The 57043-nt window shown below is 71.6% G+C and carries 51 protein-coding genes (2 of these 51 only partly in view); 31 read left to right on the top strand and 20 right to left on the bottom strand.

Annotated elements, in window-relative coordinates; genetic code table 11:
- From ABH935_RS32310 to ABH935_RS32280, 7 genes are all read left to right on the top strand, one after another.
- Positions 1–459, top strand: partial view of an ATP/GTP-binding protein gene (locus ABH935_RS32310; protein WP_370356918.1) — the 3' portion only. 129 nt of this gene lie to the left of the window's left edge; 459 of the gene's 588 nt are visible here — the last part of the coding sequence; its start codon lies beyond the left edge, outside the window; it ends in the stop codon at positions 457–459.
- 160 nt (positions 460–619) lie between these two features.
- Positions 620–1825 carry an ABC transporter substrate-binding protein gene (locus ABH935_RS32305; protein WP_370381737.1) on the top strand — a complete coding sequence of 402 codons (1206 nt, stop codon included), beginning with the start codon at positions 620–622 and terminating at the stop codon, positions 1823–1825.
- 169 nt (positions 1826–1994) lie between these two features.
- Complete coding sequence (locus tag ABH935_RS32300) at positions 1995–2888, top strand: branched-chain amino acid ABC transporter permease (RefSeq protein WP_370381736.1); 894 nt, start codon at positions 1995–1997, stop codon at positions 2886–2888.
- A complete protein-coding gene (locus ABH935_RS32295) occupies positions 2885–4009 on the top strand; it encodes a branched-chain amino acid ABC transporter permease (RefSeq protein WP_370381735.1) in 1125 nt (374 codons plus the stop codon). The genes ABH935_RS32300 and ABH935_RS32295 overlap by 4 nt, the downstream gene beginning before the upstream one ends.
- Positions 4006–4899, top strand: a complete 894-nt coding sequence (locus tag ABH935_RS32290; RefSeq protein ID WP_370381734.1) for an ABC transporter ATP-binding protein — start codon at positions 4006–4008, stop codon at positions 4897–4899. The genes ABH935_RS32295 and ABH935_RS32290 overlap by 4 nt, the downstream gene beginning before the upstream one ends.
- Positions 4899–5663 carry an ABC transporter ATP-binding protein gene (locus ABH935_RS32285; protein ID WP_370381733.1) on the top strand — a complete coding sequence of 255 codons (765 nt, stop codon included), beginning with the start codon at positions 4899–4901 and terminating at the stop codon, positions 5661–5663. The genes ABH935_RS32290 and ABH935_RS32285 overlap by 1 nt, the downstream gene beginning before the upstream one ends.
- A complete protein-coding gene (locus ABH935_RS32280) occupies positions 5660–5866 on the top strand; it encodes a hypothetical protein (protein ID WP_370381732.1) in 207 nt (68 codons plus the stop codon). The genes ABH935_RS32285 and ABH935_RS32280 overlap by 4 nt, the downstream gene beginning before the upstream one ends.
- 546 nt (positions 5867–6412) lie before the next feature.
- On the opposite strand, the gene ABH935_RS32275 is transcribed toward ABH935_RS32280, so the two are convergent.
- The 3 genes from ABH935_RS32275 to ABH935_RS32265 all read right to left on the bottom strand — a co-directional run bounded on the left by ABH935_RS32275 (position 6413) and on the right by ABH935_RS32265 (position 10046).
- On the bottom strand, positions 6413–7765 hold the full coding sequence (locus tag ABH935_RS32275) for a phenylacetate--CoA ligase family protein (RefSeq protein WP_370381731.1): 1353 nt from the start codon (positions 7763–7765) through the stop codon (positions 6413–6415).
- A gap of 19 nt (positions 7766–7784) precedes the next feature.
- Complete coding sequence (locus ABH935_RS32270; protein WP_370381730.1) at positions 7785–8732, bottom strand: aldo/keto reductase; 948 nt, start codon at positions 8730–8732, stop codon at positions 7785–7787.
- 1014 nt (positions 8733–9746) lie between these two features.
- Positions 9747–10046 carry an adhesin gene (locus tag ABH935_RS32265; RefSeq protein WP_370356208.1) on the bottom strand — a complete coding sequence of 100 codons (300 nt, stop codon included), beginning with the start codon at positions 10044–10046 and terminating at the stop codon, positions 9747–9749.
- Positions 10047–10235: 189 nt separating this feature from the next.
- On the opposite strand from ABH935_RS32265, the gene ABH935_RS32260 reads away from it, so the two are divergent.
- From ABH935_RS32260 to ABH935_RS32235, 6 genes are all read left to right on the top strand, one after another.
- Positions 10236–10937 (top strand): hemerythrin domain-containing protein, encoded by a 702-nt coding sequence (locus ABH935_RS32260; protein ID WP_370381729.1) that lies wholly within the window; start codon positions 10236–10238, stop codon positions 10935–10937.
- A 74-nt stretch (positions 10938–11011) separates the two neighbouring features.
- The gene (locus tag ABH935_RS32255; RefSeq protein ID WP_370381728.1) at positions 11012–11677 is read left to right on the top strand and encodes a hypothetical protein; all 666 of its coding nucleotides are present in this window, start codon (positions 11012–11014) and stop codon (positions 11675–11677) included.
- Between the two features lie 184 nt (positions 11678–11861).
- Positions 11862–16319 carry a HAMP domain-containing protein gene (locus ABH935_RS32250; RefSeq protein ID WP_370381727.1) on the top strand — a complete coding sequence of 1486 codons (4458 nt, stop codon included), beginning with the start codon at positions 11862–11864 and terminating at the stop codon, positions 16317–16319.
- 230 nt (positions 16320–16549) lie between these two features.
- Entirely contained in the window at positions 16550–18844 is a 2295-nt protein-coding gene (locus ABH935_RS32245) for a SpoIIE family protein phosphatase (protein WP_370381726.1), read from the top strand.
- A 71-nt stretch (positions 18845–18915) separates the two neighbouring features.
- Positions 18916–19350 (top strand): ATP-binding protein, encoded by a 435-nt coding sequence (locus ABH935_RS32240; protein WP_370381725.1) that lies wholly within the window; start codon positions 18916–18918, stop codon positions 19348–19350.
- 64 nt (positions 19351–19414) lie between these two features.
- Positions 19415–20101 carry a hypothetical protein gene (locus ABH935_RS32235; RefSeq protein WP_370381724.1) on the top strand — a complete coding sequence of 229 codons (687 nt, stop codon included), beginning with the start codon at positions 19415–19417 and terminating at the stop codon, positions 20099–20101.
- Between the two features lie 47 nt (positions 20102–20148).
- Here the strand turns inward: ABH935_RS32235 and ABH935_RS32230 are convergent, their stop codons facing one another.
- Positions 20149–20922, bottom strand: coding sequence for a GntR family transcriptional regulator (locus ABH935_RS32230; protein WP_370381723.1), 774 nt, complete (start codon positions 20920–20922; stop codon positions 20149–20151).
- Positions 20923–21108: 186 nt separating this feature from the next.
- Here ABH935_RS32230 and ABH935_RS32225 point away from each other — a divergent pair, with 186 nt between their 5' ends.
- The 5 genes from ABH935_RS32225 (at position 21109) to ABH935_RS32205 (ending at position 25875) form a co-directional block, all read left to right on the top strand.
- Positions 21109–22278, top strand: coding sequence for an ABC transporter substrate-binding protein (locus ABH935_RS32225; RefSeq protein WP_370381722.1), 1170 nt, complete (start codon positions 21109–21111; stop codon positions 22276–22278).
- 2 nt (positions 22279–22280) lie between these two features.
- Positions 22281–23252, top strand: a complete 972-nt coding sequence (locus tag ABH935_RS32220) for an ABC transporter permease (protein ID WP_370381721.1) — start codon at positions 22281–22283, stop codon at positions 23250–23252.
- Entirely contained in the window at positions 23249–24130 is an 882-nt protein-coding gene (locus ABH935_RS32215) for an ABC transporter permease (protein WP_370381720.1), read from the top strand. The genes ABH935_RS32220 and ABH935_RS32215 overlap by 4 nt, the downstream gene beginning before the upstream one ends.
- Positions 24127–25167 carry an ABC transporter ATP-binding protein gene (locus tag ABH935_RS32210; protein ID WP_370381719.1) on the top strand — a complete coding sequence of 347 codons (1041 nt, stop codon included), beginning with the start codon at positions 24127–24129 and terminating at the stop codon, positions 25165–25167. The genes ABH935_RS32215 and ABH935_RS32210 overlap by 4 nt, the downstream gene beginning before the upstream one ends.
- An 84-nt stretch (positions 25168–25251) precedes the next feature.
- Positions 25252–25875 carry a class I SAM-dependent methyltransferase gene (locus ABH935_RS32205; protein WP_370381718.1) on the top strand — a complete coding sequence of 208 codons (624 nt, stop codon included), beginning with the start codon at positions 25252–25254 and terminating at the stop codon, positions 25873–25875.
- Here ABH935_RS32205 and ABH935_RS32200 read toward each other — a convergent pair.
- The 3 genes from ABH935_RS32200 to ABH935_RS32190 form a co-directional block, all read right to left on the bottom strand.
- Entirely contained in the window at positions 25768–26607 is an 840-nt protein-coding gene (locus ABH935_RS32200) for a phosphatase PAP2 family protein (RefSeq protein ID WP_370381717.1), read from the bottom strand. The genes ABH935_RS32205 and ABH935_RS32200 overlap by 108 nt on opposite strands.
- Positions 26608–26642: 35 nt before the next feature.
- A complete protein-coding gene (gene lgt / locus ABH935_RS32195) occupies positions 26643–27644 on the bottom strand; it encodes a prolipoprotein diacylglyceryl transferase (protein WP_370381716.1) in 1002 nt (333 codons plus the stop codon).
- Positions 27645–27798: 154 nt separating this feature from the next.
- Positions 27799–28293, bottom strand: a complete 495-nt coding sequence (locus ABH935_RS32190; RefSeq protein ID WP_370381715.1) for a MarR family winged helix-turn-helix transcriptional regulator — start codon at positions 28291–28293, stop codon at positions 27799–27801.
- A gap of 370 nt (positions 28294–28663) precedes the next feature.
- Here ABH935_RS32190 and ABH935_RS32185 point away from each other — a divergent pair, with 370 nt between their 5' ends.
- On the top strand, positions 28664–29353 hold the full coding sequence (locus ABH935_RS32185) for an NAD(P)H-dependent oxidoreductase (protein WP_370381714.1): 690 nt from the start codon (positions 28664–28666) through the stop codon (positions 29351–29353).
- Here the strand turns inward: ABH935_RS32185 and ABH935_RS32180 are convergent.
- The 3 genes from ABH935_RS32180 to ABH935_RS32170 all read right to left on the bottom strand — a co-directional run bounded on the left by ABH935_RS32180 (position 29244) and on the right by ABH935_RS32170 (position 33746).
- Positions 29244–29705, bottom strand: coding sequence for a pyridoxamine 5'-phosphate oxidase family protein (locus ABH935_RS32180; protein WP_370381713.1), 462 nt, complete (start codon positions 29703–29705; stop codon positions 29244–29246). The genes ABH935_RS32185 and ABH935_RS32180 overlap by 110 nt on opposite strands.
- Positions 29706–29824: 119 nt before the next feature.
- The gene (locus ABH935_RS32175; RefSeq protein ID WP_370381712.1) at positions 29825–32179 is read right to left on the bottom strand and encodes a putative bifunctional diguanylate cyclase/phosphodiesterase; all 2355 of its coding nucleotides are present in this window, start codon (positions 32177–32179) and stop codon (positions 29825–29827) included.
- Between the two features lie 73 nt (positions 32180–32252).
- Positions 32253–33746, bottom strand: a complete 1494-nt coding sequence (locus ABH935_RS32170) for an FAD-dependent monooxygenase (RefSeq protein ID WP_370381711.1) — start codon at positions 33744–33746, stop codon at positions 32253–32255.
- A gap of 136 nt (positions 33747–33882) precedes the next feature.
- Between ABH935_RS32170 and ABH935_RS32165 the strand changes: the two genes are divergently transcribed.
- From ABH935_RS32165 to ABH935_RS32155, 3 genes are all read left to right on the top strand, one after another.
- Positions 33883–34389 (top strand): SigE family RNA polymerase sigma factor, encoded by a 507-nt coding sequence (locus ABH935_RS32165; RefSeq protein ID WP_370381710.1) that lies wholly within the window; start codon positions 33883–33885, stop codon positions 34387–34389.
- A 30-nt stretch (positions 34390–34419) separates the two neighbouring features.
- The gene (locus ABH935_RS32160; RefSeq protein ID WP_370381709.1) at positions 34420–35292 is read left to right on the top strand and encodes a hypothetical protein; all 873 of its coding nucleotides are present in this window, start codon (positions 34420–34422) and stop codon (positions 35290–35292) included.
- 92 nt (positions 35293–35384) lie between these two features.
- On the top strand, positions 35385–35816 hold the full coding sequence (locus ABH935_RS32155; RefSeq protein WP_370381708.1) for a nucleoside deaminase: 432 nt from the start codon (positions 35385–35387) through the stop codon (positions 35814–35816).
- An 18-nt stretch (positions 35817–35834) separates the two neighbouring features.
- On the opposite strand, the gene ABH935_RS32150 is transcribed toward ABH935_RS32155, so the two are convergent.
- Positions 35835–37226, bottom strand: coding sequence for an ABC transporter substrate-binding protein (locus ABH935_RS32150; protein ID WP_370381707.1), 1392 nt, complete (start codon positions 37224–37226; stop codon positions 35835–35837).
- Positions 37217–37789, bottom strand: coding sequence for a hypothetical protein (locus ABH935_RS32145; protein WP_370381706.1), 573 nt, complete (start codon positions 37787–37789; stop codon positions 37217–37219). Before ABH935_RS32145 ends, ABH935_RS32150 begins: the two co-directional genes overlap by 10 nt.
- Before the next feature lie 96 nt (positions 37790–37885).
- Here ABH935_RS32145 and ABH935_RS32140 point away from each other — a divergent pair, with 96 nt between their 5' ends.
- The 6 genes from ABH935_RS32140 (at position 37886) to ABH935_RS32115 (ending at position 44554) form a co-directional block, all read left to right on the top strand.
- Positions 37886–38818: a hypothetical protein gene (locus tag ABH935_RS32140; RefSeq protein WP_370381705.1), complete on the top strand. Its 933-nt coding sequence runs from the start codon at positions 37886–37888 to the stop codon at positions 38816–38818.
- The gene (locus tag ABH935_RS32135; protein WP_370381704.1) at positions 38818–40818 is read left to right on the top strand and encodes an ABC transporter permease; all 2001 of its coding nucleotides are present in this window, start codon (positions 38818–38820) and stop codon (positions 40816–40818) included. The genes ABH935_RS32140 and ABH935_RS32135 overlap by 1 nt, the downstream gene beginning before the upstream one ends.
- A complete protein-coding gene (locus tag ABH935_RS32130) occupies positions 40815–41606 on the top strand; it encodes an ABC transporter ATP-binding protein (protein WP_370381703.1) in 792 nt (263 codons plus the stop codon). Before ABH935_RS32135 ends, ABH935_RS32130 begins: the two co-directional genes overlap by 4 nt.
- Complete coding sequence (locus ABH935_RS32125; RefSeq protein ID WP_370381702.1) at positions 41603–42259, top strand: ABC transporter ATP-binding protein; 657 nt, start codon at positions 41603–41605, stop codon at positions 42257–42259. The genes ABH935_RS32130 and ABH935_RS32125 overlap by 4 nt, the downstream gene beginning before the upstream one ends.
- Before the next feature lie 74 nt (positions 42260–42333).
- A complete protein-coding gene (locus ABH935_RS32120; protein WP_370381701.1) occupies positions 42334–43374 on the top strand; it encodes a DUF3068 domain-containing protein in 1041 nt (346 codons plus the stop codon).
- A 217-nt stretch (positions 43375–43591) separates the two neighbouring features.
- A complete protein-coding gene (locus ABH935_RS32115; protein ID WP_370381700.1) occupies positions 43592–44554 on the top strand; it encodes a hypothetical protein in 963 nt (320 codons plus the stop codon).
- Positions 44555–44629: 75 nt separating this feature from the next.
- On the opposite strand, the gene ABH935_RS32110 is transcribed toward ABH935_RS32115, so the two are convergent.
- The gene (locus tag ABH935_RS32110; RefSeq protein WP_370381699.1) at positions 44630–45274 is read right to left on the bottom strand and encodes a hypothetical protein; all 645 of its coding nucleotides are present in this window, start codon (positions 45272–45274) and stop codon (positions 44630–44632) included.
- Positions 45275–45325: 51 nt separating this feature from the next.
- Between ABH935_RS32110 and ABH935_RS32105 the strand changes: the two genes are divergently transcribed.
- Positions 45326–46600, top strand: coding sequence for a CynX/NimT family MFS transporter (locus ABH935_RS32105; RefSeq protein WP_370381698.1), 1275 nt, complete (start codon positions 45326–45328; stop codon positions 46598–46600).
- Positions 46597–46746, top strand: coding sequence for a hypothetical protein (locus ABH935_RS32100; RefSeq protein ID WP_370381697.1), 150 nt, complete (start codon positions 46597–46599; stop codon positions 46744–46746). Before ABH935_RS32105 ends, ABH935_RS32100 begins: the two co-directional genes overlap by 4 nt.
- On the opposite strand, the gene ABH935_RS32095 is transcribed toward ABH935_RS32100, so the two are convergent.
- Complete coding sequence (locus ABH935_RS32095) at positions 46733–48046, bottom strand: SLC13 family permease (protein ID WP_370381696.1); 1314 nt, start codon at positions 48044–48046, stop codon at positions 46733–46735. The two genes, ABH935_RS32100 and ABH935_RS32095, sit on opposite strands and share 14 nt — an antisense overlap.
- Before the next feature lie 383 nt (positions 48047–48429).
- On the opposite strand from ABH935_RS32095, the gene ABH935_RS32090 reads away from it, so the two are divergent.
- Positions 48430–48774 (top strand): winged helix-turn-helix transcriptional regulator, encoded by a 345-nt coding sequence (locus ABH935_RS32090; RefSeq protein WP_370381695.1) that lies wholly within the window; start codon positions 48430–48432, stop codon positions 48772–48774.
- Here the strand turns inward: ABH935_RS32090 and ABH935_RS32085 are convergent.
- The 6 genes from ABH935_RS32085 to ABH935_RS32060 all read right to left on the bottom strand — a co-directional run.
- Positions 48767–51049 carry an LLM class flavin-dependent oxidoreductase gene (locus tag ABH935_RS32085; RefSeq protein ID WP_370381694.1) on the bottom strand — a complete coding sequence of 761 codons (2283 nt, stop codon included), beginning with the start codon at positions 51047–51049 and terminating at the stop codon, positions 48767–48769. The two genes, ABH935_RS32090 and ABH935_RS32085, sit on opposite strands and share 8 nt — an antisense overlap.
- Before the next feature lie 215 nt (positions 51050–51264).
- Complete coding sequence (locus ABH935_RS32080) at positions 51265–51972, bottom strand: G1 family glutamic endopeptidase (protein WP_370381693.1); 708 nt, start codon at positions 51970–51972, stop codon at positions 51265–51267.
- Positions 51973–52310: 338 nt separating this feature from the next.
- Positions 52311–52652, bottom strand: a complete 342-nt coding sequence (locus ABH935_RS32075) for a DUF6510 family protein (protein WP_370381692.1) — start codon at positions 52650–52652, stop codon at positions 52311–52313.
- 2 nt (positions 52653–52654) lie between these two features.
- A complete protein-coding gene (locus tag ABH935_RS32070; RefSeq protein WP_370381691.1) occupies positions 52655–53410 on the bottom strand; it encodes a ferredoxin reductase in 756 nt (251 codons plus the stop codon).
- The gene (locus tag ABH935_RS32065) at positions 53380–53979 is read right to left on the bottom strand and encodes a sulfite oxidase-like oxidoreductase (protein WP_370381690.1); all 600 of its coding nucleotides are present in this window, start codon (positions 53977–53979) and stop codon (positions 53380–53382) included. Before ABH935_RS32065 ends, ABH935_RS32070 begins: the two co-directional genes overlap by 31 nt.
- A 112-nt stretch (positions 53980–54091) precedes the next feature.
- Positions 54092–57043, bottom strand: partial view of a SpoIIE family protein phosphatase gene (locus ABH935_RS32060; RefSeq protein WP_370381689.1) — the 3' portion only. It continues 213 nt past the right edge of the window; 2952 of the gene's 3165 nt are visible here — the last part of the coding sequence; its start codon lies off the right edge, out of view; it ends in the stop codon at positions 54092–54094.

Here is a 57043-nt window from a genome sequence, read left to right as displayed (position 1 = left end):
GCGGGGGCGGGCATCGACGACGTGCGGGGCATCCCGGGCAAGACCGCGACCACCGTGGCGATGGACTTCGGCCGGATCACGCTGGCCCAGGACCTGATCCTGTACCTGTTCGGCGCGCCCGGGCAGGAGCGGTTCTGGTTCTTCTGGGACGAGTTGGCCCGCGGCGCGATCGGCGCCGTGGTGATGGCCGACGTCCGGCGCCTGGACGACGCGTTCGCGGCCATCGACTTCTTCGAGCACCGGTCGATCCCGCACGTGGTGGCGATCAACCAGTTCGACGGCGCCCCCATGCACGGCCACGAGGAGATCCGCGACGCGCTCTCGGTCCGGGACTCGGTCCCGCTGCTGATGTGCGACGCGCGCCGCCGCGAGTCGAGCAAGCGGGTGCTGGTGACGCTCGTGGAACACGCCGTGACCCAGCTGCGGATGAACCCCGACGCGGCCTACGCCGGCCAGTGAGCCGGACCGGGCCGTACCGCGTCGCCGCCGGACCACTGAACCACTGACTGAACCGCCGCACCAATCGCAGAACCGTGAGATCGGCGGCCGCGCCGGCCAGACCGGCCGGCGCTCCGGCACTCCGGATGACCACTGATATCAACCGCTTAAGGAGAAAGTCTTGTTCTCGTCCCGAGTACCGGCGCGCCTGAGGGCGTTCATGGTCGTCGGCGCGGTGACCGCGCTCGCGGCCGCCGGATGCAGCAGCAGCACTTCGAGCAAGAGCAACGCCAAGGCCGACTCGCCGATCCACATCGGCCTGATCACCGCGCTCACCGGCAGCAACAAGGCGCTGGGCCCGGACCACCTGAACGGGTTCCAGCTCTACCTGGACAACCACGGCGGCAAGCTGGGCGGCCACACCGTCAAGCTGGACGTCGGCGACGAGGCCAACGGCGGTTCGGCCGCGGTGCCGGTGGCCAAGCAGCTGATCGAGCAGGACCACGTGCTGGCCATCGCCGGCATCGTGGCCACCCCGACCATCCAGGCGGTCGTGCCGATCGCCACCGCCGCCGGCGTGCCGGTGGTCAACACCGGCGGCCGTCCGACGGTCAAGGACGTCTCGCACCTGTGGACCATGAGCTTCATGTCCACCGACCCCGGCGGCGCCATGGGCCCGTACATGGCGCAGAACGTCCAGGGCTCGGTCTACGCCTTCGGCCCGGACTACCAGGGCGGCTACGACCAGCTCCGCGGCTTCACCGACTCCTACACCAAGGCTGGCGGCAAGCTCGCCAACGACGGTGGCAAGCCCACCTTCACGCCGTTCCCGACCACCTCGGACTTCACGCCGTACCTGGCGAAGGTCAAGGCTTCCGGCGCGAAGGCGATCTACTGCTTCTACACCGGTCAGAGCGCGATCGACTTCGTGAAGGACTGGTCCCAGTCCGACGCCAAGAGCATCCCGCTCTACGCTGCGGGCTTCATCACCGAGGGCGGCACTCTCAAGGCCGAGGGCTCGGCGGCCAACGGCATCATCACCTCGATGAACTACTCGCCGGACATCTCCAGCGCCGCGAACCGCGCGTTCGTCTCGGCGTGGAGCCAGAAGTACAACGGCGAGGCGCCGCCGGCGACCGCGATGTACAGCTGGGACGCGGCCTCGGTGCTGGACCAGGCGATCGCCAAGGCCGGCGCGAACCCGACGTCGGAGGCGGTCAACGCCGCGATCAAGGCGATGGGCCAGATCGACAGCCCGCGCGGGACCTGGCAGCTGTCCGCGGACACGCACGTGCCGGTCCAGAAGTGGTACCTGCGCAAGGTGGAGATGGACGGCACGGCGCTGGCGAACGTGAAGATCGGCGACCTGGCGACCATCGGCAGCTGAGCCGCCGCCAGGGGGGCCGGTCGAGCAGGATTCTGCTCGACCGGCCCGATGTGCTTGACGGATCGACGAGCATTGTCTGTATTGCCGCACGACCGCGGCACTCGTAGACCGCACGACCCGCACCACCGCTCAACCGCACAACCTGCAAGAGCACTGCGAAAGGGGTTCCATGGGTGCGATCAACGCGCACTTCGTGCCCGCACTGGACGGCGTGGCGTACGGCTTGCTGCTGTTCGTCGCGGCCGCGGGCCTGACACTGCTGTTCGGGATCGGCGGTGTGCTGAACATCGCCCACGGGACCCTGTTCGCGCTCGGCGGCTACCTGGCCGCGACGGTGTCCAACGGCTCCTGGGCGTCGGCGTTCCTGGGACTGGCCGTGGCCACCGTCGGCGGCACACTCGGCGGCGCGGTGCTGGCCGCCGGGACCCTACCGCTGGCCGATCGCGGGCACTTACCCCAGGCTCTGCTGACCTTCGGCCTGTCCCTGGTCGGCGGAGACATCCTGAGCACCGTCTACGGCGGGGACCAACACCCGGTCGTGATCCCGAACTCGGTCAACGGGACCGTGCACATCTTCGGGCACGTCTACCCGACCTACCGCCTGATGTTCATCGTGGTCGCCTCGGTGCTGGCGCTGGCCGGGACCTACGTCCTGGGCCGGACCCGGGCCGGCTCGCTGCTGCGCGCCGCGGCCGACGACCGGGACATGGTCGGCGCCATGGGCTACGCGCCGTGGCGCGTGCACGCCGCGCTGTGCGGGGCGGCCGGGGCGCTGGCCGGGCTGGCCGGCGGGCTCGGCGCGCCGATCATCGGCCCCGGTCCGGACACCGCCGACAAGGTGCTGATGCTCTCGATGGTCGTGATCGTGCTCGGGAAGCCCGGCTCGGTGGTGGGGGCGTTCCTGGCGGCGATCGCGGTCGGGGAGATCGAGACGCTCGGCGTGTCGATCTCGTCGAACTGGGCGCCGTACCTGCTGTTCGGGCTGATGACGGTGGCGCTCGTGGTGCGCACGTTCCGGGGCTCGTCCGCTTCGGCGGGCGCGGCTGTGGGAGCGCACGCATGACGGCGCCTACGGTTCCCACCGACTCTCCGGACTCTCCGGACTCTGCGGACCCGGCGGGCTCGAATGTCTCGGAGGCGACGGCCTCGGGTTCGGGCTCCGGTTCGGGCTCGGGCTCCGGCTCGGGCTCGGCGGTCGCGACGCTTCTCGCCTCGCCTCGGGTGCGCGCCGGGGTGCCCTCCGTGGTGCTGGCCGCGTTCCTTCTCATCGCGCCGTCGAGCTTCGACGGCTACGGCATCAGCCTGCTGTCGAAGGCACTGGCGCTCGGGGTCCTGGCCGTCAGTGTCAGCGTCCTGGCCGGATACTCGGGGCTGCCGACGATGGGACAGGCGGCGCCGTTCCTGGTCGGGGCCTACACCGCCGGAGTGCTGGGGACGCACGGGCACACCATCGGCGTCGTGCAGCTGCTGTGCGGGACGCTGGTGGCCGCCGCGTTCGCCGCTGCCACCGGGCTGGTCGCGATCCGCACGCGCGGGGTGGCGTTCCTGATGACCACGCTGGCGCTCGGCGAACTGACGGTCACCGCCGCCGGGGAGTGGCGGTCGCTGACCGGCGGGACGGACGGGATGTACGGCATCCCGCCTGTGCAGCCGCTGCCGGGGATGGCGACGCTGAACTCCGACCGGAACGTCTACTGGTACGTGCTCGGAGCGACGACCGTCATCGTGGCGATCGTGTGGCGGGTGCTGCGCTCGCCGGTGGGCAAGCTGCTGCTGGCGTGCCGGGACCACGAGGCGCGGATGCGCTCGGCCGGGCACCCGGTGACGCGGTATCAGTGGCTCGCCTATGTCGCGGCCGGTGCGTTGGCCGGGTTCGGCGGGGTGCTGATGTGCACGGTCAACCAGTACGTGTCGCCGGACGACGGCAGTTTCTCCAATTCCGCGCTGGTCCTGCTGGCCGTGGTCCTGGGCGGCGCGACGTCGCCTCTGGGCGCTCTGCTCGGGGCCGGGCTTATCGTGGCTACCAGGGACTGGCTCGCCGGGCCGTTCCCCGGGCACGGGCCGCTGCTGCTGGGCCTGATGTTCATCATCGCCGTCTATGCGTTTCCGGACGGCGTCGCCGGGATCCGGTTCCAGGCGCTGCGGGTGCCCCGGGTGCTGAAACGACGGGGAGGATCGGCATGAGCTCGCCATCCGGAGCGGCGACGATCGAGGTCAGCGGTCTGACCAAAGCGTTCAGCGCGACCGTCGCCGTCGCGGGCCTGGACCTGAACTTCGAGGCCGGGCGGCGGCACGCGGTCATCGGGCCCAACGGCGCCGGGAAGACCACGCTGCTGAACCTGATCTCCGGGGAGTTACGTCCGACGTCCGGCCGGATCCGCTACAACGGCCGCGACGTCACGCGCACGACGCGTGCGAAGCGCTCCCGGCTGGGCATCGCCCGCACGTTCCAGCAGCCCACGGTGTGGAGCACGCTGTCGGTGGCGGACAACATCGCGCTGGCCGCGTGGCCGCACTCCCAGCTGCGCGGCAAATGGCGGCGCCGCCGGTACCGCGAGCTGTCCGAGTCCTGCGAGGGCTACCTGGAGACCGCCGGCATCACGGCGCTCGCCGACCGTCCGGCCGGTGCGCTGGCGCACGGCGAGCGGCGGATGCTGGACATCGGGATGGCGCTCGCGGCCGACCCGCGGGTGCTGCTGCTCGACGAGCCCGCGGCCGGGCTGACCGATCAGGGCGTCGAGCGGCTGCTGACGGCGATGCGGGCGCTGCCGGAGCAGGTGACGGTGGTGGTCGTCGAGCACGACTTCGCGTTCGTGGCGGCGGTCGCCGACACGGTCACCGTGCTGCAGGACGGGGCGTTGCTGGCGACCGGGACGCCGGCGGAGATCGCCGCGGACGCCGCGGTGCGCGAGGCGTATTTGGGGGAGTCGGCGGTCGGGTCCGCCGGATCGGGACCGGACAGCCGGGATCCGCGCACGCCGGCCACCGTGGCCGGCGACGCCGACCGGCCGTCGTACTGGAAGTTCGACAGCTCCGACGACAGCTCCGACGACAGTTCCGAGGAGACGCTCTGATGCTGAGTCTCAGTTCCCTGACCGCCGGCTACGACGGCGGCACCGTGCTACACGGCCTGGACCTGGAGATCCCCGAGGGCTCGGTGCACGCCGTGGTCGGCCACAACGGCGCCGGCAAGACGACGCTGATCCACACGGTGTCCGGCCTGGTGTCGACCTCCTCGGGCCGGGTCGAGCTGGCCGGGGCGGACGTCACCCGCCAGCCCGCACACCGCCGTGCGCGCTCCGGCGTCGGCCTGGTCCCGCAGGGCCGCAGGGTGTTCCCGGGCCTGACCGTCCAGGAACACCTGGCGCTGGCCTTCGGCCGCCGCGGCCGCCGCGAGCGGGCCACCGCGCAGTGGACGCCGGAGAACGTCAAGGAACTGCTGCCGCGCCTGGCCGAACGCGCCGGGCACCGGGGCCGCCAGCTCTCCGGCGGTGAGCAGCAGATGCTGGCCATCGCCCGCGCCCTGCTCGGGCAGCCCCGGCTGCTGCTGCTCGACGAGCCCACCGAAGGCCTCGCGCCGCTGATCGTGCAGGACATAGCGGACCTCATCAAAACCCTGCCGGACCGCGGCCTGACCATCCTGGTGGCCGCGCCCCGTCCCGCCTTCGCCGCCGAGGTCGCCGACCGGGTGACCATCCTGGTCGCGGGACGCGTCGCCGACGAGTTCAGCGCCAAGGAACTGCGTGACGAGCCGGACCGCGCCGCCGAGGCGATGGGGCATGCCGCGGCTGAGGGAGCCGTCGCCTCGCCGAGCCGCGCGGAGACGGTGTTTCTTTGACGCAGACGCAGACGCAGGGCCTGGCACGGATGACCGACGGGGTGCGGATCCGCTGGATCGCGCGGGGAGACAGAACGCTGAGACCACCCGTGGTCATGCTCCACGGCGGCCCGGGCCTGCCGGACTACCTGGGCGATGTCGCCGCCATATCGACGACCTCGCCGAACTGCTGGATGCGTGGGGCACGGACAAGGCAGTGCTGATCGGGCACTCCTACGGCACCGACCTGGTGAGCAGGTTCTGCCTGGCGCACCGCGTACCGAGCCGAACGCGCCCGCCGCACGACCGCGGCGCGGCAGGAGCGGCTTGGCGAGCTGGAGGCGCTGGCGCATCGCAGAGAAGAGGAGGAAGTCGAGCTGCTGACTCTGGCCTGGTTCACCGACCTTCGTTGCCAAGTTCGCTGTTCATGGCTCAGTTAACGGGGCGGCGTCTGCGGGCAGCCGTGCGAACCCGATCGAGGAGCACCTCGACGAGCTGCGAGCCTGCCTGCCGGCGCACACCGAACCGCTCGGCGGGGTCGACGATCCCCGGCCGCTGTCAGCGTTGGAATCACGGGCATGAACCCTGGCAGGAGCAGCCCGAGGCCGTTCGAAGACACCTGCGGCGATTCGTGTAGCGCGCGGGTTGTCCGGAAAGAACGGTCTCCGGCAGCCGCACCGGCGGCGTGTTCGGCGACTGCACGTGTGGCGGGAGCACGAGCGGCGGCGGCGAGCCCACTGAATCTGCTCGCGCCGCCGCCTCCCAGCTCCTCAGCCGGCGGCTCGCCGATCGTGGATGCGCGGTGTCTTCCAGCTCACCGGCCCCTGGGCGGCGATCGCCGTCTCGGCGTCCGCGACGACGATCTCCACCTCGGTGTCGAACGTCTCGCGGCAGGCCGCGATCCGCGGCTCGACGCCTCGCGGTCCGGTGCCGTCGCCTTCGTGCTCCGGGGTCAGGACCAGTGTCAGGACATCGCGTTCGGCTTGCCGGTCGATCAGGATCCGATGGTCCAGGAAACCCTCGATGCCGTCGATGAGCAGATCTTCGAGCTCGTACACGCTCGTCTCGACGCCGTTCAGGACCAGCCGTTCAGCCGCGCGTCCCAGGACCTCGACCCGGGCGTCGGGGTGCAGTCGTACCAGGTCGCCTGTGCGATAGCGAACCAGCGGCTTCGCCCCCTGATACAGGTGCGTGGCCACCATCTCGCCGCGGAGGACCCCGTTCGCGTCGGCGATCGCCGGCTCCAGCGACAGCGGATCCACCACCTCGTAGTAGTTCAGCAGCGGCGTCAGTCGCAGGCTCCCGTCCACCGAACCGAGCGCCAGTACCGAAGACTCCTGCGATCCGTACAGCGACAGGTGCGCCTGCGCGCCCCACAGCCGGCCGATGTGCGCCAGCAGGCTTGGCGGTGCCGTCTCGCCGGTGAGCATCAGCACGTCCATCGCGTAGTCGCGGCGCGGATCCGACCCCGACCGGATCGCCGCCTTGGCCAGCGCGACCGCCATGCCCGGCGTGCAGAACAGCCCGGTCACCGGCAGCTCGCGCATGACGCGCAGCGCGCGGTCGAAGCCGATCATCGGCGAGTACGGCCACATCTTGACGCTCGCGTAGCCCAGGTTCCGGCACACCTCCGTGAACGTGTCCCCGTGCGCGTGCAGTTCGCTGGGCCCGCAGACACCCATGACCTGCTCGTCGCCGAAGCCGCGCAGCAGCGGCTCGTACTGCACCGTCATCGCGATGTTGGTGTTCAGGCTGTCGACGTCCGCGCGCGGGCTCGGCGTCGAGGCCCCGGTCGTGCCGGTGGTCTCGTAGTAGACCCAGGCGCGGTGGACCGGCAGCGAGGACACGCCGAAGCCGTGGTCCCGCAGATCGTCCTTGGTGGTGAAGGGTATGCCCGCCAAGGCCTCGGGAGTCAGTTCTTTGACATCCGTCGGCTCGATGTCCGACAGCCGTTCGCGGTACAGCGGGGAGTGCTCCTTCGTGTGGGCGAGGGTGGCGACGAAGGCGTCGAGCTGGTGGGCGTCGAGCTCGGCCGGGGTCGTCCGGCCCTCCTGGTACGCGCGGTACCGGGCGAGGATCTCGCGGGCGAGGTCATCCAGCTCGGGTCGGAAAACGGTGTACATACGGGCCTTCCGGAACGGGTCAACTGTTATGACGCGGCTTGTCGGCGGGCAGCATGCCGGAGCGCACGGCGTCCATACGGTGGCCCGCCACCGCCTCGGCCGGCGACAGGCGTTCGAGCAGCGCGAGATCCTCGACGCTCAACTGGATGGAGGCGGCCCGGATGTTGTCCTCCACGTGCGAGGCGCGTTCGGCGCCCGGTATCGGCACCACGTCGTCCCCCTGGTGGTGCACCCACGCCAGCGCCAGCTGCGCCACGCTGAGCCCCATCCCGGCCGCGACGTCTTCGAGGGCTGACACCAGGCGCATGTTGCGGTCGAAGTTCTCGGGATGGAACCGTGGGTTGACGCGCCGCTCGTCGGCGGCGCCCAGGTCGCCCAGCTCCCGGATGGCCCCGGACAGCAACCCGCGCGCGAGCGGCGAGAACGCCACCACCCCGATGCCCAGTTCCCGGCAGACGGCCAGCGCCTCGCCCTCGACGTCGCGCGTGAACAGGCTCCACTCGCTCTGCAGCGCGGTGATCGGCACCACCTCGTGCGCGCGCCGGATGGTCTCCGGTTCGGCCTCCGACAGGCCCACGTACCAGATCTTGCCCTCCTCGACGAGCTCGGCCATGCCCAGCATGGACTCCTCGATCGGGGTGGCCGGGTCGACCCGGTGCAGGTAGAACAGGTCGATGTGGTCGACGCCGAGCCGCTGCAGCGACCGCTCGCACGACTCCTTGATGTTCCGCCGGGTCCCGCACAGCTGCCGCCCGGCGTCCCCGCGCCCGCGCACGATCCCGCACTTGGTGGCGATCACGACCTGATCCCGCCGCCCCCGCACGGCCTGCCCGACCAACCGCTCGTTGCGTCCGAGCCCGTAGATGTCCGCGGTATCGAGCATGGTCACGCCCGCATCGAGCGCGCGGTGAACGGTCCGCAAAGCCTCCCCGGGATCCACCGGTCCGCGAAACTCGCTGAGCCCCATGCACCCCAGCCCCTGGGCCGGGACGCTCAGCTTCCCCAACTGCCGAAGGGGCGGGCGCCCGGCTTCCGCCTCCCCTGGAGATCGCCCTTGACCTGGTGTAACGGCATGATGCACGTGCCCTCCTGTGTGCGCTGTGGCGTCGCCCCCGAGGATGGTCGCGCCCAGCATAGAAACGTTAGGGCTCTTATGTAAGGACTAGAAATTAGTGGGCTGATATGCTGCGGGCGACAGTTTGTTCGAAATCGGGAGACAGTCGGCACGGGGCGTTTCATGAGAGAAACGAGCATGGGTGTGCTCGGTTTCTTCGGCGTTGGTGACGTGTGTGGGGGTGCTGGTGGTGGTGGGGGGCTGGTGGCTGGTGGCTGGTGGGTGTGGCGGGCAGCGGGTAGCGGGTGGTTGGTGGGTGTGGCGGGTGCGGTTTGGTGGTGGGTTTTAAGAGCTTTTTACGGCTTCGCACGGGTTTAAGAAGGATCCGCTGGGTGGCGCGGTTCGGTGGTGTGCCTGGCGTGGTGTTGGCGGCTGGCGGTGGTGCTGGGCACGACCGCGCGCGGGTCCGAGTCACTGCGCACACGTCAGGTCGGCGGCCGGCGGCCGGGTGTGGTGGGCACCGAAAGTCAAAAGTCAAAAGCAGGGCCTCCGGCGGCGCCTGCGCGGCGAGCGGCACTCGCTCCGGGGAGGGGGGGCCGCGTAGTCGGCTGCCGGACGCTGCTTGTGGTCGCCTCGTCCCGGGTTCCCCGTCGCATCGTCGCCTCACGGAAGCAGACCGGTCCGGTGGTATCAAGTCGGATCGCTGCTGCTTTGGTCGGGTTTCGTGCGACTTGACACCACCGGCCCGGTCAGCTTGGCTGCGCCCGCCGACGCGACGGGGAACCCGGGACAACCCCGCCTGTGGGAAGGATTCCCGCGTCTTGGGTACGCCACGTCACCCCTCGCACGTGTACGCCGAATACGCGAAAGCCGGGCTGGCCGCAGCACATGCATGTGCTGCGGCCGACCCGGCCGGCGGTGCTCCTGCTACTGCTGGGGTGCGAGCAGGAAGCGTACGCCGCCGTCGTCGGCGACGGTCGCGTCCAGCTGCTGGTCGTTCAGGGCCTGCGCGGCCTCGGCCTCCAGGAAGACTCGGGCGGTCCCGGTCTCCACGACGGCGTCTCCGGCGTGTGGGCCCTGGGTGAGGGACAACGAGAGTTGGCCCTGCCCGCTGTTCTGGGCCGCGCCGTGCGAGACGATGCGCAGCCCGGCACTTTCGTCGGGCAGATCGGACTGGTTGGTCAGGTTGTGGACGGCCTCGGCGGCCCGGTCGGTGAGAGTCAGCAAGACTTCCTCCCGGTGCTGATCGTCGGATTGGGTACCCGACGCCGTTAACCCAGTCCTGGAGTCCTAAACGTCAGGTGTCGCGGCTGCGGTGTTCACCATCACCCGATCGGGTGTGTTTACGTCCGGCCCGAGCGGTCACAAGGTATCGACGCTGACCAGCGAGGTCGGCCCGGATCGAGGAGCTGCTGGATGAGCGCTACCGACCGCCGCGATGTGATCGAGGTCCTGGCCGGCGACCACCGGACGGTCGAGGGCATCGTGGGGCGGCTGGAGACCGGCGGCGGGCCGGACGTGGCGCGCAAGTCCCTGGTCGACACCCTCGCCCTGGAGCTGGCCTGGCACACCCAGGCCGCGCAGCGCTACCTGCTGCCGCTGGCCCGGCGCGTGCTGCCGGACGGCGACGTGCTGGCCGACCAGCACACCGCCGAGCACCTGACGGTCGAGCACATGGTCCGGGACCTGGAGGCCAAGGATCCCTCCGACGCGCGGTTCGAACCGCTGCTGGCACAGTTGCTGGCCGCCGTTCATGGGCATATTGACCATGAGGAGCAGATCACCTTCGTCGAACTGGGCCGCGAGTGCGACCCCGGCGAGCTGCTGGCCGTCGGCGAGCAGCTGACGGCGGCCCGGCGCCGGGCGGTGACCGGGACCGCGCCTGGCGGGATCGGGATCTGGCCGGTGGCGGCGCCGGGCTCGGCGTCGGCGTCGTCCGAGCCGGCAGCGGCGGCGGCGACATCGTCGGCACCGTCGCAGCCGGCCGACGCGGCGGTATCGGCCGAGTCGGCCGGCTCGGCGGCCCCGGGCACGGCCGCCCCGATCCCGGCCCAGGCGCAGGCCGCGCCGGCCGGCAGCGTCGTCGACTGGGTCCGATCGGTCCTCTCGGAGGCCTGAGCACGGCCTGAGCAGGGCGGGGGCGCGCCGGACTCGGGCCGGAGCAGACAACCAGGGGGCGGAAGGAGGTAGCGATGAACGCCTTCGCGAAGTACGAGATCGGCAGCGAGGTCCGCTGCCACACCGGGCGGTGCGGCGACCTGGTCTGCGTCGTCGTCGACCCGGTCGCCGAACGCCTCACGCACCTGATCGTGGTGGCGCGCGACGGCACCGCCGGCCGGCTGGTGCCGGCGGAGCTGGCCCGGTCCGCCGCGGGCGGCGTCGAGCTGGCCTGCACCCAGGCCGAGTTCGACCGCATGGAGCCCTCGGTCCGGACCCACTTCCTGACGGCCTCCGACGCCGAGCAGCGCTACGGCCTGCGCGAGGGCGAGGTCCTGTACTGGCCCTTCTACGGTCTCGCGCCGGCTGGCGCGGCCATGGGCCTGACCTGCATGGACCCGCTGGCCGCGCCGCGCATGGAGATCGAGGACCGGGTGCCGTCCGGCGAGGTGCGGATCCGGCGTGGCGAGCGCGTCGCCGCCCGGGACGGGCACATCGGCCACGTCCGCGGCCTGGTCGTGGACCCGGCCGACGAGGCGGTCACGCACGTGCTGCTCGACGAGGGGCACTTGTGGGGCCACAAGCGGGTGGCGATCCCGGTGGGCGAGGTGGCCGGGATCGACGCCGAGGGCGTGGCCGTCCGGCTGACTAAACACCAGATCAAGGACCTGCCATCGGTGGAGGTCGCCGGACTGGACTGACCCGGAGGCGACACCCACCGACAACGTGCGCGAACGGCGCCGTCCGGACCCCCGGAGCGCGCCGTTCGCCGCACCACACAGCACTGAAACCGCCGCGACCTTCCGGCTTCCGCCAGGTCGCGGCACTGGTACAGGATGGGGGTATCGGGCGTGGCCCGCGCCCCGTACACGAACGGCGGACTGCATGGAATCCCCTGAGCCCCGGTTGGACCGGCCGGCCTCCACCGACCCGCGCCTGGAGCGGATCCTCGGCGCGCTGCGCGCCGTGCGCGACGGCGACTTCCGGCGGCGCATCGTCGTCAGCGGGGACGACGTGGTGGCCGAGATCTGCGTGCTGTGCAACGACATCGCCGAGGCGAACCAGGGCTACCTGGCCGAGCTGGAGCGGGTCGGCGCGGCCGTGGGCCGGGACGGGGCGCTGGGGCAGCGGCTGGCTCCGGGCGCCGGGGCGGGCGACTGGGAGCGGCAGCGCGAGACCGTCAACGTGCTGCTGGACGATCTGGCCCGGCCGCTGTTGGACACCGGCCGGGTGCTGGCCGCGATCGCGCAGGGCGACCTGTCGCAGCAGGTCGTCGTGGACGGCCGCGGCGATCTGGCCGACGTCGGCCGGACCCTGGACGACATGCGGCTGACGCTGCGCACCCTGGCCTCGGAGGTCACCCGGGTGGCCGGTGAGATCGGCAGCGACGGCCGCCTGGGCGGGCAGGCCGAGGTGCCGGGGGCCGCCGGCACCTGGAAGGACCTGACCGACTCGGTGAACCTGATGGCCGGCAACCTGACCGGCCAGGTCCGCGACATCGCGCAGGTGGCGACCGCGGTCGCGCGCGGCGACCTGACCCGGCAGATCACCGTGGACGTGCGCGGGGAGCTGCTGGAGCTGAAGACCACCCTGAACACCATGGTGAACCAGCTCTCGGGCTTCGCCGACGAGGTGACCCGGGTGGCGCGCGAGGTCGGCAGCGACGGCATCCTGGGCGGTCAGGCCCGGGTCCCCGGAGTGGCCGGTACCTGGAAGGACCTCACCGACTCGGTGAACCTGATGGCCGGCAACCTGACCACCCAGGTGCGCAGCATCGCGCGGGTGGCCACGGCGGTGGCCTCCGGCGACCTGACCCAGACCATCGACGTGGACGTCCGCGGCGAGATCCTGGAGCTCAAGGACACCTTGAACACCATGGTCGAGCAGCTGTCCGGGTTCGCCTCCGAGGTCATCCGGGTGGCGCGCGAGGTGGGCACCGAGGGCCGGCTGGGCGGCCAGGCCGAGGTGCCCGGCGTCGCCGGCCTGTGGCGCGACCTCACCGACGCGGTGAACTCGATGGCGAACAACCTCACCAACCAGGTCCGCAACATCGCACAGGTGACCACCGCGGTCGCGCAGGGCGACCTGGGCAAGAAGATCGACGTGGACGCCCGGGGCGAGATCCTGGAGCTGAAGACCACCATCAACACGATGGTCGACCAGCTCTCCGGCTTCGCCGACGAGGTGACCCGGGTGGCGCGCGAGGTCGGCACCGAGGGCAACCTGGGCGGCCAGGCCCGGGTGCGCGGCGCGTCGGGCACCTGGAAGGACCTGACCGACAACGTCAACGTCATGGCGAACAACCTGACCGGCCAGGTGCGCAGCATCGCGCGGGTGGCCACGGCGGTGGCCTCCGGCGACCTGACGAAGAAGATCACCGTGGAGGCCAAGGGCGAGGTCGCGGCGCTGGCCGAGACCTTCAACGGCATGGTCGACACGCTGTCGGCGTTCGCCGACGAGGTGACGCGCGTGGCCCGCGAGGTCGGCACCGAGGGCATGCTGGGCGGCCAGGCCCGGGTGCCCGGAGTGGCCGGCACCTGGAAGGAGCTCACCGACCGGGTGAACGTGATGGCCGACAACCTGACCAACCAGGTGCGGAACATCGCGCAGGTGACCACCGCGGTCGCCAACGGCGACCTGACCCGCCGGATCGACGTGGACGCCCGGGGCGAGATCCTGGAGCTGAAGACCACGCTGAACACCATGGTCGAACGGCTCTCGGCGTTCGCCTCCGAGGTCACCCGAGTCGCCCGCGAGGTCGGCACCGAGGGCAAGCTCGGCGGCCAGGCCACGGTCGAAGACGTCTCCGGGACCTGGCAGCGCCTCACCGAGTCGGTGAACCAGCTGGCGTCGAACCTGACCACCCAGGTCCGCGCGATCGCCGAGGTGGCCACGGCGGTGACCGAGGGCGACCTGACCCGGGCGATCACGGTCGACGCCTCCGGGGAGGTCGCCGACCTCAAGGACAACATCAACCAGATGATCGCCAACCTGCGCACCACCACCAACGCCAACCAGGAGCAGGACTGGCTGAACACCAACCTGGCGCGCATCGCCGGCCTGCTGCCGGGCCGGCGCGACCTGGCCAGCGTCGCGGCGATGGTGCTGGAGGAGCTGGCGCCGCTGGTCTCCGCGCACAGCGCCGCGTTCTTCCTGGCCGAGTCCGAGGACGGGCCGCTGGGCTTCGCCGACGAGGCCGCGGACGTGAGACTGCGGATGATCGCCGGGTTCGGCTACGCCGCGGCTCCCGGCGACGGCCCGGTCTTCGCCCCCGGGCAGGGGCTGGTCGGACAGGTCGCGGTGAGCAAGAAGACGGTCGCGCTGACCGGCGCGCCGGCCGGGTACGTGCCGATCCGCTCCGGGCTCGGGCAGACCGACGCCACCAACGTCATCGTGCTGCCGGTGCTCTTCGAGCGGCAGACGCTCGGCGTGATCGAGCTGGCCTCGGTCAACGAGTTCACCCAGACCCACCGCGACTTCCTGGAGACGCTCAAGGAGACGATCGGCACCGCGGTCAACACCATCACCACCAACGTCCGCACCGACGCGCTGCTGCGCGAGTCCCAGCGCCTGACCACCGAGCTCCAGAAGCGGCAGAGCGACCTGCAGGAGTCGAACAACGAGCTGGAGGACAAGGCGGCGCAGCTGGCGCGGCAGAACAAGGACATCGAGATCAAGAACACCGAGATCGAGCAGGCGCGGCTCACCCTGGAGGACCGCGCGCAGCAGCTCGCCCTGGCGTCCAAGGTCAAGTCCGAGTTCATGGCGAACATGTCGCACGAGCTGCGCACCCCGCTGAACAGCATGCTGATCCTGGCCCGGCTGCTGGCCGACAACGTCGAGACCAACCTGACCCCGCGCCAGGTGGACTTCGCGCAGACCATCCACTCGGCCGGCTCGGATCTGCTGGAGCTGATCAACGACATCCTGGACCTGTCGAAGATCGAGGCCGGCCGGATGGAAGTGCAGAACGAGTCCTGGCCGATCGCCGACCTGGCCGAGGGGCTGGCCACGACGTTCCAGCCGCTGGCCGCGGAGAAGGGGCTGCGGCTGCGGGTCGACGTCACCGGCGGCGCGCCGGCCACCGTCACCGCCGACAGCCAGCGGGTGCAGCAGATCCTGCGCAACCTGCTGTCCAACGCGGTGAAGTTCACCGACACCGGCGAGGTCACGCTGCGGGTCACGGCGGCGCGCGGTGCGCACGGCGAGCCGGCGGTGGCCTTCGCGGTCGTGGACACCGGGATCGGGATCGCCGAGGACAAGCTGGAGCTCATCTTCGAGGCCTTCCAGCAGGCCGACGGCACCACCAGCCGCCAGTACGGCGGCACGGGCCTGGGCCTGTCGATCAGCCGGGAGCTGACCCGGCTGCTCGGGGCCGAGCTGCGGGTGTCTAGCGCGCCGGGGCGGGGGAGCACCTTCACCTTGCAGCTGCCGATCGAGCCGCCGGCCGCGGACGCCAAGATCGAGCCGTCCGGCGCCGACCGGCCGGCCGCCGACGGCTCCGGCGATGCCCAGGCTCCGGCCGCGGTGCTGGTCATGGAGCCGGCCGGGACCTCCACCCTGGCCGACGCGGTGGAGTCGGTGCTGGACGAGCTGACCGGGATGAAGGGCCGGGTCGCCGTGACCCGGCTGACGACGGCGGCCGACCTGAACGGCGTGCTGGCCGGCGGGGCGCGTCCGGTGTGCGCGGTGGTGGACGTCGGCTGCCCCGAGGACGAGGTGCGCGCGGTGTTGGACGCTGTTTCCGCCGGTGCGTCCAGCACCCCGGTGATGCTGTACGAGTCGGTGGCCGACGACGGCGCCGCCGAGGCGCTGCGCCGCTCGGTCCGCGACGCCGCGCGCTGGGAGGTCGCGCACTCGGTGCCGCAGGTCGCCGAGCGGGTGACGCTGCACGTGCTGACCGGCGCGCCGCGCATGTCCGGGCCCGGCGCCGAGCCGGAGCGTCCGGGGCGGGAGCTGCCGCGCTTCGACGGGCAGAAGGTGCTGGTCATCGACGACGACATCCGGAACGTCTTCGCGCTGACCAGCGCGCTGGAGCTACAGGGGCTGACCGTGGTCTACGCCGGCAACGGCCGGGAGGGCATCGAGCTGCTGAAGCAGAACGAGGACGTGGCGCTGGCGCTGATGGACATCATGATGCCCGGCATGGACGGGTACGCCACGACCGCGCGGATCCGGGCGCTGGACGGGTTCCGGGACCTGCCGATCGTCGCGGTCAGCGCGAAGGCGATGAAGGGCGATCGGGAGAAGAGCCTGGCGGCCGGAGCGAACGAGCATGTCACCAAGCCGGTGGACATGGATCTGCTGCTGCGGCTGATCAAGGACTTGATTCAGGTGGGGTAGGCGGCGCGTCGTCGGTGCGTGGCTGGTGCATCGCTGGTGTGCCGGCGGTGCGTCGCCGGCTCCGTCCAGCCATGTGACCGGTCCCACCTGGCGGGTTCCGCAGGTACGCGGCGCGAGCACGTGGGATTATTAAGTTGGCACGCTGTGCCGGGAACCGGTGGGCACGCGGCGCCGTCCAATCACGGCGTATGGGCACCACGGCGAAGAAAGTAGCGTAAAGGGCTGAGCGGATGAGTCAGGACTTTGCGTCGAACGACCCCGCCGCGCGCGATCGGTTGCGTGCGGCGGCTTCGGCCTTCGCCGAGGAGCGCCGGCGGCAGCTGGACGAGGAGCGCGAGTACCGGCGGGACGCGATCGTCGACCAGGCGGTCGGCGTGCTGATGGCGCGCTCGGCGTGCGGCTCGGCCGAGGCGGTCGCGCAGTTGTCGGCGGTCGCGCAGCGCTCCCGCAGGCCGCTGGCCGACGTGGCGGTCGACGTCGTGGCCGAGGCGTCGGGCCGCGCGCCCGAGCCGGGCCGCAGCCGCGAAGTGCCACGCCTGCAGCCACGCATCGCCGGCCTGGACCGCTCCGCCGACGGCGACGGCCTGGCCCGCGGCCTGGCCTCCGAAGCCCTGGGCTTCTCCCATCCCTCCAGCGCCGCGATCGGCCTGCTCGACGACGACGGCTCCGTCGCGATCGTCGGCGCCCACGGCTTCCCGACCCGAGGCATCCGCCGCTGGCGCCGCATCCCCCCGGCCGTGGACTGCCTGATCAACCGGGCACTCCGCACCGGCAAACCGGTCTGGACCGACGCCACCACCCAGGACCCGCCACCCCCGCTCGGCGAGCCCGCGGGCGCCGACCGCCTCCGCACCCGCGTAGCCGTCCCGGTCCGCCTGGGCCGCGCCCTCCTCGGAGCGGTGGAGCTGGCCTGGCAGCCCCAGGCCGCGCTCGACGCCCGCGCCCGCCGCGAGGTCGAGGCGGTGCTGGGTGCCGTCGGGCCGTCGCTGCTGCGGACGATGGGGCCGGACGGGGCAGCGGGGGTGACCACCGGTGACTCTGCTTGGCAGGACCTGGTGGACCTGATGGAGCAGCCGACGCTGGTCCTCCAGGGCGACTCCGATGAACCCGTCGTCGTGTCACGGTTCCGAGTGATCGCCCACAATCAGTCCGCCGCCGAGCTGATGACTCCCCGGCCGACCACCACCAGCAGCGTCGCGGCCGTCGTGCCGTGGCTCACCGCCGCGGATCTTCCCGAGCAGCTGGCTGCCGTGGTCCGCACCGGCGCACCCTGCCGGCTCGCGGTGCAGACCGGGCCCCTTGGCGTGGATTCCCTCACCGCGGTCCGGGTCGGCCTCGGCACGGTGCTCGTGGTCTGCCATCAGCCCGCCCTGGATCCGAGCGCGGCCGACGGCGTGCTGGAGCGGCTCGCACGCTTCGGCATCTGGCGCTGGGACGTCGACGGCGACCGCGTCGCGTGGTCCGCCGAGGCGCTGCGGATCGTCGACGCGCCCGGGCTCGGCGACTCGGCCGGCATCGATCGGCCGCCCTACACCGTGCATCCGGACGACGCCGAGGCCGAGCGCCGGTTCGTCAAGACCCTGACCGTCGAGCGAAGGCCCGCCGAGGCCGAGTTCCGGATCCTGCACTATGGCGGTGAGCCGACGCGGGTGCGGGTGACGGCCGAACCCGTCGGTGCGGGCGCGGACGGTGCCGCCGGCGCCGAGGCCGCCGCCGTCGTCGGCGTCGTCCAGGACGTCACCGAGTGGCGCCGCGCCGAGACCGGTCTGGAAGTGGCCCGCGTCCAGCTCGCGGCTCAGCGCTCGCGTGCCGACGCCGAGCGCCAGCTCGCCTCCGCGCTCCAGCAGGCGGTCGTGCCCAGCGCCGCGCGCAACCAGCCGCCGCGCAGCGGGGTGCAGATCGCCGCGCGCTACCGCCCGGCCAGCGCCTCGGCCGGCGTCGGCGGCGACTGGTACTCGGTGTTCCCGCTGCGCGACGACAAGATGCTGCTGGCCATCGGCGACGTCGCCGGGCACGGCCTGCCCGCCGCCTCGGCGATGGCCGACCTGCACCACGGGCTGCGCGGCATGGCGCTGGCCGAGACCCGCCCCGGCCGGCTGCTCACGCTGCTCAACGAGCTGGTCGAGACCATGCCGCAGTTCACCATCGCCAGCGCCTGCGTGCTCCTGTGGGACCCCGCGACCCGCCGCCTGACCTGGGGCAACGCCGGCCATCCGGCGCCGCTGCGGATCCGCGCCGGGGCCGCCACGCCGCTGTACGACGCCGTCGGCCCGATGCTCGGCGCCGATCCGCGCGCGGTGTACGAGGACTGCGAGGCCGACGTGGCCAGCGGCGACGTCCTGCTGCTCTACACCGACGGCCTGGTCGAGCGCCGCCGGGTCGGCGACGACGAGACCATCGCGCACCTCCTGCACCAGACCCGCCACCCGGACGCCGACCTGGACCACTACGCCGACCGGATCCTGGAGGGCGCGCGCTCCGACACCGACGACGACGTCTGCGTGCTCGCCGTCCGCTTCGAATAGCCCAGCGCACCGGGTGCGAACGTTTGATCCGTCCAGTACGGGTCAACCGGAGTGGGTCGAAGGGGAGAGCAATGGCGCAGCGCGTCGAAGTGGCACCGCCGAACCGCCGGATCAGGACGCCGCAGCGCGCGTCCGTCGTGCTGACGGTGCCGGCGCACAAGGACTACGTGGTCATCATCCGCTCCGCGGTGGCGCAGCTCGCGGCGAGCTGCGGCTACACGCTCCAGCAGGTCACCGACCTGCGGCTGGCCGTGAACGAGGCCTGCGCGCTGCTGGTCGGGAGCCTCGGGGTCATCGAGTGCCGGGCCGAGGTGCGGGGAGACGTGGGAAGCGAGGTGCTCCGGGTGGCGGTCTCCGCCCCGGCCGCCGGCGGCTTCGACGTCCCCGACACCGACGGTCTCGGCTGGAACCTGATGACCGCGCTGGTCGACGCGCTGGCCTGGGCCCAGGACGGCGTCACCGCACGCGTCAGCCTGGAGAAGCGGCGCGGCCTGCTTACCCGCTGAGCGGGTGCAATTTCCCCGATATGTCGCAGACTGAAAGAGGGGACGAGAGCGAGAGGAGGCCGCCATGGCGATCGCCACCGTGACCCGTGTGATCGGGCGGAAGTACGTGATCGGGAGCCGCGTCTACTGCTCCGAGTGCCCGTGCGGCTATCTGGCCTCGGCCGTCGTGGACCCCGCGACCGGCCGCTTGGAGCACCTGATCGTCACCCCGGACCACGGCATCGACTCGCGCCTGGTCCCGATCGCCGCCGCGCACTGCGAAGGCGAGGCCGTCCGCCTGCACTGCACGCTCGACGACTTCAATGCCATGGAACCCGCGGTGGACGTGCACATCACCCCGCTGGACCCGGCCCGCCCGCCCCGCCACTACCCGAACGAGGAGAGCTCCGCCTGGCCGTTCTTCGACTTCGGCCCCAGCACCCCGAACCTCGGCCTGGCCGCGCCCGAACCGGTCCTGATGCCGCGCATGGCCTATGACGACCACGTCCCGGCCGGCGAGTCCCGCATCTACCCCGGTGACCACGTGCACGCCAGCGACGGCGTCATCGGCCACGTGCGCGGCGTGGTCGTGGCCCCCGACGGCGACGCCGTCACCCACATCCTGGTCGACGAGGGCCTGCTGCGCGGCCACAAGCGCGTGGCGATCCCGATGGAGCTGGTCGGCGGCGTCGGCGAGGACGGTGTCCGAGTGCTGATGAGCCGGAAGGAAGTCAAGGCTCTGTCGCCCTGCGAGGTTGTGGCAGCCGCCTGAGGCATCAGTGACAAGCGCGGTGAGCGCCTGAAACAGCTAGCAGCCGCTCACCGCGACCAGAGCACACTCCCGCCCTGCGGCACCATGTGATGCCGCGTCATCGGCGTCGAAGCCAGCGAGTTGTGCACCACGAACGCCACGCTCCCGGGCACGTACCGGTCCTCCGACCACTCCAGCGGCACCCCCGCCGGGTCCGTCGACCGCCGCCGCTCCCGCAACAGCGGATCCCCGGCGGCGCAGCCCAATAGAGCGGCGTCCTCGCGGTCGGCGCGCGCCAGGTCGATGGTGTGTTCGGCGTCTGCGACGAACACACCGGCGCGCTCCAGGAACTCGGTGACGGACACGGTGTCCGTCGCCAGGTTCTCCACGATGGTGCCCACCGCCTCCGGGTACGTCGTGCGCTCCAGCATCGCCGGCTGGCCCGACAGCAGCCTGAGACGCAGCACCCGCAGCACCCGCGCGTCGGGCTCGCCGCGCAGGTGGCGCTGCTCGTCGGCGTCCGGGAGGTGCCAGCCCTGGCGGATCACCCGGCCCTCGGGCGACTCGCCGATGGAGCGGGCCCAGCGGGCGAAGCTCTGCATCTGCGCGAAGTCCTGCACCGGCGCGTCGTCCAGAACGACTCTGCGGGTCCCGCGCCGGGAGGTCACCAGGCCGTCCTGGCGCAGCAGCATCAGCGCCTGGCGGATCGTGCCTCGGGAGACCTCGTACTGCTCGGCCAGCGCCCCCTCGCTGGGCAGCTTGCCGCCCGGGCCGTACGCGTGCTCCGTGATGGCGTGCCGCAACTCTTCGGCGATCCGCCGATATCTCGGTTCCTGGGTCACCAGGAGTCCCCCGCTTCCGTGGGTCGTCGTGTCAACGATCTTAATAGTTGGCTACACAACTAGGTGTTGGCCATACAACTTCGATTTGTTCACCTGGTTCTGCGTTTGCGTCCACCTGGCATCCGCATAGTCCTTGCCGCGGGTGATCGCGGCCGACTCCTGGCCGCCCCGTCCGGGAGGAAAACTGTGAACCGACGTCTGACGGGCATCGCCGCCACCGCGGTCGTCCTCGCCCTTAGCGCGACCGCTTGCTCGTCGAGCAAGACCAACTCCGGCAGCACCTCTGGCGGCACCAGCCAGGGCGCGGCGGCCGGCGCCAAGGACGCCTCCAAGGCCACCACCGCCGCCGACCTGGGCGGCATGGACGCCCTGGTCGCCGCCGCGAAGAAGGAAGGCACGCTGAACGCCATAGCGCTGCCGAAGACCTGGGCCAACTACGGCGCCATCATGGACGCCTTCACCGCCAAGTACGGCATCAAGATCAACGACGCCAACCCGGACGGCTCCAGCCAGGACGAGCTGAACGCGATCAAGCAGCAGAAGGGCACCGACCGCGCCCCCGACGTCGTCGACGTCGGCCAGGCGGCCGCCACCTCCGGCGCGGCGTCGGGCCTGTTCGCGCCGTACCAGGTCGCCACCTGGTCGCAGATCGCTGACGCGCAGAAGGACTCCCAGGGTCTGTGGTACAACGACTACGGAGGCTACATCGCCATCGGCTACGACGCCGACAAGGTGAAGAACCCGCCGACCACCCTGAAGTCCCTGGACGACCCGCAGTACAAGTCCCAGGTGGCGCTGAACGGCGACCCGACGAAGGCCAACGCGGCGCTGTCCGGCGTGCTGGCCGCGGCGCTGGCCAACGGCGGCAGCCTGGACAACGCCCAGCCCGGCATCGACTTCTTCGGCAAGCTGAAGAAGGACGGCGTGTTCGTCCCCGTCGCCGCCACCCAGGCCACCATCCAGTCCGGCACCACGCCGATCACCATCGACTGGGACTACCTGCAGGCCTCGGCCGCGACCGACCTGAAGGCCAAGGGCGTCAACTGGAAGGTCGTCGTGCCCTCCGACGGTCTGTTCGGCGGCTTCTACAACCAGGCGATCAGTGCCTCCGCGCCGCACCCGGCCGCCGCGCGCCTGTGGGAGGAGTTCCTGTACTCCGCCGACGGCCAGAACCTGTGGCTCAAGGGCATGGCCCGCCCGGCCGAGCTCCCGGCGCTGCAGAAGGCCGGCACCGCCGACGCCGCCGCGCTGGCCGCGCTGCCCGCCGTCGCCGGCACCCCGCAGTTCGCCACGCAGGACCAGATGACCGCCGCCTCCAAGCTCGCCGTGTCCGGCTGGGCGAAGGCGACCGGCTGACGATGACCGCATCCGCCCCGGCGGACGTCCCGGCCGGCGTGGGGGAACCCACGCCGGCCGCTGCGGCGTCCCCGCTCCGACCCGCGGGCCCGCGCGCCGGCCGCCTCGGCCGCCTCGGCCGCGCCCGCCGCACCCGGCCCGCCGACCTGCTCGGCCTCGCGCCGTTCGCCGCCTACGTGGCCGTGTTCCTCGGCGCCCCGGCCTACGCCGTGATCACCGCCGCCTTCAAGGACGACGCCGGCCACGCGACGCTGTCGAACGTCACCACCACGCTGAAGGACCCCTACCGGCACGCCTTCACCGTCAGCATCGAGCTGTCCGTGCTCAGCGCCGTCCTCGGCGCGGTGCTCGGCCTCGCGCTCGCGATAGCGGTCTCCGGCGCGCGGCGCGACGGCTTCGTGCACCGCGCCGTCACCACCGCCTCCGGCGTGCTGGCCTACTTCGGCGGCCTGCCGCTGGCCTTCGTGTTCCTGGCCACGCTGGGCCCGCAGGGCCTGGTCACCAAGTGGTTGAACAGCGCCGGCTACAACCTTACCCAGCACGGGTTCGTGCTGTGGAACATGGCCGGCCTGGTGCTGGTCTACCTCTACTTCCAGATCCCGCTGATGCTGCTGGTGATCTTCCCGGCCCTGGACGGCCTGCGTCCGCAGTGGGAGGAGGCCGCGCGCAGCCTGGGCGCCTCGCGCCGGCAGTACTGGCTCCGCGTCGGCGGCCCGCTGCTCGCGCCGCCGTTCCTCGGCGCGCTGCTGCTGTTGTTCGCCAACGCTTTCGCGGCCTACGCGACCGCGTACGCGCTGAGCACCGGCAGCGTCCCGCTGGTGCCGATCCAGATCGGTTCGGTCATGTCCGGCAACGTGCTGGCCGGGCAGGAGAACATCGGCAACGCGCTGGGCCTGTGGATGATCGTGGTCGTCGGCCTGGTCGTGGTCGCGTACACGCTGCTCCAGCGCCGGACTGCGAGGTGGCTGCGGTGACTGCTCTCGTCTGGGCAGATTCTGAGAACCCGGATTCCCCCGCGGTTCAGAGCCCTGCGACGCCGCGTCCCGGCCGGGCGCAGCGTCGTCGGCCGCCGGTCGGCCGTGCGCTGCTCCTGCTGGTGTTCGCGGCCTACTTCTTCATCCCGCTCTACGCCGCGGTCGACTTCACGCTCGGCGGCAGCCGCCGCAACATGGGCCACACGCTGTCGGTGTGGACCGGCCTGGTCCATCAGGAGGGTTTCACCACCAACCTGATGACCTCGCTGAAGATCGCCGGCGGCACGGTGTTGCTCCTGCTGGTGCTCATGGTGCCGACGATGGCGTGGCTACACCTGCGCCTGCCGCATCTTCGCCGCGTCGTCGAGGGCGTCTGCCTGCTGCCGATGGCGATCCCGGCCGTGGTCATCGCCAACGGCATCATCGGGGCCTTCAAGTCCTGGCCGCAGGCGATCACCGGCTCCTCCTGGATCCTGATCCTGGAGTACGTGATCCTCGCGCTGCCGTTCACCTACCGCTCGCTGGACGCCGGCCTGTCGGCGATCCCGCTGACCACGATGGTGGAGGCGGCGCGCAGCCTGGGCGCCAGCTGGCCGGTGACGCTGTGGCGGGTCGTGGTGCCGAACATCCGCACCGCCATCGCCTCGGCCGGCATCCTCGGCGCCGCGCTGGCGCTGGGCGAGTTCACGATCGCGAACCTGTTGCTGCTCAACACGTTCCCGGTCTGGACCGACCAGGCCGGCCAGCAGGACGGCGAGGTCGCGACCACCGCCTCGATGCTGATCCTGTTCCTGTCCTGGCTGCTGCTGATGCTGGTGTCGCATCTGGGCCGCGGCCGTACCGCCAAGAAGTCCTTGAAGTTGCGGAGAAGCAAGTGAGCGCCCCGTCCGTCGAACTCGTCAAACTCAGCCGCTCCTTCGGCGGCGTCGCGGCCCTGGACGGCCTGGACCTGACCGTCGAGCCGGGCACCCTGATGTGCCTGCTGGGCCCCTCGGGCTGCGGCAAGACCACGGCGCTGCGCATCATCGCAGGGCTCGAACACAGCGACGGCGGCGAGGTCCGGGTCGGCGGTCAGGACGTGGCCCGGGTCCCGGCGAACAAGCGGGACATGGGCATGGTGTTCCAGTCCTACAGCCTGTTCCCGAACCTGGACGCCCGCGACAACGTCGCCTTCGGCCTGCGCATGCGCGGCTGGGGCGCGGCCAAGCGCCGCGAGCGGGCCGGCGAGCTGCTGGAGCTGGTGGGCCTGTCGGCGCACGCGGACAAGTACACGCACCAGATGTCCGGCGGCCAGCAGCAGCGCGTGGCCCTGGCCCGCGCGCTGGCGATCGAGCCGCGCGTACTGCTGCTGGACGAGCCGCTGTCCGCGCTGGACGCCGTGGTCCGGGTGCAGCTGCGCGAGGAGATCCGCTCGCTGCAGACCCGCCTGGGCATCACGACCGTGTTCGTCACCCACGACCAGGAGGAGGCGCTCAGCGTCGCCGACCAGGTCGCGGTGATGCGCGCCGGCCGCCTGGAGCAGTGCGCGGCCCCGGCCGAGGTCTACGCCGAGCCGGCGACCGCGTTCGTCGCGGAGTTCATCGGCACGATGAACCGCCTGCCCGGGACCCTGTCCGCGGACGGCCAGACCGTCGAGGTGGCCGGCCGCCGCCTCGTGGCCCGGGAGGCGGGATCGCGCTCCGGAGGGGAGGTCGCGGTGCTGATCCGGCCCGAGGCGGTGCGGTTCGAGCCGGCCGAGGACGGCGCGGCGACGGTGCGCCAGGCCGGGTTCCGAGGCCCGATCACCCGGATTACCGCGGTGCTGGAGGACGGCACCGAGGTGCTGTCGGACGTGCCGAGCGCATCGGCGGCCGACCTGGTGCCGGGGCGGCGGGCGGCTGTGGTGCTGGAGGACGCGCCGGTCATGGTGGTGTGATCCCGGTCGGGTTCGCAGGGCTCTTCTCACGGGGGACACGCAAAACGCTTGCACGTTTCTCACGGAGCGTGCAGCGTGTAGCGCGTGGATCCGACCCCGCACGTCGCGCGATTCGACGCATGGGCTCCGGTCTACGAAGCGAGCGCGCTGCAGGAGGCTTTCTACACGCGACTGCATCGCAAGGTGTTGGGACTCGCCTCGGCCGCCGGACCGGTGCCCGGCCGCATCGTGGACATCGGATGCGGTACCGGTCGGCTGCTGCGCGCCGCGGCCGCGGTCTACGCGGACGCGGGCCTGGTCGGCGTGGACATCTCGGCCGGGATGCTCGCGCAGGCGCGGGCGATGGCCGCGCCGGGGGAGCGCACCGCCTTCGTCCGTGCCGATTCCGCCGCACTGCCGTTCGGCGACGCCGGGTTCGACCTGGCGACGTGCACAGCGTCCTCGCACCACTGGCCGGAGCCGGCGGCAGCGCTCGCTGAGCTCCGTCGGGTCCTCGCCCCGCACGGCCTGCTGGTCCTGGCGCACCTGCAGGGCGTCGCGCTGTGGGACCCTCCGGGCGCCGGCCACGTCCGGCGCCGCGGGGTACGTATCTCCTCCGGTCTAGCCGTCCCGCTGTTCGACAGCGGTTTCCGAGTCTGCGACGCCGCGCTGTTCGCCGAGTGCCCCCTGATGCCCGCGACCGTCGTGCTGTGCGCGCGGCGGCGGTAGCGAAGCGGCGCCGGTGCGGCGGCTCCACAGCTTCGCCGCCAGGTGCTGGATCGCGAACGCCGCGGCCAGGGTCAGCGCCCCGCCGACGGCGTCGGCCACGAAGTGGTTCGCGGTGCCGACGATGACGGTGAAGGTGAACAGCGGATAGAACAGGCCCGCGATGCGGACCCAGCGGTGCCCGGCGTAGCGGTAGATCATGACCGCGCACCAGCCGGACCACGCGATGTGGTCGCTGGGCATCGCGGCGTACTGATTCGAGACCGACTGCATGCTCGGCGACGCCCAGGAGCCCCAGGTGTGGTACTTCACGGTGGTGTCGATGAAGCCGTGGCCGGCCAGGAGGCGCGGCGGCGCCAGCGCGAAGAAGTAGAAGCCGATCAGGCTCGACACGATCGCGATGAACAGGACCATGCGCGCGGAGCGGTAGGCCTGCGGGTGGCGCACGTAGAGCCACACCAGCACGGCGATGGTGATGAGGAAGTGCAGCGTCGCGTAGTAGTAGTTCATGCCGACGATCAGCGGCGTGACCTTGTCCAGCGCGTGGTTGACCGTCAGCTCGACGTCCACGTGCAGCGAATGCTCGGCGCGCAGCATGGACGCGGCCCGGCGCATCGCGATGTCCTTCTGGCCCGGGACGGCGTCGCGGGTCAGGGTGTACAGGCTGTAGCCGACGACGACCAGGGCCAGCTCAGTCCACAGATACGGACGTCCCTGGCGGCTACGGGGGAACAAGCGACGGCGCGCAGCAGCGGGTGGTGCCGGCTCGCTCACTCGTCGGCCTCGCGATCACGCACGGTCGGCGTGGTCGCGGAGGCCTGCGGGTCGGGGCGGTCCGGGGTGGGCTCGGTGTCCGGATCGGCTTCGGTGCCCGCGACGGTGTCGGTGTCGGTGTCCGGATCGGCTTCGCTGTCCGTGACGATGTCGGTGTCAGTGTTCGGATCGGAACCAGCATCGGGCTCGGCCACCGCCGCCGTCCCCGGCTTGTCCCGCCGCACCCACAGATACACCAGCGCCCCCACGAACACGATCAGCGACACCCAGTCGTTGAGCCGCAGCCCCAAGAACCGGTTGGCGTGGTCGTCCCGCAGCGCCTCGACCACCGCCCGCCCCGCCGTGTACGCGGCGACGTAGATCGCGAACAGCCGCCCCCGGTTCGGGTGCCACTTGCGGTCGATCCACACCAGCGCGACCGCGACAGTCAGGTCCCAGATCGACTCGTACAAGAACGTCGGCTGGTAGAACGCCTCGTTCGGCGTGTTCGACGGCCGGTGCGCCGGATCGATGCGGATCGCCCACGGCAGCCCAGACGGCCGACCGTACAGCTCCTGGTTGAAGTAGTTGCCCCAGCGCCCGATCGCCTGCGCCAGGACCAGCGCCGGTGCCATCGCGTCGGCGAAGTCGGCGAGCTTGATCCCCTTACGGCGGCAGCCGATCCACGCGCCGACCGCGCCGAGCGCGACCGCGCCCCAGATGCCGAGTCCGCCGTCCCAGATGTAGAACGCCTTGACCGGGTCCTCGCCGGACTTGAAGTACAGCTCCGGGTCCGTGATCACGTGGTAGAGCCGGCCGCCGACCAGGCCGAACGGCACGGCCCAGATCGCGATGTCCACGACGTCCTCGCTGCGGCCGCCGCGCGCCGCCCAGCGCCGTCCGGTCCACATCACCGCGACCACGATGCCGAGCAGGATGCACAGCGCGTAGGCCCGGATCGGAAGCGGGCCCAGATGCCACACGCCCTGCGACGGGCTCGGCAGATACGCCAACGTCATCGCAGCGACCACCCCTGCTGTTCCGGCCGCGTCGGCCGGTCCGTCGCGGTGTTTTCCTCGCCACACTACATCGGGGTCAAAGATGTTCGGTCACCGAAGTATCTCGCCCGGATCTTTCCCGGGTCTTGCCCGCCGATCAGTGCTGGGGTTGACGCTACAGAGTTTCGGTATCGCTGCGCTGCTTTTGCGGCTCGCCGCGACTCGGGTCGAGCACGCCGTCCAGCGCGGCCAGCACCCGGATCGCGGCCCGCATGTCGTCCGGATCGACGAACGGCAGCGTGGCAGCCTTCTCCCGCTCGAAGGCCGCGTCGCCGCGCCGGACCAGTTCGGTCCCGACCGGCGTGAGCGCGATGAGGTTCTCGCGCCGGTTCTGGTCCGAGGTCCGCACGGTCATCAGCCCGGCGGCGACCGCGGCGTCGATCTGCCGGCTGACGGTGCCCTTGGTCAGGCCCAGCCGGTCGGCGACGGTCTGCTGGTTGAGCGGCCCGGGATGGGCCTCGACGACCGACAGCACCAGGAACTGGGCCAGCGACGTCCCGATCTCCCGCTGGAACAGCGCCTCGCCAGAGCGGTCCATCAGCCCGGCGACGCGGCGGACCAGGTACCAGAGCGTGGCCAGATCGTCCGGGAGCGGGGCGGCGGGGTCCATGGGGCCCATGGTACCGGATCGTTTGACAGGCAACAGTTCGAAGTGCAACTGTTGCAAGCGAAACCATAGCCCGGCCGGGCACCACCGACACGGAGAGCACACCCGATCACGGGAGCACCCATGCGGATCCTGATAGTCCTCGACCACCCGTACACCCTGGCCTCGGCCGCCGACGTCCCGCACCGGCGCAGCTTCACCGCCGCCGTGGCCGCCGCCGCCGTCCGCGGCGCCGAGACCGCCGGACACGAGACCGACCTCATCGACCTGGCCGCCGACGGCTTCGCCCCTGCGATGACGGCCGCCGACCTGGCCGCCTGGCGGCAGGCGCACGTCGTCGACCCTAGGGCGTGTTTGAGAAGTCGGGTGGGTAGTGTCCCGCAGCTGGCGAGCAGGTCGAGCGCGACGGCTCAGCGGCAAGTCTGGCAAGACGGACGGCCTGCCTCATCCTGGTTGGCTGTGGCTGGTCGTCCGGCGCCGCCAGACGCCGCCACTGTGCCCATGGCAGCCAGAGGCTGCGTGCCGTCGCGCCCCGCCCGACTTCTCAAACACGCCCCAGGTCGCCGACTACCAGCGGCGCCTGCTGGCCGCCGACCACCTGGTGTTCGCGTTCCCGGTGTGGTGGGAGGCGATGCCCGCGGCGACCAAGGGCTTCCTGGACCGGGTGCTGATCAAGGGCGTGCTCTTCGAGGAGCTGCCCGAGGCCAGGGGCAACCCGTTCCGCACCCTGATGCCGCGCCTCGCCGGTGTCACGGTGCTGTCGGTCATGACGACGCCCGACAAGGCCTACCGCTGGTGGTACCGCGATCCGCTGACGAAGATCCTGTTCAAGGGGACGTTCGGCAAGATCGGCGTGCAGAACCTGACCTGGGTCAACTACGACAAGGTCGCCGACCGGACGCCCGAGCAGCGCGAGCGGCTGCTGCGTGATACCGAGGCGCGCTTCGCCGGGCTCAGCCCGACATCCCCGTCTCTGTCTCCGACTCTGCCCCCGACGCAGCCTTCGTCTCCGGCAGCCGTACCTTCACCGTCCCCAGAACGCGCCGCACCTCGATCTCGATGACCACTCGCAGCGGGTTCGGCCCGGGCTCGCCGTACCGCGCGGCATACCTGCGCTCGGCGTCGGCGACCGCCTCCGGGGTCTGATTCACCCGCGCCACGCCCTCCAGCGTGGTCCAGCGGCCGCGGTCGACCTGCGTCACCGCGACCGGCAGCGTGCCGGCGGCGCTGATGCGGCGGGCCTTGGCGCTGGTGCCGCTGGTGATGATGCGGGCCAGGCCGGTCTCCGGGTCGTAGACGACGCCGACCGGGACCAGGTGCGGGGTGCCGTCCGGGCGGACCGAGGCCAGGCTGCAGATGTGGCGCTCGGTCCAGAACGTCACACCGTCGGGATCGGCTGCTGCGTGGTCGGGCATCGGTCCTCCGTGGCTGTGCTGCGGACGCGGGTCTGCCGTGCCATCCTCGCAAAGATCCGGCCGCTGCGGCGCCGGCTGCCCGGTCCGCCTCAGAGCCGGCTACGCAACCTGCTGCCACGTCAGCTGCACGACACAGCCCCGACTGCCGCCGCCCCGCTCCGCAGCAGCTCTCCGAACTCCTCGGCGCGCAACGGCATCGCGAACAGATGCCCCTGCGCGAAGTCGCATCCCAGCTCCCGCAGCCGGTCCCGCTGCTCCGTCGTCTCGACGCCCTCGGCGACGACCCGCATCCCGAGCGCGTGCGCGAGCGTGATCACCGCGACCACGATCGCGTCGTCGCCGCGGTTGCGGGTCAGCCCGCTGATGAAGACGCGGTCGATCTTCAGCGTGTCGACCGGATTGTCGCGCAGGTGCCCGAGGGAGGAGTAGCCGGTGCCGTAGTCGTCCAGGGCGATCTTGATCCCGGCGCCGGAGAACGCCGCCAGCGCCGAGCGCGCGGTCAGCGAGGCCTCGTGCACCGCGGTCTCGGTGACCTCCAGGCAGATCCGGTCGGCCGGCACGCCGTGCCGCGCGATCGCCTTGGTGACCTGGCTGACCAGGTCGGGGTCGTGCGACAGCTGCCGGCTGGACAGGTTCACCGACAACAGCGGCAGCGGCCGGGGCCCGGCGCCGTCGGCATCCCGAGCCGCCAAGAGCGCCGCGTTCCCGTCGGCGTCCCGAGCCGCCGGCAGCGCCGCGTTCCACTCGGCGAGCTGCCGGCACGCCTCGTCCAGCACCCAGCGCCCGATCGGCACGATCAGCTGCGTCTCCTCGGCCACGTCCAGGAACGCCGCCGGCGCCAGCAGCCCGCGCTCCGGGTGGTGCCACCGGATCAGCGCCTCGGCCCCGATCACCCGGCAGTCGGACAGCGCCACGATCGGCTGGTACACCAGCGTGAACTCGCCGCGCTCGACCGCCTGCCGCAGGTCCTGCTCCAGGTTCATGCGGTGCACGGCCCGCTCGTGCGTGGCCGGCTCGAAGAACCGGTAGCCGCCGGCCACCGCGCCGTCGGACTTGGCCTGGTACATGGCGGCGTCCGCGTCGCGCAGCAGCTCGTCGACCGTGGTGTCCGGGCCGTGCGCCAGCGCGATGCCGATGCTGGTGCGCACGTGCATCGCCTTGCCGGCGAAGTCGAACGGCGGGATCAGGCAGTCGATGACGCGCTGCGCGATCGCCCCGGCCTCGGTCTGGCCGGCCACGTTCTCACACAGCACCACGAACTCGTCCCCACCGAACCGCGCCACCAGGTCGCCGCGCCGCACCGCCTTGCGCAGCCGGTCGGCGACGGCGGCCAGCAGCTCGTCGCCGGCGGCGTGCCCGAGGCTGTCGTTGACCAGCTTGAACCGGTCCAGGTCCAGGAAGAGCACGGCCAGCCGGTCCGGGTCGGCGCCGCCGAGCTCGATGGCCTCGCGGATCCGGCTGACCAGCAGCGTGCGGTTGGCCAGTCCGGTCAGCGGATCGCGCACGGCCTGCTCGGCCAGCGCCTCCTCGATCCGGCGGCGCTCGGTCAGGTCCCGGCTGACCGACAGCACGCTGCAGATCTTGCCGTCGCTGTCGAGCTCGGGGACGAAACGCGTGTGCAGGAAGCGGTACTCGCCGGCCACCGTGACGTTGAACTCCCGCTCGGTGTCCTGCCCGGTCTCCAGGACGTGCCGCAGCGAGTCCTCCCAGACCCTGAGGAAGTCCTCGGAGTAGCCGCGCTCCCGGCTGGTGTGGCCGAGCATCTCCACGCCGGTGAGCTCCCGCGCCGCCGGGTTGGCGTAGGTGCACCGCAGATCCCGGTCGAAGCGCGCCATCAGGTCCGGGCTGGTGTCCAGCAGCGTCCTGAGCTCGCGTCCGACCCGGTCCAGCTCGGCGGTGCGGGCCTTCAGCTCGCGCTCGGAGATCTTGCGCGCGGTGATGTCGCGGCTGATGCCGAAGGTGCCGATGATGCGGCCGTCGAAGTCGCGCAGCGGCTGCTTGGTGGCGCTGAGCGTCTCCTCCTCGGGGGTGCCCGGCCGCAGGTGCGGCTCCTCGAAGTCGATGATCGCCCGGCCGGTGCGCATGATCGTCTTCTCCGTCGCGAACGCGGCGGCGGCGTGCTCGGGGGTGAAGTAGTCGCGGACCGTCTTGCCGATCATCCCGGCCGGATCCGTGCCGCTGAACTCGGCGGCGCTGGCGCTGACGCGCAGGAACCGGGACTCGCGGTCCTTGAAGAAGATCATGTCGGCGCAGGCGGACAGCAGGTTGTGCAGGCAGATGCGGTCCAGCTCGGCCTCGTCGATGGTGCGGTCCGGGGCGGGTTCCGGCTCGGGTGTCGCAGACGGCTCCGGGCCGGAGGAGGCTATTCGCTCATCGGTGTCAGAGCGGGGCACTCCCGGCTGCACGGGGAGGCCGTCGGGCCGCGACCGGCCGGGGGTGCCCGTCTCAGCCCCGCGTTCTGCCGCATTCGTCATCGATGCGCCTGCTCCCTGGGTCCGGGTGATCTCCATGATATCCGAGCTGCCGTGCGCCGCTCGGGCGCGCGAATCACCAGGTCCTGGCTTCGGCGACATGCCCGTCCGGCCTGATCAGGACTGACCCCGGGTCGTCCCAGCCGTCCCGGAGGGCCCACGCGGGGCCGGTGACGGCGGCCGCGGTGACGGCGGCGGCGCTGTCGTCGGCGCTGTCTTCGGTGTCCGCTGCGGGACCGCCGACGGTCAACCGTACGAAGCGGCCGGGTCCGATCTCGCGCAACAACTCGTAGAGCCGGACCGGGGGAGCGGCGTCGCGTTCGAGGAGCAGGTCGGGGACTCGGGCGCCGAGCCGCGCGTCTTCAACGTCCTCGCCGTCCTGCGCCGTCGGATATCGCACCGCGATCCCGGACAGCCGCCGCGCGTACTGCAGGTTGACCGCCGGATGCTCGGCCAGCAGCGCCTCGAACCTGGTCCGCAGCGCCGCGCCGTCGGCACCGGTCGCCGCGACCAGCCCCATCTGCGCGTGCACGTCTTCCAGCACACGCTCCCCAGCGGGACGCCGCTCCGCCTCATAACCGTCCAGCAGCTCGTTCACAGTGTCCGGAATGCCACCGTCCCGCTCCACCCGCACGGCCGCGATCAGCCGCCACGCCAGATTGTGCGCGTCCTGGATCCCCAGGTTCATGCCCTGGCCGCCCATCGGGAAGTGCACGTGCGCCGCGTCCCCGGCCAGCAGCACCCGGCCGTCGCGGTAGCGGTCCGCCTGCAGCGCCGAGTTACCGATCGTCGAGACCCGCTCGACCTCGCCGAAGCCGTAGTCGGTCCCGGTGATCCGGATCAGCGACTCGCGCACCGTCTCCGCGGTCCACGGCTTGCTCAGGTCGGTCATCACCGCGTGGTCGATGGTGGAGACGACGAACCGGCCGTCCGGCAGCGGGATCACGAACAGCAGCCCCTGCTCGTTGCCCTGCAGGTACCGCTCCGGCGGCGGCGGATCCTTCAGCTCGACCAGCGCGGCCGGGCTGAGGAGGGTGTCGGGGGTGCCGCTGAAGCCGATGCCGGCGGCCTCGCGCACGGCGCTGTGCGCACCGTCGCAGCCCACGACGAAGCGTGCGGTGACGTTCTGGTCGGCGCCGTCGTGCCGCACCGTCGCCACGATCCGATCAGCCTGCTGCCGTACGTCCACGACCCGCCGCCCGCGCAACACCTCGCCGCCGCAGCGGTTCAGGCGCGCCTCCAGCAGCTCCTCGGTCTGCGCCTGCGGCTGAAGCAGGATGTGTGGGAACGCCGTAGGCAGCACCGCGAAGTCCAGCCGCGAGGCCCCCATCGCGAAATGCCACGTCGCCAGTCGGCGGCCGACCGCCAGCATCGGCGCCGCGACCCCGCGCGAATCGAAGATCTCCAGCGTCCGCGGATGCACCACGAACCCGCGCGACCACGCCGCACGGTTCTCCCGCGCCTCCACGACCATGACCCGCACCCCGGCCGCGCACAGCTCCGCGGCCACCCAGCAGCCGACGGGTCCGGCCCCGACGACCAGCACCTCGATATCCGGCGGTGACGACATCCGTTCCTCCCGGTCGGGCGCGAGTACGCATGATGATAGCGGGCGAGCTGCGGGCGGACTGCAACCTTTCGCCACACAGCCTGCTCGGAAGCTGGTGACGGAAGCCGAAGGGGCATCACGGGGCGGGAGGGGTTCGGTGGACCGGCTCGAAGGGTTCGCGGAATACGCGGGGGCGCGCCAGCGGCACTTGCGCAGGAGCGCCTACCTGCTGTGCGGTGACTGGCATCTGGCCGAGGACCTGACCCAGACGGCGCTGGTCAACCTCTGCCGCAGCTGGGGGAGGGCGCGACAGGCGGGGTCGCTGGACGCGTACGCGCACACCGTGCTCGTCAACACCTTCCTGCGCTACAAGCGCAGGTACCAGCGGCAGGTGGACCGGGCGGCGGCGTACTCCTCGGGGCAGCCCGACGTGGCTCCCGCGGATTCGCCGGAGCTGCGCCTGTCGCTCCAGGCCGCGCTGCAACAGCTTCCACCGCGGGCGCGCGCCGTGGTGGTGCTGCGGTTCTGGGAGGACATGAGCGTGGAGGCCACGGCCGACGCGCTCGGGTGTTCCATCGGCAACGTCAAAAGCCAGACGTCCCGCGCCCTGGCCAGGCTGCGGGAGATCGTCGGCGATTCCCTCATCGACAGCGGACTCCGGTAGACGTGTTCCGCGGAGACGGAAGAGTATCTGATGACTGACGACATGTTCCCCGGCCAGGACCGGGACAGCTATGCGGAGCCCGGCAGGGCGTTCGTCGGCTCGTTCGCGGACGAGCCGCCGTTGACGGACATGGTGCCGCGCGCACTGGCCGTCTACGAGCGCGGCCGTCGGCGGCGGCAGGTCGCCGGCGTGGGCGGCGGGGTCGCGGCGGTGGCGGCGACGGTGCTGGTGGCGACCCAGGTGCTCGGCGGTCCGGGACCCGGATCGCGCGGGGCGGTGGCGCTGGCGGGCTCGCCGACGCCGACTCACGTGTCGACTCACACGCCGACGCCGACCACGTTCCCGTCGGCGCCGCGTTCGACACCGCCGAGCGGACCCTGCGACCGGACCTTCACGCTCTACGACGTCGGCACGAACGTCGTTCCGATGCCGAACGAGGCCGTGGCGCACCAGGTGTGCCATGAGGGCCTGGCGGCCATGGCCGGAATGCTCCCGGGGCACACGTGGACACCGATCAAGGACCCGTTCGCCTCCGACGGTACCTACCTGGCCGACAGTTACGCGCCCGACGGCAACGCGGGCATCGCGCTCGCGACCAGCATCAGCACCAAGCCGTACTTCACAGCGCACTGCTCGAACGTCTGGTATCCCCAGACGTCTTGCCAGGACGTGACCCTGGCCGAAGGCCTGAGCGGCATCGAATTCGGCGGGGAGCCGAGCGGCGGCAAGCCGGGCGGGTACACGCTCTACGTCGACCTCGCCGGCGGGCGCCAGTTCCAGTTCCAGACCGGATTCCAGGCCGGGGGGCCGCGGGCTCTGACGCTCGACGGGTTCCTGAAGCTGGTCAAGAGCACGGCCTTCGCCGACTACCTGAAGCAGTACAAGACGAACCTCGGTTCGTGACCGACGGCCACGCGTGCCTCCTTGTGCGGCGGCGCGCGTGGCCGTCTCCTTCTCCGTCTCATTGACCGGCCCGGCCCTGCACAATGTCCTTCGTGCTTACTCCCACCGACGAGACCCTGCTGCGCCGCGCGATCGACATCGCGGCGAACGCCGTGACCATCGGCGACGCGCCGTACGGCTCCCTGCTCGCCGACGCCGCCGGCACCATCCTCATCGAGGAGCACAACACCGTGAGCCGCGACAACGACATCGCCGCTCACCCGGAACTCAAGCTCGCACGCTGGGCCGCCCGCGAGCTCAGCCCGGAAGCCGCCGCGGCGACGACCATGTACACCAGCTGCCAGCCGTGCGGGATGTGCACCGGCGGGATCGTGCGCTCGGGCCTGGGGCGCGTGGTGTACGCGCTGGCCACCGAGCAGCTGGTCGAGTTGAACCCGGGGTCGGGCTGGCCGGAGGTGCCGCAGGAGGGGCCGGCGCTGTTCGAGGCGGCGCGGGTGCCGATCGAGGCCTACTACCGGAAGTAGCGCCCGCGACCTCAGCGGCTATGGCGTGTAAGGCAGCTGCGGCACGTCGAAGCAGTTGGTGTCCATGTCAGGCACCTGCGTCACCCACCCGCCCCTGCCGCCCTGCGCCGAGTCCTGCCAGCGTGCCGCGTTCAGGCAGGCGCGCGTCGTGCCGGTAGGCGGCGGGGTCGGGACGAAGGAGGCCGGCAGGATCAGGTTGTGGGCGTCGTAGGGCCGCGGGCGGTTCATGAACGTCTCGACGCAGGCGCGCGTCACGGCCGCGCCGCACGAGCCGATCGCGTCGGTGAGCCACTGCGCGGCCGCCCACCCCTCCAGGTCCCACGCCGACAGCTGGGACACCTGGTCCGGGAAGTAGCGGGCCATCGCCGCGCGGAACTGCGCGACCGCCGGGTACTGGGTGTCCTCGTAGTTGCGGCTGGAGGACGTGGCCCACAGGACGTTGCGGCACGCGGGGGAGGAGCGGTAGTCGTCGCGGACCGACTCGCCCCAGTTCTCGACGTTCGTGACCTTCGCCAGGACACGCACGCCGGCGGCGTCCATCGCGTTGCAGAGGGCGGCGTTGCCGCGGGTGTCCATGGCGTCGAACAGGAGCTGGGTGCCGTCGGCCCTCATCGCCGCCGCGACCGCCTGGAAGTCGGGGAGCGCGAGGTCGACGGTCTGGGAGACGACGTGGTAGCCCTCGGCGTGCAGGCCGGCGGCCAGTTGGGAGGCGTAGCGCGTGGAGTCGGCCTGGTTGTAGGCGACCACCGCGGCGCGGACGGAGCCCAGGCGCTGCTTGAAAAAGCGGAAGATCTCCGTGCTCTGATACAGCGTCCCGTTCCAGCCGACGGTGCGCCCGTCGCGCGGCGAGCTGCTGCCGCCGATCGCGTAGAGGTGCGGGTACTGGTCGTAGACGGTGGTGATCGGCTGGCCGCCGACGTCGGGGACGTCCTTCTTGCTGACGTAGTCCGCGCCCGCGTAGTCCAGCGCCGCCGTGGCGTTCAGGGCGAAGACCTGGTCGTGGTCGATGAGCTGGTGGACGCAGTCCTGGTTGCCGATGCCGCTGCCGCCGTCGTCGCAGACCGTGGCGGCGACGGTCCGGCCGTGGATGCCGCCGCTGTCATTGAGGGCGCGGAAGAAGGCTTGGGCGCCGTAGCTGGGGCCGCTGAAGGCGGCCGAGCCGACCGGGCTGGTGAGGGAGGCGAGGATGCCGACGCGGATCTGGGTCGGGGTGACGCCGGTGTCGCTGGCGGGGTTCTGGTTCGGGGTTTGGCTGCTATTCCCGTTCCCATTCCCGTTGCCAGGTGTCGGCCGCGAGCTGAACGCGCTGGACGGCAGACGGGTCCCACAGCCGGCGATGGCCGTCGTCAGCGTCGCCGAGGCCGCGAGCAGCGCGACCAGGGCGGCGCTCCGATGCACGGTTAGCTGCATCCCGGCAGCGACGTGTTGCCGGTGAGGGCGACGAGCCCGCACAGCGTCGCGTCCGCGACCTTCCACGTCCCGTCCTGCAGCACGGCCTTGCCCGTGGCGTTCGGCTCCACGACGGTGCCCTGCAGGGAGAGCGCGTAGGTCACGGTCGCGGTGGTCGCCGAGGTGAACGCCACGTTGGTCACCGCCGCGGACACCTGGCCGACCCGCGGGTCGGCGGCGAAGCCCTGGAGCAGCGGGGCCAGGACGGTGCCGTTCTCCAGGTACTTCTCCTTGTTGGGGATCGTGGTCTTCGGGTCGAAGAACGTCTGCCAGTTCTGCTTGATCTGCGCCGTGGCGGCCGCCGCATCGGCCGGCCCGGCGCCGCTGGCGGTTCCTGTCGGCGACGTCGAGGGCGAACTTGCTGGCGACGAGGTCGTGCTTGTGCTGCTTGAACTACTCGTCGACGAGGACGACGACTTGCTGCTACTCCCACCGCACGCCGAGGCCGCCATCAACGCCACGACCGCGACCCCGGCAGCGAGCGTGCGTCCATACGAGGCCCTGGCGCGTCGCGTCATCGACATGGCTTTCTCTCCGCCTCTGCTGCGATCGAAGGACTTCCGCCATCCCCAGCATGTCCTCTTATGTATAAACCGCAACATAAGCGGTAGAAACCTGCCATGGCCCGGTTGCCACACTTCCCGGCGACCCCGCAGACGTCGACACTGACCCGCGCGGTCCGCGAATGGTCCGGCTGGCTCATCGTCGCGGCCGGCGCGGTCCTCTGCGTCCTGGGCTGGTACGGCGTATCCGGCGAAAGCGTGATCGAACAGCAACTCCCCTACCTGGCCTCAGCCACCATCCCGGGCGCCGCCATGATCGTCGCCGGCGCCACCCTGATCGCCTCCCGCCCAAGCCACCGCACAGCCGGCGCCGACCAGCGCATCGAGACCCTGTACGCGCTCCTGGTCGCGGACCCCACCGAGCCCGCCACCACCCCGCGCAAGCAACCCGCCGCCCCCGAAGCCCTGTTAGCCGTTCCCGGCGGTACGCTCTACCACCGCCGCGACTGCCCCCTGGTGGCCGACAAGCCCACGGCCGAGCCGATCGACACCGCCGCCATCATCGAACGCTCGCTCACACCGTGCCCGGTCTGCGAGCCGCCGCCGCCCGGCCCAGGCCGGTCCGGCCCCGACCACCCCGCGCCCACCGACCCTGCCACTTCCGGCCCGGCCCCGTCCGAGGGCGAACATACCGACCAGCGCGCCACTGACCAGCGGGCCACCGACCGGCCCGCCACCGACCAGCGCGCCACCGACCAGCGGGCCACCGACCGGCCCGCCACCGACCAGCGCGCCACCAACCAGCGCGCCACCGACCGGCCCGCCACCGACCAGCGCGCCACCGACCGGCCCGCCACCGACCCTGCCGCTTCCGGTCCGGCTCCCGCCGCAGACCAGCCGGCTGACCCAGGCCACTCTGCCTCCGGTTCCGGCCCGGCCTCCTTCGCCGACGGCGCACCTGCCGCTGACCAGCTCGCCGCCGATCAGCCTGCCGCCGATCGCTCAGCCGCAGATCCCGGCCGCGCCGACCCCGACCACCCGGCCCCCTGATGCCCCTCCTCGCCGCCCTCACCGAGCCCGCCGCCCTCAGCCTCACCATCGACCTGGCCATCGCGGGCCTGGCCGTCGGCAGCGCCGCCGCCCTCAGCGGCATCGGCCTCGTCGTCACCTACCGGGCGACCGGGGTCCTCAACCTCGCGCAGGGTGCGCAGGCGATGGTCGTCGCCTACCTGTTGCGCGAGCTGGTCGTGGTCTGGCACTGGCCGGTCGGCCTCGCCGCCGCGCTCTGCCTCCTCGTCGTCGCGCCGGGGCTCGGCGTCGTGCTCGAACTCGGTGTCTTCCGCCCTCTGCAGCGGCGGGGCGCCGGGCCGGCCGAGACCATGGTCGCGACCATCGGCGTCTTCATCCTCCTGACCGGCGCCGTCGTCCTCCTGTGGGGGACCGGCCCCTACGCCGACGCGCCCTCGCTGGTCCCGAGCACGCCCTTCACCCTTCCCGGCGGTCATTCCGTGCGCCTGGACACCGCCGTGCAGCTCGGCGTCGTCCTCGTGCTCAGCGCGCTGGTCGCCGTCGTCACCCGCTACACGCCCTTCGGCCTCCAGCTCCGCGCCGTCGTCGACGACCGACGCCTCGCCGAGCTCTCCGGAGTGAACGCCGGCCGTGTCTCCGCGATCGGCTGGGCCTTCGGCTCCTTCACCGCCGGCCTCGTCGGCGTCCTGCTCGCCCCGAACCTGCTGCTCGACCCCTACGGCCTGTCCCTGCTCGTCATGGAGACCATGGCCGTGGCCGTCGCGGGCCGCCTGCGCAGCGTCGGCATGGCCGTCGCGGTCGGGCTGGGCCTGGGCGTCGCAGGCAGCGAACTCACCCGCCTGCGCCCCGGCGGCCAGATCCTGCCGCTGGTCCAGGCCCTGCAGTCGAACCTGTTCGTGATCGCGCTCCTGGTCGTCGTGCTCCTCCAAGGCCGCCTCGGCACCGGCTCGCAAGCCCCGCCGGCGCGCGCGGGCGGCGGCGCCGGAGTCGGACGCCTCGTCCCCGAACGCGGGGTCGTCGCCGCGATGGCCTGCACCGTCCTGCTCTTGATGCCGCTCGGCTTCCGCGGCCCCGACCTGCGCGACGCGCTCCAGGTCCCGGCCCTCGCCCTGGTCCTGCTGTCGGTCGTGGTGGTGACGGGCTACGGCGGCCAGGTTTCCCTCGGCCAAGCCGGGTACGCCGGCATGGGAGCCCTCGGCACCGCCCTGTTCATGTCCGGCAAAGTCCCCGGCGTCCCCGCCATGCCGGCGATCCCCGCCCTCCTGTGCGCGGTCCTGGTCACCATCCCCCTCGGCCTGCTCACCGGCTGGCCCGCGATCCGCCGCCGCGGCCTCGCCCTGGCCCTGGTGACATTCGCCGTCGGCACCGCCATGAGCCGCTTCGTCTTCGACCAGCCCTACGCCACCACCGGCCTGCTCCTGGACCGCCCCGGCTTCCTCGCCGACAACCGCGCCTTCTACGCCGCCGAACTGGCGCTCCTCGCGCTCGGCGTCGTCATCGTCCGCAACCTGCACCGAGGCCGCCTCGGCCGAGCCCTGACCGCGCTCCGCGACCACGAAGCCGGAGCCTCCGCTGCCGGCCTGAACGTCCCTTGGCTCAAAGTCTTCGCCTTCCTCACCGGCGCCGGCCTGGCCGCACTCGGCGGCGGCCTGATGGGTCTCGGCGGCCGGGCCTTCAACGCCGCGACGTTCGATCCCTTACAAGGCCTCATCTGGTTCGCCACCGTCGTCGTCGCCGGCGCGGACAGCGCACTCGGCGCGGTCCTGGCCGCCGCGCTGCTCGTCGGCCTCGACACCGGCACGGCCCAGGGCATCTCGACCGTCGTCGTCGGCGCCCTGGCCCTCGCCATCGGCCGCATGCCCGGCGGACTCGCGGGGACGCTGGCACGGCTCGGCACGACTGCGGGCCTCGGTGCCGGCCGCGCCCCGCTCCCACCACCGTCAGCCCAGCTCACCCCCCTCGGCGAACGCGTCCGCACGCACATCGCCCGCCGAACCACCGCCGGACAGAGCCGACCATGAGTGCCCCAGCCCGCCTCACCGCCCGAGGCATCGTCCGCCACTTCGGCGGCGTCCTGGCCGTGGACGGCGTCGATCTTTCCGTCCCACCCGGCCGCATCACAGCACTCGTCGGCCCCAACGGAGCCGGCAAAAGCACCCTCTTCGACTGCCTCAGCGGCGCCCTGCGCCCCGACGCAGGCCGCGTCATCCTCAGCGGCAAGGACATCACCGGCAAGAACACGGCGCCCAAAGACATCGCCCGCCTCCCCGACTACCGCCGAGCCCGCCTCGGCCTGGCCCGCACCTTCCAACAGCTCTCGATCTTCCCCGGCCTGACCGTCGCCGAGAACGTCCGCATCGGCGCCGAAGCCCGCCCCGGCGGCACCGTCCGAGGACTGATCGGCCTCCCCGACCCCGGCCCCGCCCGCGCCGCGGCGGCGCTCGCCACCGACCGGGCCCTGCGCCTGGCCGGCCTGTCGGCCTTGCGCGACCATCCGGTCTCCGACCTGCCGACCGGCACCCTCCGCATGGTCGAGCTAGCACGCGCGCTCGCCGGCACGCCCCGCGTGCTGCTCCTCGACGAACCTGCCGCCGGCCTGGACGCCGCCGAAGCCGCCCGCCTGGCCGCGATGCTGCGCGCGCTCAGCGCCGAAGGCATGGCGCTCCTCCTCGTGGAACACGATGTCGACCTCGTCGCAGAGCTCGCCGACACCGTCTGCGTGATGGCCGCCGGCCGCGTCGTCGCCCGCGGCCCCGCTGCGGCGGTGCTCGCCGATCCCGAGGTCGGCGCCCTGTGGGGCCATGCATGAGCGTCGAGGCGGAACTGCGCGACGCCCGCGTCCGCTACGGCCCGCTCGAAGCGTTGCACGGCGTCGACCTCGCTTTCCCCCAAGGCCGCGTCACCGTCCTGATCGGCCGCAACGGCGCCGGCCGCACCACGGCGTTGCGCGCCCTGGCCGGCGCGGTCCCGCTCTCCGCAGGACACTGTCTCTGGCAGGAACGCGACGTCACCGGCCTGCCCGCCTATCGCCGCGCACGCCTCGGCCTGGCGTACGTCCCCGCCGAGCACGCGGTGTTCGGCTCGCTGACCGTCGCCGAGAACCTGGGCCCGGACGCGCACTCCAGCCCGGAAGTCGCCGAGACCTTCCCCGAACTGCCCGCCTTGTTCGACCGCCGCGCCGAGACCCTGTCCGGCGGACAGCGGCAGCTGGTGGCGCTGTGCCGTGCCCTGCTCCGCCAACCGCGCCTGCTCGTGCTCGACGAACCCGACCGCGGCCTCGCCCCGGCCGTCGTCGCACGCCTGCACCGACGCCTGCTGGCGATGGCGGCGGAGGGTCGCACGGTTGTGCTGGCGGCGCAGTCGCTCCCTGCGACACTCAGCGCCGCCGGAGTCGTGCACGTCCTCAATCGTGGCCGCGTCGCGTTCAGCGGCGAGCCGGGGGAGCTTCCGCTGTCCGAGTGAAGCAGCACGCGGCACCGTCACTCGTTGGGGTCCCTCAGCTGGCCTTTCGTCGTCAGTACTCGGACACTGACGCTGTGACCAAGACACGCATCGCGTGCGCCGTTGTCGGCGTGCTCTCCCTTGTCGCCGCCGCACTGATGGCGTGGTGGATCACGCCGAGCTATGTGGCCCGGATCCCGGACGGCAAGAACATCTCCCGCAACTACGAGGGGACCTTCCAGTCCCTGCTCGATCCGACGGCGCTGGCCTCGGGCAACCTGCTCGGCGCGATCAAGCAGAACGTGCCGATGTCGGTGGCGCAGGACGTCAAGGCCGAGAAGACCTCCGGCGGCAAGGCCCTGATCAGCGACTCGCGGACGACGTCGGCGGGCGGGACCAAGGTCGAGCAGACCAAGTGGGAGTACGCGGTGGACCGCAAGTCGCTGGAGGCGGTGAGCAGCCACCCCAGCAGCTGGAACGTCATTCCCGCGCAGGGGCTGACGGTGAGCTGGCCCTTCGGCGCGAAGAAGAAGAACTACCAGGGGTGGACGCCCGAGACGCAGACCGTGGCCCCGCTGACGTATCTGCGGTCGGAGAAGAAGCAGGGCATCACCACCTACGTCTACGAGGCCAAGGTCTCCCCGACGAAGATCGTGGACCCGCAGATCCTGGCCACGCTGCCGAAGCAGCTGCCCTCCAGCCTGCTCAAGCTGCTCGGCACGGCCGGCGCGCTGCCCGCCGGGCAGGCCGGGCAGCTGGCACAGCTCCTGCCGGAGCTGCCGGCCGAGGTGACGATGGCGTACACGTTCCAGGACGACTCCACGTTCTGGATCGACCCGAACACCGGCCTGGTGATCGACGTGCAGCGCAACCAGCAGCGAGTCGCCGCGATCGCGCTGCCGAACGGCACGACGGTCCCGCTGATCCCGGCGGTCGCGGCCACGTATCAGACCGCTCCGGCGAGTGCTCAGAGTGCTGCCGACGACGCGCGGCACGGACGCACGGTGATCCGCTGGCTCGGGGTCTATCTGCCGATCATCCTGCTGGCGCTCGGATTCGTGCTGCTGGTGCTGGCCGGCGGGCTGGGCCTGCTGCGCGGGCGGCGGCAGCGGCCGGTGGCGCCGACGCAGGAGTGAGGCTGCGCAACAGGATCCAGTGAAATAGGGGCGGCGACCGACAGGTCGCCGCCCCTTCGCATGCCCCTGTATCCATCTCCATGCGTCTACGAGGCTAGACGCATGAGTCTTTTTGCCAGCCTTTGATCCTTGTTTGACAGAACATTCCTTTACGTCCTGCCGCGGTAGTCGCACCCTGTGAATCACCGAGCACCGTACCGCACTGTCAGGAGATGCAATGCCCACAAAGCGCTCCACCCGCCGCCTGCTCCGCAACACCGCCGCCGCCCTGGCCGCCGGAGTCGCCGCCCTCAGCTTCACCACCGGCCCGGCCCAGGCGCACGCTCCCGCCCCCGCCGCGAAGCACCACGGCGTCAAGCCGATCCATGCGCGCACCGTCAGCCCTTCCACGCACGGTCTGACCAGTGCCAACACCCTGTCGTTGCAGACGAGCAACACCACCGGCGCGGTGTCCCCGACGCCGACGGTGTACCTCGTCTTCTGGGGTTCCCAGTGGCACACCAACGACACCGCGGGCGTGGCCGACGACCTGCAGGGGCTGTTCAACGGTCTCTACGGGAGCCAGGACACCTGGGGCACGATCATGAACCAGTACTGCGAGGGCATCGCGGCCGGCTCCACCGACTGCAGCGCCGGCGGCACCGCGATCCAGCACCCCGGGTCGTCACCGCTGGCCGGCGTCTGGTTCGACGACGCCAACGCCGAGCCGGACAGCCCGGCCGCGTCCGACCTGGCCACCGAGGCGGCCAACGCGGCGGCGCACTTCGGCAACACGACGCAGGACCCGAACAACAACGCGCAGTACGTCATCGTCTCGGCCTCCGGAACGCACCCCGACGGCTTCCCGAACAGTGGCTTCTGCGGCTGGCACGACCAGACCCAGTCCGCCTACGGGACGCTGGCCTACACGAACCTCCCGTACGTCCCCGACATGGGCGCCGGCGCCTGCACCACGGAGACCGACGGCCGCATGCTCTCCGGCATCGAGTCCACGGAGACGCACGAGTACGCCGAGACACTCACTGACTTCTGGCCGACCAACGGCTGGTACAACGCGAACGGCGGCGAGATCGGCGACGAGTGCGTGAACCTGGACGCCTACGAGACGCTGTCGACGGGGACTTACGACGTGCAGGGGTTGTGGTCGAACAGCGCTGACAACTGCGTGACCTCGGGCTGACGTCCGATCGGTCGGGTAGTGCTTGTTTCGCGCTCACGCCTGGTGCGTGGGCGCGAAGCTTTTGCGGGCGCCGCGTCAGCAAAAAACGATCGCGTGCCCACTCTCCACACTCGCCAAGCAAGCCCCATAGAGTGCCGTCCACGCATACCGCTCTGCGTCGAACGCCTCGGCCTCCGCGAACCCGCCCGCGACCGCTTCCTCCGCCGTGTTCGGCGCCCCCTTCTCATCGATCGCCACCCCGATCGACGCCGCGAAACCCACCAACTCGGCCAGCAACCGCTGGCTGGACCCGACCATCCCCGCCCCCGCGACCTCGGCCTCCTCCGGCAGGAACAGCGGGTCCGCGAAGTCGACCGGGACGTAGTACCCGGCGTAATCCGCGTGGCAGAGCAGGTGCGAGGCGAACATCGTCGATTCGTCGGCGACCTTCTCCATATCGGCCGCGTAGTCCTCATCGCTCGCCGCGGACGCCGCCGTCACCGGCTCCCCGAGCCCCGCGAGCGTGAACGCCCGCCGCAGGTGCGCCAAGTAGCTGTAAGGGAATCCGCCGGAGAAGTCGTGGTCGCCGTCCGTGTGGATGACCTCCGGCTCCCGCCACTCGATCCCCTCCGCCGCCAGCGCCCGCGACAGCCGCTCGAAGCCGTCGCGGTGGGCCACGAAGCCCTCGGGGTCGTTCCGCGCCTGATCACACAGCATGCCCACCGAAATACCCAGTCCCATGACCGGATACGGTACGGCCCGCCGCCGACAGCGCCCCCTACACCGCCGCATATGATCACCTTCATGCGCGTGGACGAGAAGGCCGCCCACGACACCGCCGCGCCCAACCCGGCCGCGCTGACGACGTCGCTGCTGATCGCGATCATCCTCGCGGCTGCGAACCTGCGCGGCGGCATCACCGGAGTCGGCCCGCTCCTGCCGACCGTCGAGCACGCCACCGGCCTGTCCGAGACGTGGGGCGGGCTGCTCGTCACCCTGCCGCTGCTGACCTTCGCCTCGACCTCGCCGCTGGCCGGCCGTGCCGCACGCCGCTACGGAGCGCCGCGCGTCCTCGCGCTGTCGCTGCCGGTCCTGGCCGCGGGCCTGGTCATCCGCTCGCTGCCGGGCATCACGTTCCTGTTCGGCGGGACCGTCGTCATCGCCGCCGCGATCGCCGTCGGCAACGTCCTGCTGCCGCCGATCGTCCGCGCCACGGTGCCCAAGGCCCGGGTCGGGCAGGTCACCAGCCTCTACGTGACCGCCATGGGCCTGGTCGCCGCGATTTCCTCGGGCGTGTCCGTGCCGTTGGCCGACGTCCTGCCCGGCGGCTGGCGCACGGCCCTGGGTTGCTGGGCGCTGCTCGCGGTGCTGGCGATCCCCGCGTGGCTCCCGCACCTGAGCCGCGACGAGCCCCCGAACCAGAACGCGACACCGCACACCGCAGATGTCCCGGACCGGGCCCCCAGCCTCTGGCGCTCCGCCCTGGCCTGGCAAGTCAGCCTGTTCATGGGCCTGCAATCCCTCGGCTTCTACTCCACGATCTCCTGGCTCCCCAGCATCGTCCACGACCACGGCACCTCCGCGGCCACCGCGGGCTGGGAGCTGTTCCTCTTCCAAGCCGTCGGCCTACTCGCCAGCGTCACCCTGCCCCTGCTCACCCGCCGCAGCCCCGACCAGCGCCTGCTCGCCGCGACCGCCTCCGCCCTCACCGCCGCGGGCTTCGCACTACTCGCCGTGGCGCCGGGCCTGGCCGTGGTGACCTGCATCCTGACCGGCTTCGGCGGCGGCGCGACACTGGTGTTGGCCCTGACCTTCCAAGGGCAGCGCGCGGCGCAAGGCCCGCAAGCCGCAGCCCTGGCCGCCATGGCCCAGTCCGTCGGCTACCTGGTCGCCGCGATCGGCCCGCTGCTCCTCGGCGCCCTGCACGGCTTCACCGGCGGCTGGGCCGTCCCGCTGACGCTGCTCGCCGTGCTCGCCGCAGTCCAAGCCGTCGTCGGGATCGGCGCCGGCCGCGACCTCACGGTGACGAGCGCTCCACCCGATTCCCCGACAACACCGTCACGATGACGCACACAGCGATGATCGCCAGGATCGACCCGATCGGCGGGCTCCCCGGCGGCATGCTGGAATCGGTCCCGGGCCCCGGCTGGGATCCGTGGGCGATCAGCGCCGCGCGCCGAGCCTTGGCTGATGCCGAGCTCACACTCCGATGACGCTCACCGCGGCCCACAGCGCCAGGGTCGCGGTGACCAGCGTCGCGGGCACGGCGATCAGGCCGAGCCGGGTGTACGTCGCCAGGCTGACCTGCTCGCCGTGCGTCGTGAGGACGCGGCGCCACAGGAGGGTGGCCAGCGAGCCGACGTAGGTCAGGTTCGGGCCGAGGTTCACGCCGAGCAGGACGGCCAAGAGCGTCGCGGGCCCGGCGTGCGCGGCCGCGGGGAGCAGGACGAGCGTCGCCGGCAGGTTGTTGACGACGTTGGCCAGCACCGCCGCCACGCACGCCGTGCCGAGCAGCGCCAGCAGCGACGTGCCCTGCGGCAGCAGGTCCCCGGCGTGCGCGCCGAGCCCGCTGCCGGTCGCCGCCTTCACGACGATTCCCAGCGCCAGCACGAACGCGCAGAAGAACGGCGACGCCGCCCCCACGAGCTCCCGCACTGTGGCACGCCGACGCACCAGCGCCCGGCCGCCCAGGATGACGACGCCGCCCAGCGCCGCCCACGCCGGATTCAGGCCCGCGAGCGACGTCAGCGCGAAGCCCGCCAGCGTCGCGGCCACTACGACGACGGTGAAGGTCGGGACGCTGATCTGCTCGTCCTGCCCCGCCTCTTCCGTGCCCCCGGCCTCGCGTCCTTCCTCCGCTCCGGCGGCCAGGTCGCCCGCAAAGTACTTCCGAAACACCACGTACTCGGTCCCGACCGCCGCCACCCACGGCACGGCCATCAACAACGCGAACCGCCCGAACGTCAGCCCCGAGGCGCTGAACGCCAGCAGGTTCGTCAGGTTCGAGACCGGAAGCAGCAACGACGCCGAGTTCGACAGGTGCGCGCACGCGAAGACATGCGGCCGATCCCGCACCCCGGCCCGCACCGTCGTGGCCAGCACCACCGGCGTCAGCAGCACGACCGTCGCATCCAGACTCAGCACCGCCGTGGTCAACGCCGCGACCACGAACACCGCCGCCAGCAACCGCCGCCCCCGCCGCACCTCGGCCAGACCAGGCGCGCCGGCCTTCCCCGCGACCCGCGCCATCGCAGCCCCCGCCGCCGCGAAGAGCCCGTCATCAGCACACAGCTGCGCCAGCACCAACACCGCCGCAAGAAAACCAACGGTCGGCGCCAACGCCGTGACCTCAGCCCAAGCCGCCCGCGGCCCCACAGCCCCGACGGCAACGACGACCCCCGCCGCCGGCACCGCCGCCGCAGCCTCGGGCCACCCCCGAGGCCGCACCACGGCAAAGACCAACACGACGAACAGCAGGACAACCGCGACCCCGGTCCCAACCCCAGAGCTCACCACGCCGAGCCGCCCGCCACGCCGCCCCCCAACCCACAACAGGCGACGTTCACAACAGGACTCCAGAGCTCAGCAGACAGTGCGCAAGGGATCATATCGGCCCGCACGCGCGACACCTCGGCGAACGTGCGGTGGGTGCTTGCGACTGCGGAGCGCTAAGACTCATCAGCTCAGCCGGGACCGATCACCCGACCGGCCACAATGGTTGCCAGGCTCACCGGCCAACTCATCCGGTAGCGCGCATCCCGGTTCCTTAAGATAACTGGCCCCTCGGCGTGTCCATAGCACCACCCCTAGCCCGCGCCCTACCATCAGCGTCTATCCACCCGCCCGCCAACTTCGAAAAAAGTAGTACCTCCGCTCCGCCGAGCTAGACTGGCCCCATGCCCAAGGCCACCTCGCGCGCCCGCCTCGACCACGACGCGCCGGCCTGCGAACGGGCCCTCGGCCGTGCCTTCGGCCTGCTCGGCAAGCGGTGGAACGGCCTCATCGTCGCGGTCCTCGCGCCCGGCCCGGCGGGGTTCGCCGACCTGCGGCGCCGCATCGGCCCGATCAGCGACTCCGTGCTCTCCGACCGCCTCGGCGAGCTGGCCGCGGCCGGCGTCGTCGAACGCTGCGTCACCGACGCCCGGCCGCCCGGCGTGCAGTACGGTCTCACGCCGGCCGGCCAGGCGCTGGTTCCGATCCTGGAACAGGTCGCCGACTGGGCCGAGGATCACCTCACCTGATCCCCGCCTGATCGACGCCGACCGCTCCCAAAGCGATCGCCTGATCAAAAACATCCTCCGGGTCGTACTCCGCCTTGACCCGTCGCAAGCGTCCCAAAGCCTCCCCGGGAAACGCATCCACCAGCCGCTCAGGCCGCGTGTCAGTCTCGAAGTTGATGTACAGCCCCTCCGTGAGCTCGCGCATCCGATCCCAGTACGCCAGGTACTCGCTCTCCCGCCGCCCGATATCCGCGACCGAGAAGTTCTGGTGTCGATGCGCGAACGCCGTCGCCGACGCTGCGATGTCGTTTACCGCCCCACCGACAGCACGTATCGACAGCCACTGCGTCACCCCGCCCCGCAGCGCGTCCGCGACTTCGCGCGTCAATGCCGGCGTCAAATGCTCCGCGAACCCATTGCTCAGCAACGGCCCCCGCACACTCCCGCCCTCATATGGCGCGTCATCCGCATGCACGATCGCTGCGTAAGGAACCCGCTGCGCGCTCTGCCCCACCACCGGTCCCACATCCAACAACGGCGTCAGAGCCGCAATCGCCTCCGCGTCGTCCGCTCCGTCGAACACCGCCATGACCTGCACCTGGCCGCCGCCGCTCCCCGCGTACAAAAAGCTGGTCAGCGCACGTGGCGCGCTTTCCACAACCTCGCCCCACCGCTCAAGCACCCCGGCCAGATCACGGCCGCCGTCATACACGAACCGCCCGAACACCACATCCGACACCGGCCGAGCAGCGAATTCGAACGCTGTCACCACCCCCAACGCCGCCCCCGCCCCGCGCACCGCCCAGAACAACTCCGGATGACGCCCCGCATCCGCCCGCACCATCGTCCCGTCGGCCAACACCACCTCCGCCGCGACGACATGGTCGATGGTCAGCCCATGCTCCCGCCCCAAAAACCCGATCCCGCCGGCCGTGGCCAGCCCACCAACCCCCACGCCCCCGTAATCCCCAGAACTGATCGCCAACCCGTGCGGCCGCAGCACCTCAGCAACCTGAGACCACCGTGCCCCCGCCTCGACCCGCACCAACCCAGCCGCCGCATCCAGCACCTCGACCCGCTTCAACCGCGCCAGGCTCACGACCACCCCGCCGTCATTCGTCGACAGCCCCGCCATGCTGTGCCCTCCGCTGCGTATCGCCAGCGGAACTCCCTGCTCCCGCGCGAACCCCAGCGCGTCAGCCACCGCCTGCGCCGAATCTGGCCGCAGCACCAACCCCGGCGAACCGCTCCGCACATAGGTCGACCGAACCCGTTCGTACTCCTTGTCCCCGGGCTCGACCGCCGACCGCCTCAGCGACACCGGCACCGCGTCGTAAGCGATCCCGCTACGCCGAAGCTCCAGGGCTTTTGGGCTGCGCACCACCTCCCCGTCAGCCGTCCCCGCCGCCTGCCGCGACGCCCGCACCAACTCCCGCAACCGAGGCGCGACCTCCTCGGCGTACGTCTGGATGTCCCGCGGATCGTCGCTGGCGAGAATGAACGTACTCACCCCCGACTCCACAGCCAGCGGCAGCAACTCCTGAGCCCACTGCTCCGGCGGCCCCTGCAAAAACCCTTGGCCCTGCAAGGCAAACGAGCCCGAGATATTCAGTAGCCTGCGAATCTCCCGAGGATCCCGCCCCGCCGCCACCGCGGCCTCGTCGATGAGCCGCTGCCCACGCTCCAGGTCACCGTCCTGTAGATAGAACAGACTCGGCAGCCACCCGTCGGCCTTCTCCCCGATCAACCGCAGCATCCGCGGCTTGAGCGCACCGATCCAGATCGGGATGTCATGCGCCGGCGCCGGACCACGCTTGGCCCCGACCACCTGGTACTGCTCCCCATCGACCCGCACCCCGCCGCGCTCGGCCGGATCCCAGATCGCCCGCATGATGTCGATGGCCTCGCTGAGCGCCTGCACCGCCTCACCCGGCGTCCGCCGAGGTCCGCCCATCGCCGCGATCGCGTCCCAGAACCCGCCCGCGCCCAGCGCCATGTCGTACCGTCCTCCTGACAGCAGGTCCAGGCTCGCCGCCGAGCGTGCCAGGACTGCCGGCGGCCGCATCGGCAGGCTGTGCACGTTCGCCGCCAGGTGGATCCGCTCGGTCCGCGCCGCCACCCACGACAGCAGCGTCCACGTGTCCAGGAACGCCGGCTGGTACGGGTGGTCCTGGAACGTCGCCAGGTCCAGCCCGGCCTGCTCGCTGAGCTGAGCCAGCGCCACCGGCGCCTGGGGATCCCGGTTCTGCGGCGTGATGAACGTCCCGAACCGCAGGTCGTGGCCATAGTCGGTCATGTCGGCTCCTCCTCCTGGCGGCGCGCTACTACTCTGAACAGAGTAACTACGAAAATCCTAGTGGAATTCCGTAGCGGCCGCTGCCACCGACACCCACACCGCGACCACCGCCCCCGAAAAGCAATCGGCCGCGGCGTGTCACCACGCCGCGGCCGATCTGTGGGGGAGGGAGGGCCCGGGCTGTCGTCGTCCGACGCACCCGATGGGTTACGTTTTTATTCGTGCTCGAAGGTGTCGGTGAAGCTGGTGCCGCCGGAGATCGCGCTGGTGTGCGCCTCGTACACGCCGTTCGACGGGTCCAGCGCCGTCGGGTTGGCCGAGCTCAGCGACTTGCCGTTGATCGTCGCGGCGCTGAAGTGCAGCGTGCCGAAGTTCGGGTACGCGCCGGTCGGCGACTCGATGATGACCTCGGCGCTGGCCCGCGAGGAGGACAGGCTCTTGGTCGTGCTGTACGTCCAGCCGCGGGTGGCGTCGTTCAGCGTCAGCTTGTACTTGCTGCTGCCCGCGTACGTGACGGAGGCGTGGATCACGTCGCCGGACCGCACCGGGTAGGAGCTCGAACTCAGGTAGACCGGGCTCGCCGGGTACATCTCGTACCAGGCCTGGTCCACCGGGCTGCCGCTGGAGCAGTCGGTCGCGACGCCGGTCTGCTCGACGGTGGAGGAACCGTAGCCGTCGATGCCGACCCACGGCGCGTACAGGTCGTTGCTGGAGTTGCAGGTGGCGGCCGGCTCGGTCCAGGTCGCGGCGACCGAGGTGAACCCGCTCCCGGTGGCGGCATAGCCGCCCCAGTTGTAGCCGTTGATGTTGTACGACAGCGGCTTGAACGACGCTCCGGTGGCCGCGGCGGTGACCGGGGCGACCGGAGCCACGGCGGTGGCGGCCGCGGCGAGTGCGGCGAGGCGTATCAGGATCCTGCGCATACTTGCTCCTTCGGTGGGGGCGCGTGGGGGCGCGCTGCAAGGGGCCTGGTGGCGTCACCGTAGCGAGCAGTATCAGGACACTCAATAGGAGAAGGTCGTCCGATTCCGGACGGGTTGTGCGCCGGAATTTACCGTGTCGGTGGCAATTTAGCGCGTGAGCTGGCGATTCTCAGAGCAGTGCGAATGCGAACCCCAGTAGATGCCGGGATCAAGACAAGGGGAGGGCAAGGGGTTTGCACCGTCTCCGCATGGGGTTCGACGGGGGCGTCGGCGCGAGCAGCGCGACGGCCCTGACGCGAGTGTCCACGTCAGGGCCGTTTGAATATCAGAGTACTGTGTCAGTCGCCGCCCAACTGGAACCGCAGGCTCACCGTTCCGCGCAGGTCCAGCCACGCCGATTCCGCGCCGCGCACCAGGCGCAGCACGACCTGCCCGCACTCCGGGCAGCGCGCCACCAGTCCCGGGCCGGGCCCGTACACCCGCAGCTGCGCGACGGGGCCGGTCGTGCCGCAGCTGACGCAGTGGCCTTCCGCGGAGACGACGTCCACCGCGAAGAGTTCCGACAGTGGTCCGGCCAGGGCGTTGCCGTCCTCGTATTCGCCGTCGAGGTAGCCGACGGCGAGTTCGTCGGCGAACGGACCGGACGGTTCGGCGGGGTACTCGTACGCGGGCACAGACATGATCAGCCTCCTGTCGGGCCGAAACGTTCGGTACGGATCCGATCCGGCGCCTGCCCGAGCTCGACCAGCAGATCCGCCGCGTACTCGACGAAAGGAGTCGGGCCGCAGACGTAGGTCGTGGCGAGCGTCTCGGGCGCCCAGGCGACGGCGGCCAGGTCCTTCTCGGTGATCCGGGACGGAAAACGTGGCCAGCCCTCAGGAACTTGGCGCGTGTAGAGGAACGTCACCTCCAGGCCGGGATCCAAAGCCTGGAGTTCGTCGGCGTACATCCGGTCCTCCGGCGTCCGCACCGAGTACAGCAGCCGGAACGGCGTCGTCGAGCCGAGCTGCCGCCGGGTCCGGATCATCGCCATCAACGGCACGATCCCCGACCCGCCGGCCACCAACAGCACCGGCTCGGTCTGCTCCGGCCGCCACACGAACCAGCCGCCGACCGGCCCCCGCAGCTCCAGCAGATCCCCGTCGACCAGGTCGCCGGCCAGGTACGGGGACACCTCGCCGTCGGAGACCCGCTGCACGGTGAGCTCCAACAGCGCGCCGTCCGGCGCGGAGGCGATCGAGTAGCTGCGCTGCGTGCTGTAGCCGTCCTCGGCGGTCAGCCGCACGTCGACGTGCTGGCCGGCCAGATGCCCCGGCCAGCCCGGCACGTCCAGCACCAGCGTCCGCGTCGTCGGCGTCTCCTCGCGCTGTCCGACCAGCGTCGCGACCCGCCAGCGCAGCCGCTCGCCTAGTCGCCCTGATACCGCTGCTCGCGCCATGGGTCCCCATAATCGTGATAGCCGGCGCTCTCCCAGAACCCCGGCTCGTCCTTCACCAGCAGCTCGATGCCGCGCACCCACTTGGCCGACTTCCACAGGTACAGGTGCGGGACCAGCAGCCGCGCCGGGCCGCCGTGCTCGGGCGTGAGGTCGCGGCCGTCGTAGCCGTAGGCGATCCAGGCCTGGCCGTCGAGCAGGTCCTTGAGCGGCAGGTTCGTGGTGTAGCCGCCGTAGGAGTGGACCAGGGCGTACTCGGCCTCGGTCTCGACGTCCGCCAGCAGCAGGTCCAGGGAGACGCCCTGCCACGCGGTGCCGAACTTCGACCACTTGGTCACACAGTGCAGATCGACCACGGGACGCTCGGCCGGCAGCGCCATCAGCTCCCGCCAGCTCCAGCTGCGCCGCTCTCCGGCCTCGGTGACCACGCTGAACTGCCACGCGTCCCGGTCCACCCGCGGCGTCGGCCCGGCCGACAGCACGGGGAAGTCCCGGGTCTCGTACTGCCCCGGCGGCAACCGGTGGTCCGACGAGCGCCGTCGACCCTGGAAGCCCCGCGAGACGATCGCCATCGCACGCCGCCCTTTCCGGGCCCCGCCGTCCCGGCCGGGCCTCACTGCGATTCTGCCCGGCGGCGGGGCAGCGCGCATTTCTTCCAGCTTTTCGCTGCTCCAGCCAGCTTGGCTAGTAGTCGCCGTTCGGCGGCAGCGGCTGCTCGGACCAGATCACCTTGCCGCGCGCGGTGTAGCGCGTCCCCCACCGCTGCGAGAGCTGCGCCACCAGGAACAGCCCGCGGCCGCCCTCGTCGAACGTCTGCGCACGGCGCAACCGCGGCGAGACGCTGCTGCCGTCGGCCACTTCGCAGATCAGGGCCCTGTCGCGCAGCAGGCGTAGCTCGATCGGGCCGGTGGCGTGCCGGATCGCGTTCGTGACGAGCTCGCTGACGATCAGCTCGGTGGTGAAGACCAGCTCGGTCAGGCGCCAGGCGCGCAGCAGCCGCGACACCTCGGAGCGCAGGAACGCCACCGACTCCGGCGTGATCGGCACGTCCCAGGTGGCGACCCGGTCCGGGGTGGTGCGCCGGGCCCGCGCGGCCAGCAGCGCCACGTCGTCGGAGGGCCGCTCCGGCAGCAGCCCGCCGATCGCCGACGCGCACAGCTCCTCCGGATCGCGCCCGGGACCGGCCAGCGCCGCCCGCAGCCGCTCCAGCCCGGTGCCGATGTCCTGCTCCCGGCTCTCCACCAGGCCGTCGGTGTAGAGAACCAGGGTGCTGCCTTCGTCGATCGGCAGCTCGACCGCCTCGTACGCCGAGCCCCCGAGGCCCAGCGGCGGGCCGGTCGGCAGGTCCAGGTACTCCACCGAACCGTCCCGGGCCACCACGGCCGGCGAGGGGTGCCCGGCGGCGGCGACGGAGCACAGGCCGGCCACCGGGTCGTAGACCACGTACAAGCACGTCGCGCCGATGATGCCGACGCCGCGCTGGTCCTCGGCCTCGTCGGCGTCCATCGACTCCACGAGCGCGTCGAGCTGGCTGAGCAGGTCCTCGGCCGGCAGGTCCAGGGCGCAGAAGTTGCGGACGGCGGTGCGCAGCCGGCCCATGGTCGCCGCGGCGTGGATGCCGTGCCCGACGACGTCGCCGACGACGAGTGCCACGCGTCCGCCGGACAGCGGGATCACGTCGTACCAGTCGCCGCCGACGCCCTCTTGCGCGGGCTGATACCGGTGCGCGACTTCTACGGCGCACTGCAGGGGGAAGGCCCGTGGCAGAAGGCTGCGTTGCAACGCCAGCGCCATGGCCCGCTCGCGCTCGAAGCGGCGCGCGTTGTCCAGGCAGACGGCGGCACGCGAGGCGAGGTCGCCGGCCAGCTGGATGTCGTCCTCGTCGAAGGGGTCCGCGTTGCCCAGGCGATAGAAGGAGGCGACACCCAGAACCATGCCCTGCACCATGATCGGCGCGGCGATCACCGAGCTGTCGGGATCCTCGGCGACCCAGCGCTTGCCCGCCGTCGCGGCGGTGAGCTGCGCGTCCAGGACCGTGCGCCGCTGGGCCATGCAGCGCGCCTGCGCGGTGGCCGCGTTGTAGGCGACGTGCGCTCCGGGCGTCCGGTGCACTTTGCCGCGCCGGATGGTGCGGACCGCGACGCGGCGCAGCTTGATTTCGGTGGTGGGCGGCGGGCACTCCTCGCCGTCCAGGACCCAGCTCGCGAGGTCGACGGCCACGTGCTGCGCGAAGTCCGGTAGGGCGATCTCGGCCAGCTCACCGCCGGTGAGCTCCATGTCCAGGGTGGTGCCGATGCGGCCGCTGGCGTCCAGCAGGAGTGCCAGGCGCTGGCGCGCGGCCACGGCGATGCGGCCGACGGTCGGCTCCCCGACCATCACGAGCTCGCCGCCGGGTGGGGCGAGGAAGGGGTTGGGGGCCGCGGTGTCGAGGAGGGACAGGCCGCCGGCGGAATGCGGGAGCTGATGGCCGGACGCCGCGGGGGGTTCGGTGGGGGAGTCGGCGGGGTTCGGGGGGATGGGGTAGTCGCTTTTCTTGGTCGGCTCGGGCTGCGATTTGGGCTGCGGTTCGGGGTGCGATTCGGGCTGCGGTTCGGGGTTGTGGTTGTGGTCGTGGGGGAGCGGAGCGCCGGTCTTGCTCGGCGCTGTGCCCATGGCCTTTCCACCTGCGGCTACTTGCGCCGCCGACGTGGCCTGCGGGACGGACGTACTCGACGTCGCGTTCCCACTCCTGCTCCCGCTCTGCCCAGATCGCGTTCCTGTGGTCGTCGACAACCGCATCTCGACTTGCTCGGCTCGCGACGCGATCGTCCGCACCGTATTCGGCTCCGGCCCTGCCGCCCCAACCGCCTGCATTGCCTCGCCCGGCTGCCTCGCGCCCGGCAACCGCGCCGACGTGCTCGTCTTTTCCCCACTAGCCGGATTCTTCTCCCCAGTCCTCTTGCCTTCCGCCTCGCTCGTCATCTCCGCTTCCACCGTGACCACCTCCGTGCCGGCCGCGGTGCGACCGGTGCGGGCCGTCAACTTGGCGTGGCGGCCGCCGGGCAACGGGATGGTCACCACGTCGCGTTTGGCCGCCGCGACCAGTTCGGCCGCCTTGCCCCGTACGAGCTGCCGGTCGCGGCGCTCGCCGTGGCCCGGGTCGGTGCCCGCGCCGTGCCGGGCCCGCGGGGCGAGGACCAGCTCACCCCGGGTGCGCCGCACGCTGCCGGGCCCGTCGCTTCTGTCATGGGCATCGGCGGCGTCGGCGGCGTCGGCGTCGGTGTCGTGACCGTCACCGACCCCGATCACCCCCGCCGCCCGATCGGCCCCACCCACCCGATCCGCCACGAGCCCACCGGCCCGCCGCGCCTGAGCCAGCAGCGCCCGCTCCTTCACCGAGTACTGCTCCAACAGGCGCAACTCGATGTTCTCCGCGGCCTCCGCCGCCAACGCCGCCATCAACGGACTGGCATCCCGCCGCCACGAAGTGAGGTCCACCACGCCGCGGATCCGCCCACTGAAGGGATCCCGGATCGGCACGCCGGCACAAGCGAAGGCCAGGAACCGGTCGGCGAAGTGCTCCCCGGCCAGCACCACAGCCGGCCGCCCCTCGGCCAACGCGGTCCCGATCCCATTGGTCCCGGCATCGGCCTCGTG

The sequence above is a fragment of the Catenulispora sp. GAS73 genome, assembly GCF_041262085.1.
In the GTDB taxonomy this organism is placed as follows: domain Bacteria; phylum Actinomycetota; class Actinomycetes; order Streptomycetales; family Catenulisporaceae; genus Catenulispora.
Note: the sequence above shows the minus strand (reverse complement) of the source record. Positions and strands in the feature narration are given on the sequence as shown.

What these genes read in the sequence shown, in the direction of transcription:
- ABH935_RS32130 (WP_370381703.1), top strand. Translation starts at nt 40,815, where the DNA reads ATGAGTGCCCCAGCCCGCCTCACCGCCCGAGGCATCGTCCGCCACTTC.
- ABH935_RS32240 (WP_370381725.1), top strand. Translation starts at nt 18,916, where the DNA reads ATGGCGCAGCGCGTCGAAGTGGCACCGCCGAACCGCCGGATCAGGACG.
- ABH935_RS32220 (WP_370381721.1), top strand. Translation starts at nt 22,281, where the DNA reads ATGACCGCATCCGCCCCGGCGGACGTCCCGGCCGGCGTGGGGGAACCC.
- ABH935_RS32290 (WP_370381734.1), top strand. Translation starts at nt 4,006, where the DNA reads ATGAGCTCGCCATCCGGAGCGGCGACGATCGAGGTCAGCGGTCTGACC.
- ABH935_RS32190 (WP_370381715.1), bottom strand. Translation starts at nt 28,293, where the DNA reads ATGGACCCCGCCGCCCCGCTCCCGGACGATCTGGCCACGCTCTGGTAC.
- ABH935_RS32110 (WP_370381699.1), bottom strand. Translation starts at nt 45,274, where the DNA reads ATGGGACTGGGTATTTCGGTGGGCATGCTGTGTGATCAGGCGCGGAAC.
- ABH935_RS32150 (WP_370381707.1), bottom strand. Translation starts at nt 37,226, where the DNA reads ATGCAGCTAACCGTGCATCGGAGCGCCGCCCTGGTCGCGCTGCTCGCG.
- ABH935_RS32105 (WP_370381698.1), top strand. Translation starts at nt 45,326, where the DNA reads ATGATCACCTTCATGCGCGTGGACGAGAAGGCCGCCCACGACACCGCC.
- ABH935_RS32175 (WP_370381712.1), bottom strand. Translation starts at nt 32,179, where the DNA reads ATGACGAATGCGGCAGAACGCGGGGCTGAGACGGGCACCCCCGGCCGG.
- ABH935_RS32140 (WP_370381705.1), top strand. Translation starts at nt 37,886, where the DNA reads ATGGCCCGGTTGCCACACTTCCCGGCGACCCCGCAGACGTCGACACTG.
- ABH935_RS32255 (WP_370381728.1), top strand. Translation starts at nt 11,012, where the DNA reads ATGAACGCCTTCGCGAAGTACGAGATCGGCAGCGAGGTCCGCTGCCAC.
- lgt (WP_370381716.1), bottom strand. Translation starts at nt 27,644, where the DNA reads ATGACGTTGGCGTATCTGCCGAGCCCGTCGCAGGGCGTGTGGCATCTG.
- ABH935_RS32080 (WP_370381693.1), bottom strand. Translation starts at nt 51,972, where the DNA reads ATGCGCAGGATCCTGATACGCCTCGCCGCACTCGCCGCGGCCGCCACC.
- ABH935_RS32115 (WP_370381700.1), top strand. Translation starts at nt 43,592, where the DNA reads ATGCCCACAAAGCGCTCCACCCGCCGCCTGCTCCGCAACACCGCCGCC.
- ABH935_RS32135 (WP_370381704.1), top strand. Translation starts at nt 38,818, where the DNA reads ATGCCCCTCCTCGCCGCCCTCACCGAGCCCGCCGCCCTCAGCCTCACC.
- ABH935_RS32070 (WP_370381691.1), bottom strand. Translation starts at nt 53,410, where the DNA reads ATGGCGCGAGCAGCGGTATCAGGGCGACTAGGCGAGCGGCTGCGCTGG.
- ABH935_RS32065 (WP_370381690.1), bottom strand. Translation starts at nt 53,979, where the DNA reads ATGGCGATCGTCTCGCGGGGCTTCCAGGGTCGACGGCGCTCGTCGGAC.
- ABH935_RS32085 (WP_370381694.1), bottom strand. Translation starts at nt 51,049, where the DNA reads ATGACCGACTATGGCCACGACCTGCGGTTCGGGACGTTCATCACGCCG.
- ABH935_RS32100 (WP_370381697.1), top strand. Translation starts at nt 46,597, where the DNA reads ATGACGCACACAGCGATGATCGCCAGGATCGACCCGATCGGCGGGCTC.
- ABH935_RS32250 (WP_370381727.1), top strand. Translation starts at nt 11,862, where the DNA reads ATGGAATCCCCTGAGCCCCGGTTGGACCGGCCGGCCTCCACCGACCCG.
- ABH935_RS32245 (WP_370381726.1), top strand. Translation starts at nt 16,550, where the DNA reads ATGAGTCAGGACTTTGCGTCGAACGACCCCGCCGCGCGCGATCGGTTG.
- ABH935_RS32295 (WP_370381735.1), top strand. Translation starts at nt 2,885, where the DNA reads ATGACGGCGCCTACGGTTCCCACCGACTCTCCGGACTCTCCGGACTCT.
- ABH935_RS32075 (WP_370381692.1), bottom strand. Translation starts at nt 52,652, where the DNA reads ATGTCTGTGCCCGCGTACGAGTACCCCGCCGAACCGTCCGGTCCGTTC.
- ABH935_RS32170 (WP_370381711.1), bottom strand. Translation starts at nt 33,746, where the DNA reads ATGTCGTCACCGCCGGATATCGAGGTGCTGGTCGTCGGGGCCGGACCC.
- ABH935_RS32235 (WP_370381724.1), top strand. Translation starts at nt 19,415, where the DNA reads ATGGCGATCGCCACCGTGACCCGTGTGATCGGGCGGAAGTACGTGATC.
- ABH935_RS32275 (WP_370381731.1), bottom strand. Translation starts at nt 7,765, where the DNA reads ATGTACACCGTTTTCCGACCCGAGCTGGATGACCTCGCCCGCGAGATC.
- ABH935_RS32160 (WP_370381709.1), top strand. Translation starts at nt 34,420, where the DNA reads ATGACTGACGACATGTTCCCCGGCCAGGACCGGGACAGCTATGCGGAG.
- ABH935_RS32180 (WP_370381713.1), bottom strand. Translation starts at nt 29,705, where the DNA reads ATGCCCGACCACGCAGCAGCCGATCCCGACGGTGTGACGTTCTGGACC.
- ABH935_RS32125 (WP_370381702.1), top strand. Translation starts at nt 41,603, where the DNA reads ATGAGCGTCGAGGCGGAACTGCGCGACGCCCGCGTCCGCTACGGCCCG.
- ABH935_RS32270 (WP_370381730.1), bottom strand. Translation starts at nt 8,732, where the DNA reads ATGGGGCTCAGCGAGTTTCGCGGACCGGTGGATCCCGGGGAGGCTTTG.
- ABH935_RS32285 (WP_370381733.1), top strand. Translation starts at nt 4,899, where the DNA reads ATGCTGAGTCTCAGTTCCCTGACCGCCGGCTACGACGGCGGCACCGTG.
- ABH935_RS32300 (WP_370381736.1), top strand. Translation starts at nt 1,995, where the DNA reads ATGGGTGCGATCAACGCGCACTTCGTGCCCGCACTGGACGGCGTGGCG.
- ABH935_RS32090 (WP_370381695.1), top strand. Translation starts at nt 48,430, where the DNA reads ATGCCCAAGGCCACCTCGCGCGCCCGCCTCGACCACGACGCGCCGGCC.
- ABH935_RS32260 (WP_370381729.1), top strand. Translation starts at nt 10,236, where the DNA reads ATGAGCGCTACCGACCGCCGCGATGTGATCGAGGTCCTGGCCGGCGAC.
- ABH935_RS32145 (WP_370381706.1), bottom strand. Translation starts at nt 37,789, where the DNA reads ATGTCGATGACGCGACGCGCCAGGGCCTCGTATGGACGCACGCTCGCT.